Genomic DNA, 56,256 nt, shown 5'->3' on the forward strand with positions numbered 1-56,256 from the left:
GCACGCCGGCTGCGGCGGCGAGATCCATCAACGGACCGTTTGTGACTGTGGCAGAACGGTTTCCGCCGAAGAAGTCGTCGCCGATCCCAATCGGTCCCGCACGGCCGGCTGAACCTCGGCGCCGGGCCGCGACGTGCGCTCGCCGGTGGCCGCGAGTTCGTTCCGGCGGGGTTCCGTCCTCTCGAATTGTTCGGGGACTATTTCGGACGATAGACCAGATCACCGGAATGACCGTCGGCCGTTGCGGATACGTCGACATGTCGTATCGGATGTAGAATTGATTCGGTGGGGCTCGTTTCATCCAGTGAATCGATCTGAGTCATGCGCATTTTCATCAGTCATGCCGGCACGGATATCGCCGCCGCCCTGGCCTTGCAACAATGGCTCGTGCGACAGCGTTCCGAGCTCGCGGCGGATATTGTCCTCGACTCGGAGGTCGATGGTATCCGGGCCGGAAAGCGCTGGCGGGAGGCCATGCGAGCGGCGGTGTCCCGGTCGGAGACGGTCATCTGCCTGATCTCGCCACGCTGGCTGAGATCGGCGGAATGCCGCGCCGAATTCCGGACCGCCGAAGTTCTCGGCAAGCGAATCCTCTGCGCCGGAATCGAACCCGGCGAGGACGACGCGATGCGCGAGTGGCAGCGTTTCGATCTGTTCGGTCCCGGTCCTTCCGTCGCGATTTCGGTCGAGCCCGATCCGGATCCCGTGCGCTTCACGGAATCCGGTTTGCGTTCGCTGGTGTCGGGACTCGACGCCCCGGCGACAATGCCCGTGGCCGATCGTGATTCGCGGCCGGTGCCCCGGCAGCAGGCGGTGGTCACCGGGGAGGAGAACATCACCTTCCAGTCGAATCGCGACGCCGAGGTCATCATCAATCGCGCACCCTCGAGTGCGGCGGTCCGCGCCGGCGCGCTGATCATCGGCGGCACCGTCCTGCTCGGCGCCACCATCATCGGCGCGACGCTGATGTTCTCGACCGGCCGCCACGAGACATTGCGCGCCCCACGGGCTCTCGGCGAGCCGGCGGCCGGCGTCCCCCCGTTGCAGTGGGCGGTCACCATGGCCGACAGCGATCTCGACAGCTGCCACGCCTGGACGTTCCCGCAACCCGTCTCGGCGCTGCCGTACCACGAGTTCGCCGACGACATGGCCGAGAACGACGCGTGGGCGCTGAGCCACGGCGGCATCGAGAAGGACCGCGCGGTGTACACGATCGTCGTCCAAGGCATCGACGACCGGCCCGTGCTCATCCGCGACCTGCGGCTGAAGGTTCTGTCGAAATCGGTTTCGCGACAAGGGTTCACCCTGCACAGCGCGCTGGGCTGCGGCGGTCAGCCGAACGAGCGGCACTACGAAGGCGATCTCGGCGGCGCGGATCCGCGCATCCGGCTGATCGAGCCCGACCGGCCCGGCGCCGCCACCGCCGCGGCGCCGTCCACGTACACCGTCTCCCGGACGGCGCCGGAGGTCTTCGTCGTCTACATATTCGATTCCGCGCCCGAACAGAGCCTGTACTCGTACGAATTCCAGCTGGAGTGGAGCCGCGGTGGCACCGCCGACACGGTCCAGATCTTCGCGAACGACCGCCCCTTCCAGCTGAACGCGACGAACCGCTCCGAATCCGATCCCGGCTACTACCCGGCCGGCGGCGCGTGGCAGCAGATCCGCTGAAAGTCAGCGCACCGGAGGGGGATTGCCGTCGGCGCTGGCCGCGAGCGGATACGGCCAGTCGCAGACCCGGCAGGAGTGCCGGAACGCCGAGCGGGCGAAGGCCAGGGCGGCCGCGGCCGGATCGGCGGCGGTGCGGACGTCGTCCCAGTCCAGCAGATATTCACCGACCTCGGAATTCCAGTGCGCGGCAGCCGGTTCCAGCGACAGCGCATCGAAGCCCTCGGGTGCGGGGTGGGCGTAGGCGTAGAACGCGGCGCGGCCGTAGCGCTCGTCACCGGGCCACCAGCCGACGGCGACCTCCTGGGCGTCCATGGCGTTACGCATGATGAAGTCGTCGGCGGGTGGTGCGGCGGGCTGCCCGGAGAACAGGCTGACGGCCAGGTCGAACGAACCCCACCAGGCATTGACCGGGGTGCTGCGGCCGCGATAGGGCGCACGGTAGGCGGCCAGCACGCGCGCGGCCGAGGTCGCGGCGGCGAAATAGTCGTCGACCTGCTCGGGAACATAGGTGGCGTGCTCGTCGTCGGCGTCCAGCGGCACCGTCCACGACACCTCCTGCGGAGTGGGGTCGAAGTCGACCGGACCGCCGAGCGCCCGCACCGCCGCCAGCACCGCTCGGGTGACCTCACCGACGGATCGGTTCGGCGTCAACGGGATTCGCGCCGCGGCGCCACCGCTGTGCTCCACCGCGGCGGTGTGCGACCGCAGATCGAGCAACACCACCAGCGCGCCCGAGCCGTCCGGGGCCGGCAGGGCGCCGGTTTCCCAGCCGCGCGCGGTCAGCCGCAACGCCGCGTGCTGCAACTGCGGTTCCGGCGGCGCCAGCCTCGCCGACAGTTTCCCCAGCACCTGAGTGTGAGCGTGCAGGGTGTCGCAGGTTGGGCGCCACTGTTCGTACGGCAGTTCCGGCCACATGGTTCGCACCGGGCCAGGCTATCGGCATCCGCTCCGGCAACCGGCCCGCGAATATCGATCGTTGCCCATCGGATACCGCGCGGACGCCGGGCCGGATCGCCGCACGGCGGCGAGGAGCGGGCACGAGCGCCGCGGCGAAGCGCCGATGGTCAGCGCAGCACGATGTCGAGAACCTGTGCGGGCGTTTCGATCTGGGGCATATGACCCGCCCCGGGCAACAGCGTGAAGCCGGCTCCCGGAATCGCGGCGGCATAAGCCTTGCCGTAACCGGGGTGAACGACGCGGTCGCTCTCGCCCCAGACGACGTCGACCGGCAGCCGCAGGTCCGCCAGCCGGTGCAGCAGGGTGGGGTCGAACATCGCCGGGCCGGTGTAGGCGGTCAGCGCGCCGAGGTCGGGCGCCGGGGCGGGAACACCCGGCGGCGGGACGGGCGCGGCCGAGGGGTCGTGGAAGGAGTGGGCCCGGATCTCCGCCGGTGTCATGCCGCGCAGGTCGGTGATCGGATGGTCCTCGACCTCGATGCCGATCGCGTCGACGATGACCGCGCGGGCGATCCGGGATCCGTCGCGCAGGGCCATCTCGGCGGCCAGCCAGCCCCCGAAGGAGTTGCCGACGAGCGTCACATCGGCGAGCCCCAGCCGGTCCAGCATGCCGAGGTAGAGCTCGGCCAGCGCCGGGACGTCGCACAACTCGGCGGGGCGCGGAGTGCCCGCGAAGCCCGGGTGGGTGGGCACCAGGACCCGGGCGCGGGCGCCCTCGGCGAGCAGGCCGGCGAAGCCCGTCATCGTCGCCGCGCCGCCACCGCCGTGCAGCAGCAGGAAAGTCCGGGTGCGGTCGTGGTCGGCAAGGGTGACATCGACGGTACCGAGCTCGGCGTGGGTGATCATCGGTCTTCTTTCGTCGGTGGAGAACTCCACGTTGTATATAAGCAACCTTAGTTCAGCTTACTTATATAAGCAACGTTGTCGAGCCGGGTAGCATCGCGGCATGTCCCGTCACCCCGCCGAGGTCGTCCTCGCCGTCAAACGGTTGCAGCACCGGCATCACCGGGCGCTGAGCAGGGCGCTGGCGCCGCTGGATCTCTCACTGGTGCAATGGGATACGTTGCGCCACCTGCATCGGCAGCCCGACGCGTCCCTGCACGATCTCGCGATCCTGACCTTCCAGACCGATCAATCGTTCGGCTCACTGGCCACCCGGATGGCCGATCGCGGCCTGATCGAGCGCGTGCCCGGACCGGGCCGCGCGGTGCGGCACCGGCTCACCGAGAAGGGCGAACGGCTGCGCGCCGAGGGGCAGCGGATCGCGGACGGCGTTGTCGCCGAATCGTTCCGCGCGCTGTCGGCCGAGCAACTGGAACAGCTGGGGCTACTGCTCGACGCGGCGCTCGGACCGAACCCGGCGGGCTGACATTTCTACAAGACACCCCCGCCGCGATCCGCGAGGGTGAACGGTATGCGCGAACATTCCACCACGGCAACCGATCCCGGCCGGCGCCGCTTCCTCGAGCTGCTGACCGCCGCCGTCGCGTTCGGCGGGCCGGCGGTCCGCGGCGCCGCCGTCGCGAACGCGGATCCCCCGGAACAGCTGGTGCCACTGCCGGACGGCCACATCCATGTCGTCACCGACGGCCCGCCCGGCGCCCCGGCGATCGTGCTGCTGCACGGCCTGGCCGGATCGACCGCCTGGTGGGATCCGGTGGTCCCCGCGCTCGCGGATCACCACGTGGTCCGGATCGATCTGCTCGGCCACGGCCGCTCCGACAAGCCGGACACCGGCTACGGCATACCCGAACAGGCCGGGCGGGTCGCGGCGGTACTCGATCGGCTCGGCGTGCCGCGGGCGGTGATCGTCGGTCACTCCACCGGCGGCTACGTCGCGACCGCGCTGGCCGAACAGCGCCCCGACCTGGTCACCGCGATCGGCGTGATCGACACCGGCCCGCGACTGGACGCGTTCACCGACAACGGCCCGGTGGGCGATCTGCTGTTCATCCCGGCGATCGGGCGGCCCTTGTGGCCGCTGCTGCCGGACGCCGCGATCCGCGCCTCCCTCGGCTCCGCGTTCACCCCCGGCGTGCCGATCCCCGACCGACTGGTCGCCGACGTCCGCGGCATGACCTATCGCAGCCTGACCGCGACCTCCACGGCCTCGGACGTCTACCTTCGCGAACGCCCCGAACCGGACCGCCTGACCGATCTCGCCCTGCCGGCGCTCCTGCTCTACGGCACCTGCGATCAGCGCTGGCAACCGGCGTCCTTCGCGGAATACGGCCGGGTACCGGGGATCCGGATCGAAACCCTCGATTGCGGTCACACACCCATGATCGAGGAACCCGGCCCTACCGGCGCCCTGCTCCGCGATTTCGCCGAGAACCACTGAGGCACACTTGTTTTCGTCGGTCCGACGCGGGCAAGCCGGGCATCGATACCACCTACCCGGCAGCGGATCCGGTCAACGGCGGTGGGGCGGTCAGGTCCGGGTGGCGCGGCGGTAGGCGCCCGGGGTGGTGCCGAAGCGGGTGCGGAAGCGGCGGCGGAGGTTGACCGCCGAGGTGAGGCCTACTCGGGTCGCGATCGTTTCTACGGGTAGGTCCGTGTGTTCCAGCAGGGAGCGGGCCTCGGCCACTCGGCGCGACAGCAGCCAGGCGCCGGGGCTGGTGCCGAGGCGTTCGCCGAAGCGGCGGGCCAGGGTGCGGGGTGAGACGCCGAGGTGAGTGGCCATGTCGCGCACCGACAGTGGTTCGGCCAGCCGGGAACCGGCCCAGGCCAGCAATCCGTCCAGGTCGTCGAGCGGTGGATGTGGTGAGCGAGCGTCCTCGCGGTGCGGGGGCATCACCATGTGGCGGGTGAGCAGGGCGGCGTGGGCGGGGCCGTGATCGCGGCGGACCAGATGCAGGCACAGGTCGAGCCCGGCGCCCGCGCCGGCGCTGGTGGCGACGTCGCCGTGGTCGATGAACAGGCGGCCGGGTTCGACGCGTACCCGCGGGAATTCGGCCGCCAGCCGGGCGGCCCGGGCCCAGTGTGTGGTGGCCGTGCGGCCGTCCAGCAGTCCGGTCCGGGCCAGCGCGAACACGCCGGAGCAGATGGTCACCAGGCGCGCTCCGCGCGCGTGGGCCGCCAGCAGGGCGTGCCGCACCGGCTCGGTCAGTGGTTCGGAGACCGGCGTCCAGCCGGGGATGAGCACGGTGTCGGCGGTGGCGAGCGCCGACAGATCCCGGTCCACCGAGATCGAGTATCCGGCGGTGGTGGGTACCGGGCCCGTGGTCTGCGCGCATACGCCGAATTCGTAGTACTGCGGCACCTCGGCGCGCGTGGTGCCGAACACCTCCACGGCGCAGCCGAGTTCGAAGATCGACTGCACCGGACGCACCAGGGCCACCACGCGATGCATGGCAGGAATGTACCCCCAGGGGGCCGGTCCGGCACTGTCCGGGTGCGGCGGCGCGCGGCATCGTGGCGGGTATGCATTCCGAGATCCTCAGCCAGGACGGTTATGTCGCCGTCGGCCTCACCGAAGCTCCGGTCCGCGAACTGTTCCCGGGCATCCGGCTGCGCCCGCTGTGGCGGGACGCCTCCGGGGCGCACGCGAACGTGCTGGAGATGGACGCCGGTTCGTCGTGGCCGCACCGCGACGTCCACGAGCCCGGACCGGAGGAGGTGTACGTGGTCGCGGGTGTATTCCACGACGGCGCAAGGGATTATCCGGCCGGGACGTTCCTGCACGCGCCGGCGGGCACCTGGCACGTGCCCGCCACCACCGTCGGATGCACGCTGTTCCTGTTCTATCCGCGGGGCTGACGGCGCTCAGCGGTGGTCGACCAGGCGCACCTGCGGGGCGACCGTCTCCAGTACGGCTGTGAGACGGGCGATGTCGAGGCTCCAGCCGTCGATTCCCTTGGCGCACTGGAGCAAACGTCCGTCGGGCGCCCCGCTGAGAGCGGTGACCGCGTACGTCAGGCCCCGGCCGCCCGAGCCGGCCGGCGCGCTGGACAGCGGCGGAGCGTAGGCGTGGCGCAGGATTCCGATCCACGGATGCCCGGCGGCCGTGTACTGCCGCCACAGCACCACCGCCTCGACGTCGGCCCACGGGAACTGCCGCGTGGTCGCCCGATATCGCAACAGGTTGCCGCCCAGCGTGATTCCGGTGGCATCGACGCGCAGTGCGACCCGGCGCGACAGCGAACTGACCAGCGCCAGCAGCCCGCCGCCGCCGAACAGCAGCAGGGTGCCGACCCGGGCACTGGTGGACATGTGCGGCGTGAGGATCGCACCCGCCACGAAAGCGGCGGCACACAGCAGCAGGAACACCGTCTTCGGATTGAAGCTGTATCGCTGTTCGTAGACCATCCCCGCACCCGGCATCCGGCCGGTCCTCCTTCGAACCCACGCTAGCACCGCGGCGCTGCCGCACACAGTGCCGCGGTGGCGAACTCCGGCGCTCGGATACGTTGCCGGACAACGACTCAGGAGTGCCGGTGCCGCACTCAGCCGGTGGCCGGCGCGTTGTGCAGCGCGGACATCAGCATCAGCCGCAGGGTGCGCGAGGACGAATGATGGTGCTGCCGGAGCAGATCGCCCGACAACATCCGGATCTCGTCGTAGGCGGTGGCCGAACGGGTGTGGCGGACATCCTCCAGGGCCGACCCGATCACCGGCTCCGCCCGGTCCAGATCGCCCGCGGCGACCAGCGCCCGGGCCAGCCGGATGCTGTGCCGGCCCCGCGCCCGGCGGGCCGGTGCCGGTATGCCGAGGGTGACATGTTCCAGCAGATCCGCGGCCCGGTCGAAGCGGCCCAGATCGAAATAGCACCAGCCGGCGATCGCGTGATCCAGCCCGCCGATCGACGAGCCGAAACGAACTGCGGCATGGCCGGATTCGGTATCGAAGTCGGCGGCCTGCGCGAGCGCGCGGTCACACGCGCCCGGATTGCCGACCAGGGCGTATGCCTGCGCCTCGCGGTGCGCGGCCAGTCGCCGGACCTGGCCGGGCACGGTGGGATCGTCGCGTACCAGTGCCGCGAGTTCGATCGCCGCCCTGGCATCGCGCCGGTAGAGGGCGAATTCGGCGTGCCGCACGAAGGCGTAGGCGGCGAGGCCGTGATCGCCCGCGTCCGCGGCGATCCGGGCCGATTCGTCGGTCCAGTGGCTCGCGGACGCGACATCGCCGACCTCCTGCGCCATCCAGCCCGCGTATTCGGCACAGCGGGCCGCGAGCAGCAGCAGACCGCGCTGCGCCGCGGCGCCGCTACGGAGCACGCGCGCCTGGGTGGCCACCATCGGCAGCACATGTGCGGCCGCGGTGCCCTGGCCGAGCCGGCGCAGTTCGTCGTAGATCGCGGTGTATCCGCTGAGTACGTCGTCGGCCAGCGGGGCGGCGAACGTCGCCGGACGCAGTTCGGCGCGTTCGGGTTCCGCGGCCGGCTCGTCCGGCCCGCGACCCCCCGAGTCGGTGGCGGGGACGAGGGCGCTCAGCATGCCGTCGGTGGCGAGGGCGGCGTCGCACCGCCGCGCGAAATCGGCACTGGGCTGCCGCTCGCCACGCTCGACCCGGCTCAGATACCCCTTGTCGTAGTGGATTCTCCTGGCCAACTGGGCCAGCGAGAGTTCCGCTGCCTCCCGTTGCCTGCGCAGCTCCAACCCGAATCGTGGTGAACTCATAGCGACTTCCTGTAGGGCACGGCCGATCCTGTCTCGCGTTGCCCGTTGCCTCCGGAAGGAGGCCACTGGCAACCGATTCCGATGACGCCGCCCCCCGACGCACCCTGTACCCGTGAGCCGCGGTGAGGAGAACCACGAACTCGACGAAAACCTTGGCGATGCCATCCTTCGTACTCTTTCACACCATATAGAGAGTGCGCCACCGACAATCGGTGTCGTTGGCGTTTCGGGTGTCGGTAAGTCGTCGACAATTAACGCGTTGTTCAAAACCGACCTTCCGGTTAGCGACACCGTTGCCCGAACTAAGGAATTCGAATCGGTGGATCTCTCCGTGCAATTCCGCCCGCGGTCGGCCCCGCATATCGGCGCGGTACCCCCGAGCGTGTTCGCCCCGCAGGTCAGGCTGCGGGTGCTGGACGCGCCGGGCCTCGGCGAGAATCCGCGTTCCGACGAGACGTACCTGCGGTCCTATCGGGAACACCTGCCCGGTTGCGACGCGATTCTCTGGGTGCTGGCGGCGCGCAGCCGTGCGATGGCGCTGGATCAGCACTACCTCACCGAACTCGCCGATTTCCGCGAGCGGATGGTATTCGGCGTCAATCAGGTCGACGCCGTGGAACCGGCCGAATGGCGGCGGGCTTCGAATCGTCCGTCGCCCCGCCAGGAAAGTAACATCGGCGAAATATTGGCCGACCGAACAGTTCGTTTGACGGACATTGTCGGCCCCGATCCGACGGTCATCGGATATTCGTCCCGGCACGGTTACCGGCTCGATCAGCTGTTCCAGGCGCTGCTCACCGTGTGCCCGTCGCGGCGGCAGTGGATGTTCGCGGGCCTCAAGAACTTCAGTCATCGCGATTTCGGCGTCGACCGAGTGCGGCCCATCGATCGAAAGGACGCGTTGTGACAACGCCGGATCGGGACAGGACCGCCGTGGCGCGGGCCCTGCGCGGACAACCACGGGCACACTGAGCGAGGCGGCGCCGGACGCCGTCCCGGCGGAACGGGACGAAATCGTAACCATTGCGCTGCCGCACGGTGAGCAACTTCGTGCATCGTTTCTGCATCGTTTACGGTAGGGTGGGGGTACCTTTCGAGGAAGGAACCATGCCCGCATGGGCTCACACTCGCTTGCCCCCAGCACCGTGCCGGCCGCCGACGGGGTGCCGCCGGGCGCCGCCGAGCCGATCGGCGCCTGGCGTACCGCCGTGCGGGCGCGCGTCCTCGACGAGCTCGACGCGTTCCTGAATCGCAATCGCGTCGCCCCGCTGCACGGGATCGCCGTGGACGACATCGCCCGGCAGTACGTCGGCGGCGGGAAGTGCCTGCGGTCGAGTTTCATGTATCTGGGCTGGCTGTGCGGTCGCGAACCCGAGCCGGCCGCGATCCGCGCCGCCGCGTCCCTGGAACTGTTGCACGCGTTCGCGCTGGTGCAGGACGACGTGATGGACGAGGCCGAGGTCCGGCGCAATCGGCCCGCCGCGCACGTGCACTTCGAGCAGCGGCACCGGCAGGCGGGCCTGCCCGGCGACGCGCGCCGGTTCGGTGAGTCCGCGGCGGTGCTGCTGGGCGATATCTGCCTGATCTGGGCCGCGAACATGTTGCGGGACAGCGGAATCGACCGCGACGCGTTGCATCGGGTGCTGCCCCGTTACGACGCGATGCGAACGGAGTTGGCGCTCGGGCAGTTCGCCGATCTGCTCAACGACGCCCGCACCGATCCGGACCTCGACACGGTGCTGGCCGTCGCGGCCGCGAAATCCGGTAACTACACGGTCCGCCGGCCGCTGGAACTCGGTGCGGCGATGGCGGATTGCGGCGAGGCCGGGCTGGCGGCGCTGAGTCGTTACGGTCACGTCGTCGGCGAGGCGTTCCAGTTGCGCGACGACATCCTGGGCGTCTTCGGCGCTCCCGCGGTGACGGGCAAACCGGCCGACAGCGATCTGGGCCAGCACAAGGCCACCACGGTGGTGGTCGCCGCCCGCCGGCTCGCCGACACCGCCACCCGGCGCGAGCTGACCGCGTTGCTGTCGGCGCCCGAACTCGACGCCGCGGGGGTCGAGCAGCTGCGCGTCCTGATCACGGCGACGGGCGCCCGCGAGCACGTCGAGGCGATGATCGACGACCGGCTCGCCGAGGCGCGCGAAATCACCGCCGCCGCACCGCTACCCGAATCACAACGAGATCTGCTCGACGGCATGGCCGACATCTGTACCGACCGGGAAACGTGAAGGAGCGCGATGCGCACGATCAGGGGCCGCAGCGACCACGTCGTCGTCGTGGGGGCCGGGCTGGCCGGATTGTCGGCGGCCCTGCACCTGGCGGGCCGCGGCCGGGCGGTGACGATACTGGAACGCGATCCGGTGCCCGGCGGCCGCACCGGGCGCGCGGACATCGGCGGCTACCACCTCGACACCGGGCCCACGGTGCTGACCATGCCGGAGCTGATCGAGGGAGTCTTCGCCGCCGTCGGTGAGCGGATGTCGGACCGGCTGACCCTGCGGCCGGTCGAACCCGCGTACCGGGCCCGGTTCGCCGACGGCCGGGAGATCGAGGTGCACACCGATCTCGACCGCATGGCCGACGCGGTCACCGCGTTCGCGGGCCACAAGCAGGCGAACGGCTATGTGCGCCTGCGAGATTGGCTGACCAGGCTGTACGACGCGGAGTTCGACGATTTCATCGCCGCCGATTTCGACTCGCCGCTGTCGCTGCTTACGCCGCAGCTGGCCCGGCTGGCCGCCCTGGGCGGATTCCGGAACTGGGACCGCGCCGTCGCCACGCACGTCACCGATCCGGATCTGCGGCGGCTGTTCACCTTCCAGTCCCTGTACGCCGGTGTCACGCCCGATCGGGCGCTCGCCGCCTACGCCGTCATCGCCTACATGGACACGATCGGCGGCGTGTGGTTCCCCGAAGGCGGCATGCGCGCGCTGCCGGACGCCCTCGCCGCGGCCGCGGAGGCGGCGGGGGTGCGAATCCGCTACTCCACCACGGTGTCCGGGATGGACCGGGCCGGGTCACGGGTGCGCGCGGTGGTCACCGCCGCGGGTGAGCGGATCCCGTGCGACGCGGTGGTCGCGACCACCGAACTGGCCGACACGTACCGGATGCTCTCGCATCGGTCCCGCCGGCCGCGCGGGGTCACCGCGGCGCCGTCGGCGGTGGTCGTGCACCTCGGGTGCGCGGCGGTCCCCCAGCTGGCGCACCACACGCTGTTGTTCGGGCGCGCCTGGGAGGAGACGTTCCGCGACATCACCGTGCACGGCCGCGTGATGTCCGATCCGTCGCTGCTGCTGACCCGCCCGACCGCCGGCGATCCGGCACTGGCGCCGGCGGGCCGCGACCTGCTGTATCTGCTGGCACCGGCGCCGAACCTCGAACGCGGACCGATCAATTGGGACAGATTCGCCGACGCCTACACCGAGGAGCTGCTCGGCGTGGTCCGCGAGCGGCTGCCGGACGCGTTGCCGGACGCGCAGGTGCTGCGCGTGACCACCCCCGCGGACTGGGCGCGGCAGGGAATGACGGCCGGAAGTCCGTTCGCACTGGCCCACACCTTCGCCCAGACCGGGCCGTTCCGGCCCTCGAACCTGATCCGGGGCATCGACAACGTGGTCCTGGCCGGCGGTTCCACCGTTCCCGGAGTGGGTATCCCGCCCGTGCTGATCTCCGGACGGCTGGCCGCCGATCGCGTCACGGGCCGGGTGCGCCGGTCGTCGTATCCGGTCCCGGCCGCCGCCGGGTCCGTCCGCCCCCGGCCCGCCTCCGCCGGATGATCGGAAACTGATGACGGACAACGTATTCGCCGTAGCCGACCGGGACAGCGCGAGCCTGCGCGAGTCCTATCGGGCCTGCCGGGAACTCAATGCCCGCCACGGCCGGACCTTCTTCCTCGCGACGCGCCTGCTGACCGCCGAGCAGCGTCCGGCGATCCACGCGCTGTACGGCTTCGCCCGCCGCGCCGACGACATCCTCGACCGGATCGACGCGAACGCCGGCACCGCCGAGCGGGAGAGACAGCTCGACGCGCTCGCCGAGCGATTCCGCGCGGGCGACGCCGGCGGCGACGCGGTGCTGCCCGCGGTCCTGCACACCGCGCGCACGCACCGCATTCCCGGCGTCCTGTTCGAGTCGTTCCTGACGTCGATGCGGATGGATCTGACCGTCACCGACTATCCGGACCGCGAAGCCCTCGACCGCTACGTCCACGGGTCCGCCGAAGTCATCGGCCTGCAAGTACTTCCGGTGCTCGGCACGGTCGCGCCGCACGAGGAGACCGCGCCGTACGCCGCGGCGCTCGGAAAAGCGTTCCAGCTGACCAACTTCCTGCGCGATGTCGACGAGGATCTCGTCCGCGACCGGGTGTACCTGCCCGCCGACGAACTAGCCGCCCACGGGGTCGACCGCGATCTGCTGCAGTGGTGCCAGGCACACCGCCGCACCGAACCGCGGGTCCGGCGGGCCCTCGCCGCCCAGCACGCGATCACCCGCGACGTGTACCGGTACGCGCGGCGGGGTATCGCACTGCTCGAACCGCGTTCGCGTCCGTGTGTGGCGACCGCGTGCACGCTCTACGGCGAAATCCTGGACCGCATCGAGGATCTCGACTTCGACATCTTCGTACACCGTGCCCGCGTGGGCATTCCGCGCCGGGCCGTGGTGGGGGTCCGTGGGCTCGCGGAGGCCTGGCGGGTCCGTCGCGAGGACGGCCGGCGATGACCACCCTGATCGCCGACGACGCGGCGGTGGGTACGGACCCACGCCGGGTCCGGCATGGCGCCACGCCCGGCACGCACGATCTCACCCGGTCGGGCGTGCCACCGCGGGTGGCCGTGATCGGCGCCGGCATCGCCGGGCTGGCCGCGGCGACCGGGCTGGCCGAGCGCGGGGTGACCGTCGAACTGCTCGAACGCGAGCAGGTGCTCGGCGGCCGGGTCGCGGGCTGGACCGAACACCTGCCCGACGGCACCGCGGTCGGGATGAACCGGGGCTTCCACGCCTTCTTCCGCCAGTACTACAACCTGCGGAAACTGTTGTCCCGCAGCGATCCCGGCCTGAGCCGGCTGCGCGCGCTGCCCGACTATCCGCTGATCGACGCGCACGGCAACCGCGACAGCTTCCGCGGACTGCCCCGCACCCCACCGTGGAACGCGCTGGCCTTCGCCCTGCGCAGCCCGACGTTCCGGCTGCGCGACCTGGTGCGGATCGACGCGCGGGCCGCGGCGCCGCTGGCCGCGGTGTCGGTTCCGGAGATCTACGACACCCTCGATCACCTGGACGCGGACAGCTTCCTGCGCGCGGTCCGTTTCCCCACCGCCGCACAGCATCTGGCCTTCGAGGTGTTCTCCCGCAGCTTCTTCGCCGTGCCGCACCGGATGTCGGCCGCGGAGCTGGCCGCGATGTTCCACATCTACTTCCTCGGCTCGAGCGAGGGCCTGATCTTCGATGTGGCCGAGGACAATTTCGACACCGCGCTGTGGACACCGTTGCGCGAGTATCTGACCGGCCCGGCGGTGCCCGGCAGGGTCACCGTCCATACCGGTGTGCGGGTCACCGAGATCCGGCGTCCCGGTTCGACGGGGCTGCGGGTGCTCGACGACACCGGCGCGGCACTGGAGGTCGACGCCGTGGTCCTCGCCACCGACATCGCCGGACTGCGGGACATCGTCACCGCCTCCCCCGAACTGGGCATCCCGCCGTGGCGGGCCGCCATCGCCGAACTCGCCACCGCCCCACCGTTTCTGGTGCACCGGCTGTGGCTGGACCACCCCGTGGCCGCGGACCGGCCGGCCTTCATGGCCACCGGCGGCCTGGACCCCCTGGACAACGTGAGCGTGCTGGAGCGCTACGAACGCGGCGCCGCCGACTGGGCGCGGCGCAACCACGGCAGCGTCGTCGAATTGCACGCCTACGCACTGGATTCCGGCATGGACGACGATCCGCGCGGCCGCCTGCTGGACCGCCTGCACGAGATCTATCCGGAGACCGCCGGCGCGACCGTCCTCGGTGCGACGACCCTGCGGCACGCCGACTGCCCCCGGTTCGCTCCCGGCGACTTCACCGGCCGCCCCAGCATCCGCACCCCCGACCCCGACGTCGTACTGGCCGGTGACGGCATCCGCATCGACCTGCCGGTCGCCCTGATGGAACGCGCCGCCACCACCGGCTGGACCGCCGCCAACACGCTGCTGGCCCGCTGGGGCGCCGCCGGGCACACCCTGCAGACGGTGCCGACCCACGGCCGCTCCCGGCTGCTGCGCAGCCTCGCGACCCGGACGGGGGCCCTGTGAGCAGACTTCGCACGGTCGCCGACCGAGCCAGGAAATCCATTCCCCTGCACCTGTTCTCGCCCACCCCGTGGCCCGCCCAGCAACCCACCTACGAACAGGCCCGCCCCGGCCTGATCGAGGCCGCCCTGAAATCGGCGACCGCGCAGCCCTCCGGGAACTGGTACGTCTTCGCCCCCAGCCGGGACGTCCGCGCGGGAAAGCCGTTCGGCGCCACCGTCGCCGGCGTGGAGATCGTCGCCTGGCGGGACACGCACGGCGTCCTGCACGCGGGCCCGCGCGCCTGCCCCCACCTCGGCGCCGACCTGGCCACCGCCCGCATGCACGAGGGCGCGCTGCTGTGCCGCTGGCACGGCCTGCGCATCGACGGCGCCCCCACCCCGCGCTGGTCCCCGTTCCCGGCCCACGACGACGGCGTGCTGTGCTGGGTCCGCCTCGACCGCGTCGGCAACGAAACCCCCACCGACACACCGATACTCCCCGCCCGCCCGGCCGACACCCGGGTCCACGCGGTCGCCACCGTCACCGGTACCTGCGAACCGGACGACATCATCGCCAACCGCCTCGATCCGTGGCACGGCTCCTGGTTCCACCCCTACTCCTTCGCGAACCTCCGGGTCACCCGTACCCCCACGCCCGACGACGATCGCTTCCTGCTCACGGTCACCTTCCGGGTCGGCCCGCGCCTCGGCGTCCCCGTCGAGGCCGAATTCACCTGTCCCGACCCGAGAACCATCGTCATGCGCATCCTGTCCGGCGAAGGCGTGGGCAGCGTCGTCGAAACCCACGCCACCCCGGTCGATCCCGGTCCCGACGGACTGGCCCGCACCACGGTGACCGAGGCCGTGATAGCCGACTCCACCCGCCCAGGTTTCCGCGCCGCCCACCACGCCCTCCCCCTCCTGCGACCCCTGATGCGCCACACCGCATTACGCCTCTGGCGCGACGACCTCACCTATGCCGAGCGCCGGTATCGGCAGCGGACGCGGCGGGATGCGCGCACGCCGCAGACTTTCACGGCGCATTACGGGCCATCCTCAGACCCCGAACAGGACGCGACACCACCGGACCCACTCGGCTGAGCGGGGCCGAGCGGCGAATCACGTCCGGGACATCATGTGGGGCCGGCCGATGTGGAAATCGCGGTATCGGCGCGTATGACCTTGAAGGGCAGCGCTGCACTGACATCGGTACCGTCGAGCGCAGCGATCCACCGGTACGCACCCGGAGACAACGGCAATCCGGGCGCCAAATTGACTGTAGCCAATGCCCGAAGTGCTCCGGCTTCGGTGTTCAGTTCCCCCCGAAAACGAAGTTCGGTGCCCTCCGCATCGAGTTTCACGGGCTCGTTACCGGTATCCAGACAGGTGATCGTGAGCGGCATCGGATCGTTCGAAACTCGCACGACTTCGAAATCGACGAATATCACCAGAGAGATCGGCGGGGTCGGAGTGGTGATCTGATCCCAGCCCAGCCCCAGGGCATTCAGTTTACCGCTGGCATCTATTTGCGCCGAATCAGCCACGAACAATGTCAGTTTCATATGTGAACGGGATTCTCGATCGTGGTTCGCACGGTCTGGGTGGCAATCGTGGCCGCGCGGGATGCGCTGGGACCACTCACGGCATCGTTGACGAACGCGAAAGAGTTCGCGCGAAGTACCCGGTCAAGAAACGCAGGACCTGGACCGGCGACCCCAGCCTGGTTTCCCGGCCGGGACGGCGCCGACTCGGCCGATTCGCCCGCAACGGCCTGATCGAACGGAACAATGTCGAAGCGCACAACCGCGCCGACCGCGTACGCGTAATTTCGTATCATCGTGAGCGTGGGGTTCGAGTCCAGTCGCTCGAATCTGGAGATCGTGCTCTTGTCCACGCCGATCTGCTCCGCGATGTCCTTCTGTTCGAGCCCCGCAGCCTTGCGCGCCGCCACCAAGGCATCCTTCAGATCGAACTCGGCTTCGGCGAGCATGTCCGCGAGCGCCCGGTTGGCCGTCTTCGAGCGGAGTCGCGTCCCGCGGAACCTCATGGCCACCCGCCTTCCATCCGGTTGCATGTGCTGCAACTCTATCAGTGTTGCCGCAGCTTGCGGCAAGTTGTCGCAGCACTCCTGCACCAGCCTGCGAGCCTGTCCATCGCCGTTCCGATATGCCGATCCTGGGTCGGCAGGGACCTGTGCAGGGGCGTTCTGGCGGCCTTCGCCCCGACGAGACAGGCGACCAGCGACTTATCGTCCTCGGGGGCTTCGCCCCAGTACAGGCGCAGATGCTGGGTTTCGTTCCCACTGAGTGTTCGAAATTCGGCGATCCACGGCCGATTCAGGCGAGACAGTTTCAGCCCGACCGGGGCTCGATAGTCACCGTCTCCCAGGCCGTGCTTCTGCGCCCGGCGCATGAGTCCGCGAAAGAATGCAGCGGCTACCGGTTCCGCTTCGTCGAGAGCGTCGAATTCGTTTCTCCACGTGTCGAGTTCCACCCATACGCAACCCCCGGATGACGCCTTGGTGTAACTGTCCGAATTCATCGCCCCTGCTCTCGAATAACTGAGTCACCTTCGTACCGATGGGCTTCGCGGCCCCACACCGCCCACTCGCACTGCCGACGTTACAGCGCACAGGACGGGTCGATGGTTCGCGGTCCGCGGGGCGCGTGCCGGTGCCGTTGCCCGACGGTGCTGCTCTGCGCGGCGCCGGGCGGGCGCGATGGTGTGCCGGTCGAGTCTGGTGGCCGCATCTGACCGAGTGTCGGTGCGGCGGCTCAGCTTTCCGGGTGCCGATCGTGCTGCGGTAACCTTCTGTCCGCAAGCGTCGTCGGCCGGACGGTTTCGTCCGCAGCCGGGGACCTGCGTGAACCGCACCCCCAGCTCCGGAGACCGCTTTGCCTTCTCGACCAGATACGAAACGTGGACACCGCTGGTGGCCCGGTGCAGTCGTCGTGACGATCTGCCTCGCCGCATTGGTGTTCTTCGGCCTCGTGTCGGAGACACTCGATGGTCGGCCGTCCATGTCGCCGTTCGACGGCTGGGTGGCGGTGTTGCAGTCCGATCAGGATCCGATGGACGATCATGTCGAATTGTCCGTCGCCCCGGTTGTTTCCGGTGCGCCCGGTGACCATCCGCAGTTGACCTATTCGGTGGCCGTGTGCGGGGACTATCCGTTCCATGGTGTGCTGCTGATCGGGGGCGATGCGCGGCTGGCGGGGCTGCGGGCGAGCGGGGCGGTCGCGGGAGACGCCGATCGGCCGGTCGTGAACGCACTGCCGAATCCGGCTCTCGATGATGTGCAGTCGGGGCAGCGGCTCGCGCTCGGCGCGACACAGGCTGTCGCGCTGGACTTTCCGGAGGTCGGGCCGTGTGTGCAGACGCCGTCCGGATCGCTGGCCGGGAGTGTCTCGGCGCAGTTCACCGGTGCGGCGGGGGCGGGTGTGCAGCGGCACTGGGATCTCGGCTGGTGGCAGGCGCCCCGGTACGGGCAGGCGTGGCCCCGAATCGGTTCGCTGCCGGGAACTTCCGCGAGCGATGCGGGACCGTATGCCGGGGTCGACGCGCTGGCCGGGGTGTGGGCGCGGCCGCCTGCGACGACCTTTCGCGTGGACGGCGGGAAGCCTACTGCCGGAATGTTCGTCGACGGCGCGGTTCCGGCGGCCACCGCATCGGCGGGATCGGGCTGGGCACTGACTAATCCGTTCCAGCCGTCGGCGCGGTTGATCGACACCGATTCCCAGAGCCGGTGGGAGCAGCTTCGGGTGCTCGCGGGCATTCTGCTCGGGCTCGCGGTGGGCGTGGCGGGCATCCAGTTGTTCGGATGGTTGCGGGGCAGGTGGATCGAGCGCGCACCCGAGGTGGAGCTACCCGAGGTGGCCCCGCAGCCGGTGTGGCAGAGACGAACTCGTGAGCACAGGCCGCCTGTCGTGATGGACGAGCCCCGGCCGCCGCTGGAACTGATCGCCGTCTCGGTCGTGCTGATCGGTTCGGCGGCGATCTGGCTCACGAGGTCCGGACGGCGTCGGTCCCGGCATACCGGAAGTGGCTCCTGATCTTCCGGGTCCCGCCCGAAACCCGCATGGTCGGTTCGGTGTGGCACACATCGTTTCGATGCACGATGAGTGACAGCATGGGGACACTGTGCCGCTCACCGAGGCGCTGCGGATCGGCGGAGACCGGTGCGCCACCGGCGGACGCGCCGTGGCAGGTCGATCGCTGATCGGTCGGCCGAATCGCTCTCTCGCTCAGGCTGTCTCGACGACCGGGCGGATCAGCATCTCGGCGGTGTAGCCGTCGCCGGAATCCAGCCAGGCGCCGAATTCCTTGTCGCGGAAGCTGGTCGCCAGGGTGAGCCAACCGAGGAAGAAGCCGGTGCCGCCGCAGGTCGCGCTGCCACCGTCGCCGCCGCAGACGATGCCTCGCTCCGTGGTGAATTCGTGCCGGTATGGGTCCTGGCCGATCGACAGGCCCCACAGGTTCGGTTTACGGTGCGCACCCGCGGAGTGATCGAACGGGTAGCCGGTGTCGGGGGTGTCGTCGCCCCAGCGGAACAGGGTGGTGGCGCCTGCGCCACAGGCGTATTCCCATTCGTCCGGGGTGCTCGGCCGCACTCCCAGTGCCGACAACTTCTCCGACGCCTGCTCGTGGGTGACCTCGGCGCGGGGTTCCAGGGCTTCGACGCCGACCAGCATCGCGGGGAGATCGACCACGCGATCCGGTGAGGTCATCGTGTCGATGTACTCTGCGAGCGGTGGCAGGCCGTATTCGGCTGCGCTGTCGGCATAGTCGGCTGACTGATGTGGTGACGGGACGAAGCGGTCGCCCTCGTATCCGAGGCGGGCACGGGCGGCTGGGACGAGCGACAGACGCAGGCCGGCCCGCTCGAACCGGGCGGTCCGGTGTCGGCGGCCCGCGTATTCGCCGGGGTGGATGCCGAGCAGTTCGGCGGCGTTCTCCCGGGCGATCGCCCGTGCGACCCGCAGCGCGGCTTCGTCGGACAACTCCCGCCACCGCTCGGCGGTCAGATCGGCATGCGGCACTCCGGCATTCTGGCAGACGGTGCGTCAGTCCGGAGGGGTGGCAGCCGCTGTTCGATCCCTGCGCCGGCGTGGGCGACGGTGACCCCGTGCGGGCGCGGTGAGTCGTCGGAGTGGGGGCGAGGCGGCCGCCCGGGCGGTGGCTGATGCCCGCCGAGCGGCAGCCGCGAGTCGTACGGGTTCTCGGCCGCGACGATCCGCCGGGGGCGGCGAGTTCGCCTCCCGGCCGCTCAGCGCAGGCCGAGATCCTTCGCGATGATGGTCTTCATCACCTCGCTGGTGCCGGCGTAGATGCGGGCCACGCGGGCGTCGGTGTAGAGGCGGGCGATGGGGTATTCCATCATGTAGCCGTAGCCGCCGAACAATTGGAGGCAGCGGTCCACCACGCGGGCCTGGACCTCGGTGCAGAACAGTTTGGTGCGGGCGGCGTCCGGGGCGGAGAGCCGGTTCTCGACCAGTTCCATGACCGCGCGGTCCAGCATCGCCTGCGCCGCTTCGACTTCCGCCGACATGGCGGCGAGTTCGAATTTGGTGTTCTGGAATCCGGCGACCGCTTGGCCGAAGACCTTGCGCTCCTTGACGTAGTCGATCGTCGCGGCGATGGCGGCGTGCGCCTGCGCCACCGAACCCGTTGCGACCGTGATGCGTTCCTGCGCCAGGTTGTGGCCGAGATAGGAGAAGGCGGCGCCTTCCTCACCCAGGCGGTTGGTCACGGGGACGCGGACGTTGTCGAAGTGGAGTTCGACGGTGTCCTGGACCTTGCAGCCCATCTTGTCGAGGATGCGGCCCTTGGTGAAGCCGGGACGGCCGCTCTCCACCACGATCAGGGTGAGGCCGGCGCGGCGGTTGTCCGGGTCGGTGGACGTGCGGGCGCACACGATCACCAGGTCGGCGAGCAGGCCGCCGGTGATGAAGGTCTTGCCGCCGTTGATGATGTACTCGTCGCCGTCGCGGACCGCGGTGGTGCGCATGCCCGCCAGATCCGAACCGGTGCCGGGTTCGGTCATGCCGATCGCGGTGAGCAGGGTGCCGTTGGCGAGGCCCGGGAACCAGCGGTCACGCTGTTCGGCGTTCGCGTATTCCAGGAAGTACGGCAGGATCACGTCGATCTGGGTGCGGACCGTGCTCAGGGTGACCTGGGCGCGGTACGACTCCTCCTGCAGCACCATGTTGTAGCGGTAGTCGCGGACACCGCCGCCGCCGTACTCCTCGGGGATGGCGGTGCCGAGCAGGCCGAGCGAGCCGAGCTTCTCGAACACCTCCCGGGGCATGCGGCCGGCCTTCTCCCAGTCGGGGTAGCGGGGGACGACCTCCTTCTCGATGTACTCCCTCGCCAGTTGGCGGAAGGCCTCGTGGTCTTCGGTGAAAATGTCGCGGCGCACGAAAACAGCTCCTAGGCAATCAGTTCGACGATGGTGGCGTTGGCGGTGCCGCCGCCCTCGCACATGGTCTGCAGGCCGTAGCGAATTCCCTTGTCGCGCAGGTGATGCACGAGACGGGTCATCAGCACCGCGCCGGAGCCGCCGAGCGGGTGGCCGAGGGCGATCGCGCCGCCGAGCGGGTTGGTGCGCTCGAGGTCCGCGCCGGTTTCGGCGAGCCAGGCCAGCGGGACCGGGGCGAACGCCTCGTTGACCTCGAACGCGCCGATGTCGCCGATGCTCAGGCCGGTCTTGCGGAGCACCTTCTCGGTGGCCGGGATCGGGCCGGTCAGCATCAGCACCGGGTCGGAGCCCGCGACCGCGCCGCCGGTGTACCGGACGATGGGGGTGAGGCCCAGTTCGCGGGCCTTCTCGGGGGTGGTCACCAGGATGGCGGCGGCACCGTCGGAGATCTGGGAGGCGTTGCCCGCGTGCAGCACGCCGTCCGCCTGAAACGACGGCTTCAGGTTGGCGAGCTTCTCCGCGGTGGTGCCACGACGGATACCCTCGTCGGCGGTGACCTTCCCGTTCTCCGTGGGCACCGGGACGATCTGGGCGTCGAAGGCACCAGCGTCCTGCGCGGCGGCGGCCAGTTCGTGCGAGCGCACCGCGTATTCGTCGACGGCGGCGCGGTCGAATCCCCACTTCTGCGCGATCAGTTCGGCGCCGACGCCCTGGTTGAACTCGAAATTGTTGTAGCGGGCCAGCGCCATCGGGCCGTACGGCATGCCGTTGCCCTTGGCCGCGCCCATCGGGACTCGGCTCATCGACTCGACGCCACCGGCGACCACGACGTCCTGCTGGCCCGACATCACCGCCTGCACGGCGAAATCCAGCGCCTGCTGGCTGGATCCGCAGGCGCGGTTGACGGTCGTGCCCGGCACGCTCTCCGGCCAGCCGGCGGCCAGCACCGAGTAGCGGCCGATGTTGCTGGACTGGTCGCCGACGGCCGAGACACAGCCCCAGATCACGTCGTCCACGATGACCGGATCGATCCCGGTGCGCTCGGCAAGCGCCGTCAACACGATGGCGGACAGGTCCGCCGGATGCACCGTGGACAGGCCGCCGTTGCGCTTGCCGACCGGCGTGCGCACGGCCTCGGCTATCACTACTTCGCGCATGTTCTTCCCTTACTCTGCCGTGGAATTCGTCGGTGCACCGTTGCGACCGAAATGTTGTGCGGCACCGGAGGTGCCGATTCGCCTGCGGTGGTGCATGTTTCGCCGTTCGCCGGCTCGCGGGCGAGAGCGGATCCCGGCACCGGGTCCGGCACCTGTCCTGCGACGCCCGGCCCGAGACGCGCCCCGGCCGCGCATCCCGCCGCGCCCGTCGGGCCGCGCGGCCGGACACCGGTGTGCCCGAACCAGGACGCGCCGGGACGCCCGGTGCTCACTTCTCCGCCGACGGCCGGGGAACGGCCCAGCGGCCGGTGAAGGTGGCGGGGCGCTTCGCCGCGAAGGCCGCGTACGCCTCGCCCGCGTCGGCGGTGCCGAAATTCATTGCCTGGGCGCGTTGTTCGTTCGCCAGCGCGTCGCGCAGGGTGCGGTCAGCGCCCTCGTTGAGCAGTGCCTTGGTCTGGGCCAGCGCGATCGGCGGACCGGCAGCCAGGCGGCCGGTGAGATCGTCGACGAACGGGTCGATCTCGGCGCCGGGCACCACCCAGGTCACCAGGTTCAGTGCGTGCGCCTCGGCGGCGGTGATCGTTTCTGCCAGCAGCGCAAGACGTTTCGCCTGTTGCAGGCCGACCAGCTTCGGGAGCAGCCAGGAGCCGCCGAGGTCCGGGGACAGCCCGCGCTTCGCGAAGATCTGCGAGAAGGTCGATTCCGGGGTGGCGACGACGAGATCGCAGCCCAGCGCCAGATTCCAGCCCGCGCCGACGGCGACTCCGGTCACCTTGGCAACCGTCGGGATGGGCAGCTCGTGCAGCGCGAGCGCCACCTCGTTCATCAAGCGCACCTTGTACATCGGGTGCGTGTCGTCGCCGGCGGCGAGGTCGGCGCCGGAGCAGAACGCGCCCCCGGCTCCGGTGACCACCAGGGCGCGGATCGACGGATCGGTGCCGGTCTCGGTGAACGTGTCCCGCAACGTCAGCCACAGCGCGCGGTCGATCGCGTTCTTCCGGGCCGGGCGGTTCAGCGTCAGCGTCCGGATACCGTCGCGATCGTCGATCAGCAGTGCCGCGTCGGTCATGCCGCCACCCCCGCATCCACGGCGGCTCCCGTCATCCTTACGGCGCGAATGGTTCTCGCACAGTTCGCCGCCGGCGTACCGTGCCACGGGGACCGCTCGCCGCCGCTCGCCGTGCGCCGCCGCGCGCACGTCACGCCGGTTCCGGCCGCCGTGTCCTGTCGCACGAGCCGGCCGTCGTGGCACGGCTTCGAGTGCCGCCGGGTGGCTCCGCCGCCGACCGCGCTCATCGCGGGTACTCCGCGCCGATCGCCTTCGACTCCCGCAACCGCGCCAATTCGGTAGTGCCGATACCGAGTTCGGCGAGGATCGCGTCGGTGTGCTCACCCAGTCCGGGGACCGCGCCCATCGGCGGGGTGTGGCCCGAGATGATCGGGGGCGGGAGCAGGGACGGGATCACGCCGCCGGGGCTGTCGATCTCGCGCCAGCGGTCGCGCTCGGACAGCTGCGGGTGCGCGACCACCTCGGCGGCGGTGTTGTAGCGGGAGTTGCCGATGCCGGCGTCGTCGGCGGTCTTCTGGATGTGCGCGAGATCGTGCCGCGCACACCAGGATCCGATCTCGGCGTCGAGGAGTTCGCGGTTGCGGCAGCGGTCCGGGTTGGTGCGGAACCGCTCGTCGTCGGCCAGGTCGGGGCGGTTCAGGATCTCGCGGGCCAGTCGCTGCCACTCCCGGTCGTTGGTGGTGCCCAGCACGACGGTCTGGCCGTCGCCGGTGGGGTACGCGCTGTACGGGGCCACCGCGGGTGAGCTCATGCCCAGGGGCTGCTGTTCGATGCCGGAGTGCCGGGTGTAGGTGAGGTGGTAGCCCATCATGTCGGCCATGGTGTCGAACAGGCTCAGCGACACCTGCGCGCCGCCGGTGCGGCCGCGTTCGCGGGCGGTCAGCAGCGCCAGGATCGACAGGGCCGCGTGCAGTCCCGTGGTGACGTCGGCCATCGGCGGGCCGGGTTTGGCGGGCTCGCCCGGGAAGCCGGTCACCGAGCAGACCCCGGATTCGGCTTGCACCAGCAGGTCGTAGGCGCGCTTGTGGGACAGCGGGCCGCCCGCTCCGAAACCGTCGATCTCGACGGCGATCAGATCGGGATGGCTGCGCGCCAGTTGATCCGGGGCCACGCCGAGCCGGGCCGTCGCGCCGGGCGCCAGATTCGACACCAGGACGTCGGCCCGGTCCAGCAGCTTGTGCAGGAGATCCACGCCCGCAGGGGATTTCAGGTCCAGGGTGACCGATTCCTTACCGCGGTTGCACCAGACGAAGTGCGCGGCCTGGCCTTCGACGACATCGTCGTACCAGCGGGCGAAGTCGCCGCCGGACGGATTCTCCACCTTGATCACCCGGGCGCCGAAGTCGCCCAGCACCCGGGTGCACATCGGCGCCGACACCGCCTGTTCGAGCGCCACCACGGTGATGCCCGCCAGCAGCCCGCCCTGCGGCGGCGCGGCGGTCATCGGGGCACTCGCGCGCGAGAATCGTTGCGGCCCATACCTGTCACTCCTGCTCTCTCGTGGCTCGTGAACCGGCTCAGTAACTGCGGGGCAGACCCAGTACGTGCGAGCCCAGATAATTGAGGATCATTTCCTGGCTGACCGGCGCGATACGCATGACCCGGACCTCCCGGAAATACCTCGCCACGTTGTACTCCTCGGCATAACCCATGCCGCCGTGGGTTTGCAGCGCACGGTCGGCGGCGGTGAATCCGGCGTCGGCGCACAGGTATTTCGCCGTATTCGCCTCACGGCCACAGGGCTTTCCGTTATCGTAGAGCCATGTCGCCTTCCGCAAGATCAGCTCGGCCGCATCCAGGTGCGCCAGCGAATCCGCCAGGGGGAATTGGATAGCCTGATTCATGCCGATCGGCCGATCGAAGACGACGCGTTCGTTCGCGTAACGCACGGCCCGGTCCAGCGCCACCCGGCCGATGCCGAGCGCCTCTGCGGCGATCATCATCCGTTCCGGATTGAGGCCGTCGAGAATGTATTTGAAGCCCTTGCCCTCCTCGCCGACGCGGTCCTCGACGGGAATGCGCAACCCGTCGATGAACAGCTCGTTCGAGCTGACGGCATTGCGGCCCATCTTCTTGATGGGACGGATGTCGACCTTGCTGCGATCCAGATCCGTGAGGAACAGCGTCATGCCGTCGGTCTTCTTCTCGACCGAGTCGTAGCTCTGGGTGCGCGCCAGCAGCAGGATCTTGTCCGACTCCAGGGCCTTGGAGATCCACACCTTGCGGCCGTTGACCACATAATGGTCGCCGTCGCGCTTGGCGAACGTAGTGATCCGCGAAGTATCCAGGCCCGCACCGGGTTCGGTGACGCCGAAGCACACGTGCAGCTCACCCGCGGCCACCCGCGGCAGCACCCGCTGCTTGAGTTCCTCCGAACCGTGCACCACCACCGGATGCATGCCGAAGATCGACAGGTGGATCGCGGTCGCGGCGTTCATGCCGCCGCCGGAGCGCGCCACCTCCTCGGCGAGGATCGTCGCCTCCGTGATCCCCAGCCCGTGCCCGCCGTATTCCTCCGGAATCGCGATGCCCAGCCAGCCGCCCTTGGCCATCGCCTCGTAGAACTCGGTCGGGAATTCGTGCGCGAGATCCTTCTCCATCCAGTACTGGTCGTCGAATCGCTTGCACAATTCGGCGACCGATTTCCGGATGAGCTGCTGGTCATCGCTCAGCTCGAAATTCATGCCCTCGGCCACATTCACCAACCTCCATAATTCACTGCTCCGTCGTTGCGGCGGATCGAATTCGTCCGGGCCGTCCACCGGCGCGGGCGCGGTCCCGTGACGCCCGCGCCGGTGGGACCCGTTCACCGCGCCGCGACCGCCCGGCGGGCCCGCTCGCGGTAACCCGCCAGCTTGTCCTCCGGCGCCACCACTCGGTGGCTGCGCGACTGCGTGCTCACGTCGTGATCCGCCACCGCATTCCGCAGGGCGCCGACCGTGGCGTTCTCCTTCGGAATGTGCGCGAACGGATCGAAGGAATACCAGCGCATGGCATTCTCGTGGGTCATCTTCGCGATGTCGGCGTCGGGCACCGCGTTCTCGGTGAACACCCCGTGCAGTTCCTCCGGCGCGTGCGGCCACATGGAGTCGCTGTGCGGGTAGTCCGCTTCCCAGCAGATGTTGTCGATGCCGATGTCGTGCCGTAGCCGGACCCCGAGCGGATCGCTGATGAAACAGGTCAGGAAGTGCTCCCGGAACACCTCCGACGGTAGTTTCCCGCCGAAGTCCTGCAACGTCCAGGTGGAATGCATCTCGTAGGTGCGGTCCACCCGCTCCAGGAAATACGGGATCCAGCCGGTGCCGCCCTCGGACAGCGCGATCTTGATACCCGGATAGTCCTTGATCACCCGCGACCACAGCAGATCCGCCGCGGCCGACACGATGTTCATCGGCTGCAGGGTGATCATCACGTCCGGCGGCGAATCCACCGCCGGCACCGACAGCCGCCCCGACGAGCCGATGTGCACGCTCAGGACGGTGTCGGTGTCGACCAGGGCCTCCCACAACGGATTCCAGTACGGGTCGTGGAAACTGGGGTAGCCCAGCGCCGCCGGATTCTCGGTGAAGGTCAGCGAGTGCACGCCCTTGGCGGCGTTGCGCCGCACCTCGTCCGCGCACAGCCGGGCATCCCAGATCACCGGCAGCGCCATCGGAATGAACCGGCCCGGATAGGCCGCGCACCACTCGTCGACGTGCCAGTCGTTGTACGCCTGCACGAGCGCGAGCGAGAACCCGGGATCGTCGGTCGCGAACAGCCGCGCCGCGAATCCCGGGAACGACGGGAAGTTCATCTGCGCCAGAATGCCTCCGGCGCTCATGTCCTTCACCCGCTCGTGCACGTCGTAGCAGCCGGGCCGGATCTCGTCCAGGCCCTGCGGCTCCATGCCGTACTCCGACTTCGGCCGTCCCGCAACGGCATTGAGCGCGGCGTTCGGGATGACGACATCCCGGAACGTCCACACGTCGGTGCCGTCCTCGCGGTGCACCAGCTGGGGCGCGTCGCCCCAGTACCGCCGGTGCAGGTGGTTCACGAACATGTCGGGCGGCTCGATGATGTGGTCGTCGACGCTGATCAGGATCAGATCGTCGAGTTCCATGGCCTGTCCCCTTTCTCCTCGTCCGAGCGTCGATCAGTCGGACGCGGGAAGTGCCTTGGCGGCCTTCAGGGTCAGGGCCACCCCGCCGAGCGCGAGCTCACCGGTACCGGAGTTGGTGCACAGCAGCTCGACGGTCCCGTCGGCGTCGACATAACGCTTGCCGACCAGGGTGACCGCCTCGTTCGCACCGACCTTGCCGGGCGCGGGCTTTCCCGCCGCCGGCTCCATCGGCGCTCCGCCGCAACTGATCTCGACTTCGGCGCCGGGCGCCCGCACGACGACCACCCGGGTGGTGCACACCGTGCTGGCCAATTGCTCACCGGGACGCAGTGAAACTGCCGTCATGTTCAACCTCCTTGTGGTTCACACGATCCGCGAACACCGCGAGATCGAAGGCCTGCCGCGCCAGCCAGAAACGCAGGAATCCGGTCAGCGAGTAGCGCAGGAACAGCGCCGCGCCCACCACCGCCGCGACGACCGCCCCGCCGACCAGCGTGATGGCGTCGCGCTGCACCAGCGGGTCGCGGGTGCTGTGCGACATGAGGAATGCGACCACGGCCAGGACCGGGCCCAGCACCAGCAGCAGGGTGCCCAGGCGCAGCCACAGCTGGGAGCGGCCGGCCGCCGGATCGGCGATCTTCAGCTCCGCGAGTTCGCGGACGAAACGGTCCGCGCGTGCTTCGGTCATTTCGAGCTTCCTAGATAGAGTTCGGCGAGTTCGTGGCGCAGGCTGTCGGGGTGACCCTGCTTCTCGATGCGGCCGCGCACGAGCACGGCCGCGTGGTCGGCGATGTCGAGCACCGCGGCGGCGAACTGTTCCACCACCAGGACCGCGACGCCCTGCCGGGCGATCTCGGCGACCTGGTCGTAGAGCCGGCCCACGATCAACGGCGCCAGGCCCATGGACAATTCGTCCAGCATGAGCACGGCCGGGTCGGTGGCCAGGCCGCGCGCGAGGGCCAGCATCTGCTGCTCGCCGCCCGACATGGTGCCGGCGAGCTGATGGGCGCGTTTGCCGAGGATCGGGAACCGGGTGAACGCGATCTCCTCGATCTCGCTCCGGGACCGGCCGGTGAAGGTCATCATCAGCAGGTTGTCCCGGACGCTGAGGTTCGGGAACACGCCGCGCCCTTCGGGGATGAGGCACACCCCTTTTCGAGCGAGATCCTTCGGATCGACCCCGGTGACGTCGCGGCCGCCGAGCAGCAGCCGCCCGCCGGAGACGGGATGCACGCCCGCCGCCACCTTCAGCGTCGTGGTCTTGCCCGCGCCGTTGGGCCCGAGCAACGCCACGACCTGGCCGCCGGCCACCGTGAGATCGACCCCGTGCAGGACGGTGATCGCGTCGTAGGCGGCGCGCGCCTCCCGTAGTTCCAGCAGCGGGGCCGGCGCCGGTGCCGTGACGACCGGCAACTGCTCGGTCGGGTAACGGTCGGTATCGGGCAGGGTCACGACTCCCCCAGATAGGCCGACAGCACGGCCTGGTCGCGGCGGATCACCTCGGGCGGCCCCGAGGCGATGATCTTGCCCAGATCCAGCACGAACACCTGATCGCAGACGTTCATCACCAGGCCCATGTCGTGTTCGACGAGCAGCACCGCGGCGCCGTCCTCGGCCAGCGACCGCAGCAGGGCGGCGAACTTCTCGGTCTCGGTGTGGTCCTGGCCCGCGGCCGGTTCGTCCAGCAGCACCAGCGCCGGCCGCACGGCCATCGCCCGCGCCACCTCGACCAGCCGCCCGGTGCCCGTCGGCAGCGCGTCCGCCGACGAGTCCGCGACGTGGTGCAGGCCGAGCCGGTCGATGATCTCGCCGACGGTGCGGTGCGCGTGCCGGCGATGCGGCCCGAGCTCCGCGGCGACCAGCAGGTTGTCGCGAACGCTCAAGCGCCCGAACAGTTCCAGTCGCTGAAAGGTGCGGGCGAGCCCGTGCCGGGCCCGCCGCGACGGGCCCAGCCGGGTGACATCGCGCCCGTCGATCGCCACGCTGCCCGAGGTGGGGCGGCGCAGCCCCGAGATCACGTCGAACAGGGTGCTCTTGCCGGCCCCGTTGGGGCCGATCAGGCCGGTGACGTGACCACGCTCGGCGCGCAGGCCGGCGCTGTCGAGCGCCTTGTGCCCGCCGAAGGTGACGGTGATGTTCTCAACTTCGAGCAGTGACGGCACGGTCGAGCACCTCCTCGTCCTCGGCCCGCCAGTCTCGGCGGACACCCCACCATTCGACCGGGATCTCCGGTTCCACGTCGGGTTTCGGCGCGCGGGCCTGTGCCCAGTACCGGGCCACCACGGCGACGATCAGGGCGCCGAGGGTGAACAGCCAGCCGTTGATCACATCGTTGAGCCGCAGCACCCACAGCACTATCGGTCCCCCGATCAGCAGGGGACCGGTCACCTTGTCGCGCAACACCGGGACGAAACTGCCCCGCATGCCCGCCACCGCGCCCTCGCCGAGGGCGCCACCGGCGAAGAACGCGCCACCGGCGGACGGCAGCACCTGCGCCAGGTTGGTCAGCGACGGCCACAACACCGGAATCACGTTGAGCGGACCGGCGAAGGTGACACCCGCGAAGAATCCGCTGCCCACCGCGCCCAGTCCGCCGATCACGACGATCAGGAAGATCGGCAGTCCCGCAACGAGATTGAACTGATCCGCGGTCACCGACCGCAGCTGCATCCCGTACAGCGCGCCGCCGAGCCCGGCGATGGCCGCCGACACCGCGAACACCGCGACCTTGGCGGACAGCAGGTTGCCGCCGAGCGTGGCGTAGGCGGATTCGCTGTCGCGCAACGCGATCAACCGCCGGCCGAACCGGCTGCGCCGCAACATCGCGACGCCGAAGGTGGCCAGCGCCAGGCAGACCGAGGAGAAGATCGTGATCTTCCAGGTGCTGTCCAGGTTCAGGCCGAACAGGTGCGGCCCGACCAGTTCCACCGAACCCTGATCGAACAGCGCGATCTTCAGGCCGAAGAGGTGGAATTCCGGCAACGTGAAGATCCAGCGATCCAGCACCACCGCGAAAGCCGTTGTCGCCAAGGCCAGGTAGACGCCGGACAACCTCATCGCCGGAACCGCGATGAGGGCGCCGACGACGCCTGCGACGGCCATGGCCGCGAATATCGCCCACCACTGCCCGTGCGCACCGAAGTGCGAGTAGGCGACGGCGCCGATCCCCGCGATACTCAACTGGCACAACGAGATCTGCCCGGCGAAGCCGGCCAGCGGGATGTACGACAACGCGATGACCGCGAAGGCGAACATCTGCCCGTAGGTGATCAGGTTCGCCTCACCGAGCATGGTGGCGAGCATGATGCCGACCACGACGATGATCGCCCCGAACACCAGCGACCCGTTGACGGTCGGCAGCGGTACCGAGCTCAGCTTCCGGTCCCGGCCGCGCAGGCGGCCGTGCGGGAACAGCAGCAGTGCCAGGAACAGCAACAGCGCGGGCGCGGCGAGCCGCAACCCGGGCAGGTACTCGTTCTGCGGCAGGTAGCCCGCGAGATAGCTCTCCAGGCAGCCGACCACGATCGCGCCGAGGAAGGTCATCGGCAGGTTGGACAACCGGCCGAAGATCGCCGCGGTGTAGGCGCTGACGATCAGCAGCGACAGCTGCGAGGCGTCGAGCGCCACCGTGGGCGCGATCAGGATGCCGCCGACGGAGGCGAGCTCGATGCCGAGGATCCACGCGACCTTGTTGGCGCGCTGTGGGTCGGCGCCGGTGAGTCCCACCAGTGCCCGGTCGTCCACGGTGGCCCGCATCTCCGCACCGGTTCTGGTGCGGTACAGCAGGATTCGGAGTCCGGCCGCGACCGCGACCGCGACCAGCATGGTCAGCGCCTGATGCCAGGTGATGGTGACGGGCCCGAGGTGGATCGGACGAACGCCGGCGAAGAACTTCGGCAGCGTCCGGGACACGTTCGGATTCCATATCCAGCGGGCGACGATGATGAGGCCCGACAGCAGGGCCACTGTCATCACCAACTTCTCCGCGTCACCCAATCCCTGGGTCGGTGCCAGTGCCCGGGCGAACAGCAACCCGAAAAGGGGTGCGAACACCGCGAGCACCAGCACCACGGCCACCGGTACCGGCACGCCCCACCCGATGGTGAGCTGCCAGTACACGAACGCCGACATCATGCCCGCCGCCCCGTGCGCGAAGTTGAACACGCCGGTCGTCGTGTAGGTGACCACCAGGCCACTACCGATGACCGCGTAGATCGCCGCGGTACTGAGCCCGACGATCCCGAAGGCGAGGAACTTGTCCATGATTACTTCAGATCGCCCAGACTCTTACCGGCGTCGGCGAGGGTCACCGGCTTGCCGCCCGGGGTCTTGTAGACGTACGGCTCGACGTTGCAGCGGTACGGCCCGTTGTCCGGCTTGAAGTCCGGCGTCGACCAGCCCTGCGGGGAGGCCTGCTCGGCGTTGAAGCACTTCTGGATGAAGTTCGGATCGCCCATGTTGGTGGGCGCTTCCAGACCGCCTGCGGTCCAGGCGGTTTCGCCCTTGCCGGCGTCGTACAGGCACTTGCGGGTGAGCTGGTCACCACAGCTCGCCGCCGACTTCGCGAACAGCAGCCACTGGCCGAAGGCGCGCACCGCGGGGTAGGTCATGTCCTGGCCCGGCGCGTACTTGGCGAACAGCTCCTTGAGCTGCTTCATCGCGGGCACGTTCGACTCCAGGGGCGCGGTGCCGCTGATGTCCGCGTAGTTGTGCTGCGCGGCAAGCGAATTGCCCGCCAGCTGGATGAACTGCGAGTTGTACGCGTTCGAGTTGGTGTCGATCCAGTCCAGCTTGTAGTCCATGCCGGTCAGCACGTCCTCCAGCTTGGCCAGGCTGCGGAAGTCGCCCAGGAAGATCAGGCCCTTGACGCCCTTGGTCTTGATGGACTGCGCGTACGGGGTCCAGTCGGACACGCCGGCGGCCGGGTAGAGGTCGTCGTAGACGATGGTCGCGCCCTGGGCCGGCAGCGCCTCCTCGTAGGCGGTGCCCATCACCTTGGTGACCGGGGAGTCACCGTTGATGAGGCCGATCGCCGAGGCCGAGGCCGGGTAGGCGTCCTTGAACAGCCACTGGTGGAAACCGGTGTAGGGGTCGTACCGGCCACCGGCGGTCACGCCGCCGCCGACCTGCAGGTCGGATCCGGCGTTGGCGATCTGGTCGACCTGCGCCGGGAAGTCGGGCAGCAGGCAGGACAACCGGTCCTTCACGCCCAGTCCGTCGAGGGCGGCGCTGCCACCGACGAGGGCGAAGTCGTCGCGGCAGGACTCCAGCATGCGCTGCCGGACCTCCATGAGCTTCGCGTCGCGGACGTTGTAGCTGATCTTGCGGCCGTTGATCCCGCCGTTGTCGTTGCACCAGGAGGTGAACACCTTGGCGGCGTCGACCAGTTCGGGGTTCTTGGTGAATCCCATGTCGGTGAACACACCGACCTTGATCTCGCCGGCGGTCACGCCCTGTGCCGGTGCGCCCGACGCCTTGCCGCTGTGGCAGACGCCCTTCAGGTCACCGAAGTCGGCGGACGCGGAGCTGCTGCTGCTACCGCTGTTGCCGCCGGTCGCCGAGCTCTCCTCGCCGCTGCTGCCGCTGCGGCTGCAACCTGCCGCCGCTAGTAATGCCACCGCCGTCAGCGCGACGAGTATGCGCCTGGGTTTCACCAGATTCCTCCTTGAAGGGGTGCGTTTCCGCACCCCACCGCTCTTCGTCGAGCAGCGCGAGCCATGGTGCTCTCGCTGTCAGAAAACTATCTTCTCAGAAATGGAGAATCAACATGTTGGCTTTGAGGAGATCAAATGACCGGGCAACGACGCGGCCACGCCATCGCCATGACCACGGAGGAGCGGGACGCCTTCCTCACCACCGCACCGCTGGTCCGGATCGCCACCCTCGGGCCCGGCGGCCACCCGCACACCAGCGCGCTGTGGTTCGTCTGGGACGGCACCGCCCTGTGGCTGAACTCGCTGGTCCGGAGCCAGCGGTGGACCGATCTGGGCCGGGATCCGAGGTTGTCGGCCATCGTCGACGACGGCGGCGCCGACTTCCTGCAGCTGCGCGGGGTGGAGTTGCGCGGGACCGCCGAGACCGTCGGCGAGGCGCCGCGCACCGGCGAGGCGAATTCCCAGCTGGCGGAGCCGGAGCGGCTGTTCGCGGCCAAGTACTCCCCCGGCCGCGACTTCCACTACGACGGCCGCCACGGCTGGCTGCGACTGGTCCCGGAGCGGGTCGTGAGCTGGGATTTCAGCAAGATGTGGCGATGAAGCGGCGGGAGTGAGGGGATGCTCTGTTGACTAACACGCGGCACCATGGAAATCTAGAGTTCAGTTTTTGAGAATGCTATTCTCACGAGAGGAGGACAAGGATGCGCCTGCCACCGCTGCCAGCCGAGCGCTGGGACGATCGGACCCGGGACGCGTTCAAGGCTCTACTGCCGCGAGCGCGTCGTAATCCCGAAGGCGCGGGGCCCGCGATGGCACCCTTGGCGTGGCATCCGGACCTGACCGAGAAGTTCCTCGGCTTCAGCGTCCATCTGCTGTTCACGTCCACGCTGCCGCCGCGGATCCGGGAACTGGTGATCCTGCGGGTCGCGCACCGCCGCAACTGTGCGTACGAGGTGGAGCATCACACCGGATTCGCCACGGAGGCAGGCCTGTCCGCCGAGGACATCGCCGGCGTCATCGACGGCACCGCCGCCGACGAGTTCGACCAACTGGTCCTCAACGCCGTCGACGAACTCGACGAGAAATCCGAACTCTGCGACGAGACATGGGCCGCGCTCGGCGAGCGGCTCGACGAAAAACAACGCATGGACCTGGTTTTCACGGTCGGCGGGTACATCACGTTGTCGATCGCCTTGAACACCTTCGGCGTACGCAGCGAACACTGAGAGGGAACCTCCTGTAATGGCACACTTCACCAAGCCGGCTGCGGGTAGCTGGACGAAGAACTACCCCGAACTCGGCACCGGGCCCGTCGATTTCACCGACTCGATCGATCCCGCCTTCTACGAGGACGAGAAGGCCGCGATCTTCCGCAAGAGCTGGCTGAACATCGGCCGGATCAACAAGCTCCCGCGCGTGGGCAGCTACTTCACCAAGGAACTGCCGTTCCTCAACACCTCGATCGTGGTCGTCCGCGATTCCGAGAAGGAGGTGCGGGCGTTCTACAACATCTGCCGGCACCGCGGCAACAAGCTGGTGTGGAACGACTACCCCAACGAGGAAGTCCAGGGCGTCTGCCGCCAGTTCACCTGCAAGTACCACGCCTGGCGCTACAGCCTCGAGGGCGACCTGACCTTCGTGCAGCAGGAGAAGGAATTCTTCGACCTCGACAAGGGTCAGTACGGGCTCAAGGGCCTGCGCTGCGAGGTGTGGGAGGGCTTCATCTTCGTCAACCTCGACGACAACGCGAAGCCGCTCGAGGAGTACCTCGGCCCGTTCATGAAGGGCGTGGAGGGCTACCCCTTCCACGAGATGACCGAGGTCTACAGCTACAAGGCCGAGATCGGCGCCAACTGGAAGCTGTTCATCGACGCGTTCGCCGAGTTCTACCACGCGCCGGTGCTGCACCAGAAGCAGGCGGTCAAGGACGAGGCCGACAAGCTGATCGGCACCGGCTTCGAGGCGCTGCACTACGAGGTCGCCGCGCCGCACTCGATGGTGTCCTCCTGGGGCGGTATGGCCCCGCCGAAGGACATCAACATGGTCAAGCCGATCGAGCGGGAGCTGCGCTCGGGCCTGTTCGGCCCGTGGGATCGCCCCGACATCGAGGGCCTGGACGTGCTGCCCGAGGGCCTCAACCCGGCCCGCCACCGCGCCTGGGGCATCGACGAGTTCGAGATCTTCCCGAACTTCTCGCTGCTGTTCTGGGCGCCGGGCTGGTTCCTGACCTACCACTACTGGCCGACCTCGGTGAACAGCCACACCTTCGAGGCCAGCCTGTACTTCGTGCCGGCGAAGACCGCGCGCGAGCGGCTCGGCCAGGAGCTGGCCGGCGTGACCTTCAAGGAGTACGCGTTGCAGGACGCGAACACCCTCGAGGCCACCCAGAAGATGCTCGAGACCCGGGCCATCAAGGAATTCCCGCTCAACGACCAGGAAGTCCTGCTGCGCCACCTGCACACCCACGTCCAGAAGATCGTCGCCGAACACCGCGCGGGTGCCGGTTCCAACGGGAAGGCCAACTGATATGACTGTCGAAACCAAAACCCTCCCGGCCGAATTCGCCGATCTGCAGAAGTACGAGCCGTGGATCCTGGCCACCGAGCCGGAGCGCTACGCCAAGCGGCTCGCCTCCTCCATGGAGGAGATGCAGGACCTGTACGACACGGTCTTCCCGCGGTTGCAGTCCGCGCTGGACCACATCGAGACCTTCGACTGGACCAACCTGCCCGACCCGCAGCGGTACCTGTTCCACCTGCTGCAGTCGCTGGTGATGGTGTCGTTCCCGGTGGAGGTCTGGAAGCAGGCCCGCGTGCCCGACTCGGGCGCCGCGTACCTGGACTGCATCCAGGAGCCGGTGGTCTGAATCATGCTGACACTGAAGGCAGCCGGCCTGCTCGACGTCGAATCCGGCACGATCGTGCGGCCCGGCATCGTGCGCATCGAAGGTGACACAATCGTCGGAGTCGGCGGTGAGATCAGCTCGGGCGAAGAGGTTCTGGATCTCGGTGACCACATTCTGCTGCCCGGCCTGATGGACATGGAGGTCAACCTCCTGATGGGCGGTCGCGGCGAGACCGGCCTGGCCTCCAGTGTCACCGACGATCCGGCCCTGCGGATGCTGCGTGCGGTGGGCAATGCCCGCCGCACGCTGCGGGCCGGATTCACCACCGTCCGTAATCTCGGCCTGTTCGTGAAGACCGGCGGTTATCTGCTGGACGTCGCGCTGGGCAAGGCGATCGACCAGGGCTGGATCGACGGGCCGCGGATCGTGCCCGCCGGCCACGCGATCACACCCCTGGGCGGTCACCTGGATCCGACCATGTTCTCCGCGTTCGCCCCCGACGTGCTGCACCTCACCCTCGAGGAGGGCATCGCCAACGGGGTGGACGAGGTGCGCAAGGCGGTCCGGTACCAGATCAAGTACGGCGCCGAGGTCATCAAGATCTGCGTCTCCGGTGGCGTCATGTCGCTGACCGGATCCCCTGGCGCGCAACACTATTCGGACGACGAGCTGCGGGCGATCACCGACGAGGCGCATCGCCGCGGCATGAAGGTGGCCGCGCACACGCACGGCGCCGACGCGGTCAAGCACGCCATCCTCTGCGGCGTGGACTGCATCGAGCACGGCTTCCTCATCGAGGACGACACCATCGACCTGATGGTGGAGCGCGGCACCTGGCTGGTGCCCACCACCGGGCTCACCGACGCCATGGACGTCTCGAAGGCCGATCCGAAGCTGCAGAAGAAGGCCGCCGAGATGTACCCGAAGGCGCACAGCTCGGTACTGGCCGCCTACAAGGCCGGGGTGAAGATCGCCGTCGGCACCGACGCGCCGGCGATCCCGCACGGCAAGAACGCCTTCGAGCTCGTGGCGCTGGTGCAGCGCGGCCTGGAACCGGCGGATGTGTTGCGCGCGGCCACGATCAACGCCGCGGAGCTGATCGACGCCGACGACCGCGGTCGCATCGCGGAGGGCCTGCTGGCCGACATCATCGCCGTGCCCGGCAACCCCCTCGACGACATCAGCGTGACCCAGAAGGTGTCGTTCGTCATGAAAGGCGGCAAGGTCTTTGTCCAGAACTGAAGATCTGCTGGAGATCCAGCAGTTGCTCGCGAAGTACGCGGTCACCATGACCAAGGGCGACGTGCAGGGCGTGCTGGAGGTGTTCACCCCCGACGGTTCCTACAGCGCCTTCGGCGACACCTACACCCTGGACCTGTTCCCGGAACTGGTGGAGGCGGCGCCGAAGGGGTTGTTCCTCACCGGCACACCGCTTCTGGAGATCGACGGCGACACCGCCACCGGGACGCAGCCGCTGTGCTTCGTGGAGCACAGCGCGCACGACATGCGGATCGGGTACTACACCGACACTCTGGTGCGCACCGAGCAGGGCTGGCGGTTGAAGACTCGGCGGATGACGTTCATCCGGCGTAGTGGTGACCATGATTCGGGCATCCCACATGCCTTCGAGCGTTCGAAAAGCTGAGATGCCTGCCAGGGCCTCGCTCCGTTTCCCGGGGCGGGGCCCTCGTCTCCGTTCCACCCGGTGGTCTCGCTCCGTTGCGGACACCCGGCTCTCCCCTTTCCGCTCGCTCACTGTGAACTGTTCCGCCGCCGGTCCCGAGCCGGAGCGGAACACCCTGCGGGCGAGCCACTTTCACCGGTCTCACCCGGCGCGAAAGGACGCTGTATGAGTGCTCCCGTAATTCCCGACGTGGCACAGTTCCGCTCGGAGTTGCGCAGTTGGCTCGACGAGAACGACCTGTCCCCCGGGGCCGATCACTCGCTGGACGGGCAGGTGGCGCAACTGGGCCGGGTGCGTAAGGCACTGTTCGACGCCGGGTGGATGCGCTACGGCTGGCCGGCCGAGGTCGGCGGGCTCGGTGGACCCGCGGTACTCCGCGCGGTGCTCGGTGAAGAGGTGGCGACCCGCGACCTCGCCGAGCCGGGCCTGTACTCGATGATCGAGGTCCTGGTCCCGACCATGATCTCCTACGCGCGTCCCGAGCTGGCCGCGGAGATGGTGCCGCTCATGCTGTCCGGCGCCGAACAGTGGTGCCAGGGCTTCTCCGAACCCGGCTCCGGCAGCGACCTGGCCTCGCTGACGACGAAAGCCGTTCCCGACGGCGACAATTGGATCGTCAACGGGCAGAAGGTGTGGACCAGCCTGGCGCAGTACGCCTCTCGATGCGTCCTGCTCACCCGGACCGCGCCGGGCCACGCCGGGATCACGGCGTTCTTCGTCGACATGGACACCCCCGGTATCACCGTCCGCCCGTTGAAGACCATGCACGGGCTGGACGAATTCGCCGAGGTGTACTTCGACGACGTGGTGGTGCCCGGTGACCGGATGCTCGGAAACCTCGGCGACGGCTGGCAATTGGCGATGGACCTGCTGCCGCACGAGCGTTCCACCTGCTTCTGGCACCGCGGCGCCTACCTGTTCAACCGGCTCGACAAACTGATCGCGCAGACCACCGCGCCGCTCGGCGACACCCAGGCGGACGCCGAGATCGGTTCGGCCTACCTGGCATTGCACATGCTGCGCTGCCGTTCCCGGATCACTCAGCAGACCCTCGCCGACGGCGGGCACCTCGGGCCGGAAACCTCGGTGGACAAGGTGCTGCTGGCGACCGCCGAACAGCAGTTGATGAACACCGTGCGGGACCTCGTCCCCGGTGCGGTGGAATTCGACGACCCCGAATGGCGCACGGAATTCCTGTATTCCCGCGCCGCCACCATCTACGGCGGCACCGCGGAGATCCAGCGCAACATCATCTCCCGCCGGCTGCTGGACCTGGGCAAGGAGTGAGCATGAGCATGGATCCCGCCGAGCTGGAACTGCTCACCGGAACCCTCCGCAAGACGATGTCGACCACCACGGGCGGCGCGCTGGACCACGCGCTGACCGACCTGGGCTGGATCGACATGCTGACCGATATGCCGGAAATCGCCGTGCCCCTGGTGTTCCGGCTGCTCGGCGAGACCGGCGCGCACGCCTCCGTCCTCAACGACGTGGTGCGGCACGCGGCGGGACAACCGCCCGAGGACGGCGCGACCGTGCCGCTGCCGTCCTCGGGCGGCTCCTGGATCGTCTGGGAGCGCGGGGAATCCGCGGGTCCGGCGGCCGGTGCGGCCGTCGACGGCGAGCTTCCGTTACGGAAAGTGGAGTCCGGCAACGAGATTCCGCTCGCCGCCGGACGTACCGCGTTGGCGTGGTGGCTGATCGGCTCCGGGCGCACGATGCTGGGCCTGGCCCGCACGCACGTCCTGGACCGCGTGCAGTTCGGCCGGCCGCTGGCTTCGTTCCAGGCCGTGCGGCACCGCCTGGCGGAGACCCTGGTCGCGCTCGAAGGCGCGGAGGCGACGTTGTCGGTCGCCGACACCGAATTGGGTGCGCTGCTGGCCAAGGCCGCCGCGGGCCAGGCCGCGCTGACCGCGGCCCGGCACTGTCAGCAGGTGCTCGGCGGCATCGGTTTCACCGACGAGCACGATCTGCATCGGCACATCCGCCGCGTGCTCGTGCTCGACGGATTGCTGGGCAGCGCACGGGAACTCACGCGCGAGGCGGGGGCACTGGTTCGCGCCGAGGGTGGGGCGCCTCGGCTGGCGCAGCTGTAGGACTTTCGGCACGCGGTGCCGGTGGCGAGTGGATTCGCCACCGGCACTGCGTATTTCGTCGACCTGCGACCGACTGCCGGTGGTGAACCGGCGCCTCTTGCCGGGTCTCAGCGGCCGGCGACGCGGGCCCCGTTTCCGCGACCGGCGCCCCGGGTCTCAGCTGCCCGTGGTGGGCGATGGCACCGTCTTCCGCTCGGTCAGCCAGAACACGAACGCGGCCAGCGGGAATGCCGTGCCGAGCACCACCACGCCCGCCCACCCGTACCGGGCGAACGCGATGCCCGCGCCCGCGGAACCGAGTGCGCCGCCGACGAAGAACGTCGCGATGTACAGCGTGTTCAGTCTGCTGCGCTCCGCCGGGTTCAACGCGTAGATGGCTCGTTGCCCGAGTACGAGCGTGGTCTGCACGGCGAGATCGAGGAAGACCGCGCCGAAGATGAGCGCCCACAACCGATCCTGCCACAACGTGACGGCGAAGCTGCCCGCCGCCAGCAGGAACGCCACGCCGGTCACCCACCGTTCGTGGCCCTGATCGCCGAGCCGGCCCGCCAGCGGCGCCATGAAGACTCCCAGCACACCGGCGATCGCGAACAATCCGATCGATATCTGCGAGAAGTGAAACGGCGGTCGGGCGAGCAACAGGGTTATCGCGGTCCAGAAGACGCTGAACGATCCGAACATGGCCGCCTGGTAGAAGGCCCGTCGGCGAAGCACGGGCTCGCGCAGATAGATTCGCCCCAAGGACGCGAGGAGTCGCCCGTAACCGGTGCCGAATTCCGGTGTGCGCAGTGGCAGGATCCGGCGGAGCAGGATCACCATGACGGCCAGCAGGGCGGCCGAAAAGATATACACCGCACGCCATCCGGCGATGCCCGCGATGATTCCGGACACCGAGCGGGCGAGCACGATCCCGGTCAGCAGCCCGCTCATCACCTGCCCGACCACCCGGCCGCGCGCGTGCGGTGGCGCCAGGTGCGCCGCGAACGGCACCAGCACCTGTGCCACCACCGATGTCAGCCCGATCGCGAGCGCGGCGGCGAGAAAGCCCGGCAACGTGGTCGTCGCCGAGGCCGCCAGCAGCGCGAGTACGGCGACGGACATGACGACGGTGATCAACCGGCGATTCTCGAACAGGTCGCCCAGCGGCGCGACCAGCAGCAGCCCGGCCGCGTAACCGAGCTGCGTGACCGTGACGACCATGCCCGCGGCGGACTGGCTCACATGGAACGCCGACGCGATCGTGATGATCAACGGCTGCGCGTAGTAGAGGTTCGCGGCGGCCAGCCCACACGCGACCGCGAACACCACGACCAAGGCCGAGGAAAGGGTGTGCGCCGGGCCGGCGGGCGCCGACTCACCTGCCGGTGCCGCCGGCCCCTCGGTCACAGGATGCCCCACCAGGATGTCGGTGTCGTCGTGCCGCGTCATACGTCCATGGTCCAACCGGGACGTGATCAATGAAAGCGATGAATTTCGATAGACCCATCTATAGTGTCGATGGCATGGAGTTGCGTCAGATCGAATGCTTCCTCGCCTGCGATGAACACCGGTCTTTCACCGCGGCCGCCCGCGCCCTGAACCTCGTGCAATCGGCGGTGTCGACAAGCGTGGCGAAGCTGGAACGCGAGCTCGGTGCGCGGCTGTTCGACCGGACCCCGCACGCCCTCGTGCTGACCGAAGCGGGCCGGGCGATGCTCGATCCGGCCCGGTCGATGCTGCGGGCCCGCCGCGACGTCGTCGACGCGATCGACGCGGCCCGGGGACAGGTGCGCGGCGAGGTCGTGATCGGCAACCTGATGAACGTCTACACCCTCGACCTCGCCGGCGTGATCGCCGATATCCACCGCCGCCATCCGGAGGTCACGCTGCAGATGCGACAGAGCATCTCCGGTGTGGGCGGCAATGTCGCGGGGTTGCGCGACGGCAGTCTCGACATCGCCCTGCTGGCGGGTACGGCCACCGAACTCCCGGGCATCACCCTGTACCCGATCAGTGCGGAGAACCTGGTCCTGTGCACCGCACCGGACCACCCCCTCGCGGGCCGCCCCTTCCGCGCCGCCGACCTGGACGGGGTCAGATTCGTCGACTTCGCCCCCGGTTGGGGCGTCCGCGGCATCGCCGATACGCTGTTCCCGGCCCGCCACCCCGTGATCGAGGTCGCCGATCAGTTCTTCGCACTGGAACTGGTGGCGAAGGACTTCGGGGTCACCCTGGTACCCCGGTCGGTCGCCGAACGCGCGAGCGGCATCGTGTGCGCCGAATCCGCGGGTGCCCCGATCCCCTGGAACCTCGTCATCGCGCACGACGCACAACGCACACCGTCCAACGCCGCCCGGACGTTCATCGACGCCGTCTCACCGGCCGCCCGGACCCGCCGATCGGCGCGGCGACCCTGACCCGGATCCGCGGCGGTGCCGGAAACCACCCGAACCCACCGCGCGACACCGACTCTCGCCGTAACCGCCACGCCGTGGGATTTGCGGTGCGAGCAGCTTCGTGTTCATCGCCGGTATTTTCTGCACTGCCCTCGGATACGTTGCCGCTCAACCGTACTCGGGCGAGTTGCGGCAATGGGAGACGTCGTGTGGCGATACCGGCCTGCCGCCACTGGCTTGCGGTGACAGCTCACCCGATGATGCCGGATTCGCGTAGTCGCTCGATTCGATCCCAGATTTCGGCCTCGGGCGGAAAGAAGAATTCGAGATCATCGACGACACGAAGCTGCTCGATGATGTTCCCCAGCCGTGCGGCCATATCGGAATGACGGGACCAGTAGTCATCAGAAACTTGCAGCGCAGCAACCAGAAGATCCCCGGGATAGAAATCTCCCTGCACCAATGGGTTTCCTTCCAACAGTGCGAGCGCACGAGGTACGAGCACGGAAATATTCTCTCGTTGTCCGAGTAGTACACGCAGATCTTCGGCTGTCATCGCGTGAATCTGCTTACGCCGCAATGAATAGACTTTTTTCATCAAACGCGTAGCATCGACGGGTGGATCCCCCCATATGTGGCCGTCGATATTCTCCAGCGTTCGGTCGTCGAACTCGTTCCTGGTCATCTTCCTCACATCTGACGATTCATAACTATCGAGGGACGAACTGCTCACTATATCCAGTTACCGACTGGCCTCCGGACGGGCATCGAACCGGAGTACTGAGGACGTCCGACAGGCCCGCGAGGATTAGGGAACGTTCGGAATGTCTGCTGCGATTTCGCAGAAGCTGAACAATTCGACGAAGCGCAGCCCTGGCGGCGGTTCGCCGATTCCGTACCGGCGGACGTGGCTGTTGCCGGCTCGTCGGGCGAAGAATTGTAGGTCCCGCAACCGATATCGGCCAGGTTCTCGGTGCCGGTGAGATCGAGTTCTTGTAGCACGTGGAAAGGGAATCGTCCGGATGTTCGGGATATCGGGCGTGGTGTCGATGCGGGTTTCAGTGCTGTGGGGTCGGCGTATTCGCTGTCCGGAGGATGGTGTGGGGATCGGGCCTCTCGGTCGGATTCAGGGGTGGGTGGAGGACAGTGCGAGGTACTCCCCCGTTGGGGTCGGCTCGAAGGCGGCGGGGGTGTTCAGTTCGTCGGCGGTCGTGGTGGTCGAGACCAATTCGTTTGTGGGCCAGCGTAAGTGGACTAGTTCGGCTTCTCCGGTGGAGAGTAGGTCGGCTGCGGTGTGGCGGGCGATCTGCTTCGCTTCTTCGTCGGTCAGGGCGAAGGTGGATCCGCGGAGGAGCCAGAGGAGTTCGAATATGCCGACGAAGTCTTCGGCCAGATGGTTTTTGGCCTCGTTCATCAGCCAGGCGGAGGCGGCTTCGTGGTCGGCCATCGCTACTTCCCTCCCGGAGCGGGGTTGCCCTGCAACGGTATCTTTATCGTCTTTCCGTTCTGGCTCACTTCCGCGTACGGTCCGTGGGTCAGTGGGTCCGGTCTGTTGCCTTCGCTGTAGCCGGGCATGATTCTGATCTGACGGCCGAAATTGTCCGGGTCGCGGTAGACGGTGCCTTCACCGCTTCTGCTCGGTGTCGCGGGCCAATCCGAAGGTATTGCTGCCGCGACCTCTTCGGCGCTCTTGCCGCTCAGTGACTGCGGGTCGAACGTCTTGGGGTCACGGATGTCGGAGGGCGGTGTGGTCTCACCGGCGTTGTGCTCCAGGTCGTCGATGGCGAGTCGGAGGGCGAGGATGGTGGCGAGGGTGGCGGTGACGTTCTTGATGTTCTTCGCGGTGTCGAAGGCTTCTATGATGCCGACCGCGCCTCGGCCGAGGCGGCCCAACAGGCCGAGGATCCGGATCAGTGTGGTGCCTTCGTAGGCGGTGCGGACCGCGTTGACGGTGTTGGCGACTATGGCGGCGATGCCGCCGCCGGCCGCGACCGCGCCGGCGCCGAAGGTGAAGATCGCGGCGACCGTTCCGGTGGCGGCGGTGATCGCGATGCCGATGGCGGCGGTGGAGACGATTCCGTTGATCGCCGTGCGGACTTCGCCCGTGCCGGTGGCGTAGTCGCCTACCGCGGTGCTGATCGCGCGGGTGGAGGTGGCTATCTCGGTGGCGGCTTCGTGGAGTGTGTGCAGGTGCTGGAGCAGGGTTTCCTTGTGGGGATCGGTGACGGTTTCGAACAGGCCGATCACGGTGCGGATGTCGTCGGCCGCCGCGGTGACGGCGTTGTTGTGCGCGAAGGTGTTCCAGGCGGTGGCGGCGGTGTCGAGTCGGTGGGTGTTGCCGTTCGGCAGGCCGCCCAGTTCGTTCGCGATGCCGTCGAGGAATTTCTCGTAGAGGTGGCTGTCGCCGCCGTTGCGGGCGATACCGGGACCGTTGCCCGCGCTGGACGCGGGCATGGTCATTTCGGGGTCGTAGTACAACGCGGATTCGGTTGGGCGGGAAGGCATGTGGTCGGGATTTTGGCTGATTGCGTAGTTCCAGCCGAACGCGGTCAGTACGTCACCGTATTTCACCAGCGCGTCGACCAGCGCCGCCGTCGCGCGGAAATGGTCGGCGGCGACCGTGTCGTATTGCCCGGCCCATTGCCGACAGCCCGGTGCGTCTCCGGCCATGCCTTCGCACTCGTGCAGGAGGGTGGCCGCCAGCGGTCCGAATGCCAGGGACAGCCGGTCGGCCAGATCGTGGCATTGCTTTCCGGCGGAATACAGGGTGGTCCAATGCAATTGGATCGGCACCCCTCACCCCTTTCCGAGCATGCGACCGTTGAGCTCGACGGCTCGCGACACCTTCGCGTGTGCCAGCCGCGCGGCCTCGTGAGCGGTCCGCACTCCCTCGGCGAAGTCGCGGGCTTCCCGAGCCCAGCGGCGGTGCGCGTCCTGATATGCCGCGGCCGCTTCCGAATTCCACACGCCCGGAGCGAAACTCGCTACGGCATCGTCGATGGAGTCCAGTTTTTCCGTGACGAATCCCGCCAGACCCGATAAACGCGCGACGATGTCGTCGAGTCTTTCCAGGTCGACCCGCAGCTCGCTGTCCATCCCTTCCCCCTACAGTGTCAAACTGCTGATCCCGGTGGTGAGCGCATCTTCGGTCTGCTCATACGTTCCCGCGGCGCTGTCCAGCGTTTCCGCCAGATCGGCCAGCGCGGCCAGAATTCCAGCACCGCTGTCGCGAGTCTCGGTCCATCCCCGCGCGAATCGGGTCGCCGCGGGACCCGACCATCCCGACTCCAGCAGCGAGTCCACCTCACTACCGACCGCTTCCAGCGCGGAACGCAATTCCGTACCCGCCTGCGATATCGATCGTCCGACCGCCCGAACCACGTCGGGCACCACTTCCACCCTCGCACCCGAGTCGTCCGACTCCGGAGCGCCCCCCTCGACTCCGCCCATGGCCGCCGAAGCTAGCTGGCCCGGGCGGTCAGCGTCAATCGTCTCACCGGCGAGTCGGGCCGACCTGCCGGTGATCGCTACGGTGACCGGCCTTATCGGTGCGAAATCATTCGCCGTGGTGGAGGCGCTGCGGATCGATCAACTGGATCGCCTTGTCATTTCGGCACGCCGCCGAACGTCTCCGAATCCGCGTGCCGGCGCGCCCAATCCCGGGAGATCCGCTCGAAGTGTGGACCCAGCACCTTGCCACGGAATGTCGGTTGCAGTCGTCTCCGTACCTGCGCGGCGCGGCCCGGCCGTTCGAGGTCACCCCAGTTCTGTCGCATGACAGTGTGATAGAAGGTGATCAGCGGTTCGGCGATACGGTAGTGGGACCGGTTCTTGCGGAATGCATCCTGTTCGTGCGTGATCATGCCGACCTCCTGTAGCACTGACCGCGGATGCGCGAGGTCGGTGGATTTACGCGACAGGTACCCGGCGACGCCGCCACGGGTGGCGTTGCCGTCGGCGATCGCGGCCAGCACCGAGTGATACAGCGCGGTGTCCTGCAATGCCGGCTCCTCGGCCAGCAGGTAGCGCCCCTCGCGGAACAACGGCCTGGCCGGGTTGGGTACCGCGCGGACGATCCAGTCGTCGAAATCAGCGGGCCCCGCCGGAGTGTCACCTTGGGTGAACTCTCGACGGTAGGCCGGGGACAACAGTTTGCTCATGAAGGTCAGGGCGGATCCGCACTTTCGGCGAGGCTGATCATCAGGTCCCGGCTCTCGTGGAACAGTTCGGCGAAACTCGAATACTCCCGGTAGTCACCGTATTTCGGTTTGAAGTCGATCGCGGGGTATTCGCCGTCGGGGGTGGTGCGGGTGGGGTCCAGGAGCCAGATGTCCTCGCCGGAGGCGATCAGGAGGGTGCGGCGGAACAGTTCCAGGAGTTCGTTCGGCTCGTCGGCCTCATCCTCCTCGTCCAGTTCGCTGTAGATCTCGATGAGTTCTTCGCCCCACTGTGTGTTGCGCAGCCAGTCGATTTCCGCGCACGTGGCTACCGCGTCGATCCAGCCGCCGACGGCTGCCCAGCCGTCGGTGACGCTCAGGAAGTTCGACAGGCTCGGGGGCAGGGGGATGCCGAGGCGCAGCGCGGTGGTGGCGAGGGTCTGTTCGGTCGCGGGATCGGTTCCGAACCAATGGGTTTCGAGCTGTTCGGGGGTCAGGTGCGGGCGGACGTACCGGTTCGCGGTGCGCACGTAGATCTCTCCGTACCCGGGGAGGTAGGTTCGCCATTCGTCGGGGGTGGTCGGGGCCGGTTCGGCGGGGGTGGCGGTCACGGGAATCCCTTCTGCCGGAGCGGGATCTATCTCGGAAGGATGGCTACGCGGGCGGGGGCGGTGACGTCCGCGATCGTCGGGCGGACTTCGGCTACGCGGCAGAGCAATTCGAGGTCCTCGAGGAAGTTCTCGTCGTCCTCGTCGAAGGCCCGGGGGTCGTCGATTCCCATCTCCGCCAGTGCTTTCGTCAGCACGTCGATGTCGCTGCCCTCGGCGTCACCGGGGCAGTTCTCCTGGAAGGTCGCGAGGGTGTCGCCGTCGCGACTGACCAGGAATACCGAGTCGGCGTTGATGCTGCAGTACGACGAGACCGCGAAGGTGCCGCGGGACAGGTCCGGCCGGTTGGATCCCTCCCAGCCGTTGTCCTCCACGAGCAGGGTGTGGGGACCGAGGGCGAATGCGGCGACCACCTGGTGCCAGTCCGCTTCCTCGTAGCGGGCTCGGCGGAGCAGTTCCGGCCATGTCGCGGTGGAGATCTCGGCGTCGGTGGCGCCGAAGCGGCGGAGGGCTTCGTCGGGGTCGACGTCGTGGATCACCGTGACGCAGTAGGCCTCGATGTCCAGGCCCGATTCCAGCCAGGCCACGAAGTTCGCGTCGTCCGCCGCTCGGTGGTCCGCGGTCGGGTCGGCGGGGTGCGCACCGGTCGGGTCGAAGCGGCCTCGGCCGTGTATCCAGCGCACCTCGCCGGCGGCGTCGACCAGGACGAGCTCCCAGGCGCCGCTCCCGTCCGAGTCGAGGAAGCGCCAGGTCAGCCAGGTGTCCGGTTGTTGCAGGGTCCGTGCCTCGTCGGGCTGTACGACGGTGATCATTCCGCCGCCGGTGAATCTCCGCTTGTGTACCAGGCCCGCGTGCTCGTCCTGGCGGACCACTGTGCGTTTACCGTTGGCGGACTTCAGGATTCGGTTTCCGATGATCTCGGCGACGGGGGCCCGGTCGCCGAGTGACACCGCTTCGATCGGGCCGGTGCGCAGGCTGTACACGGGCAGGCCGTCGTCGAGGAGCACGCCGTCGCCCTCGTCGGTGACGTGCAGCGCGGAGTAGCTGCGTACCGGGGCGTCACCGCGCCAGACGACGGCGGGGCCGTCGTAGACCGCGAAGACGCCGTCCAGCTCGAGCCGCAGCGATCCCACTTCGCCTGCGGCCCAAGTGATCTCACCGTTTCGGTGGGCTATCACGGCGCGGCCGTCCTCGTCGTAGCGCAGGGCCCACTCGCCCGACTCGGACTCCACCGGTTCGCCCAGCACAGCGAATTGGCGTAGCAACCGCGGCATCGCACACTCCCGAAATCCTCGCTCGTTTCGACAAGTCGAGCCGACCCTACCCGCGATCGTGCTGTTCCACCCGTTGGGGAACGGCTCGGCCGGGGGCCGGGACAGCGTCTGCTTCGATACCGGCACAGCGGGTTTCGAATTCGATCACATCGTCCGGGCGGATCGGGACCCGGGTGACGGGGCGGCCGGTCGCGGCCCGGACCGCGGCGGCGACCGCGGGGGTCGCGGAGACGGTGGGGGGTTCGCCGACGCCCCGCAGGCCGTAGGGGGCGTGCGGGTCGGCGAGTTCGAGTACCTCCACCCGCATCGACGGCGCGTCGAGCGCGGTCGGAATGAGGTAGTCGGTGAACGACGGGTTGCGCAGCTTTCCGTTCTCGACGATCAGTTCCTCCATCACGGCCAGGCCCATGCCCTGCAGCGCGCCGCCCTGGATCTGGCCGGTCACCGCGTCCGGATTCAACGCCCGGCCGACGTCCTGGGCGGCGTCCAGGGCCACCACCTTGACGATGCCGAGTTCGGTGTCGACGTCCACGACGGCGCGGTGGGCGCAGAATGCGAACTGGACCGTCACGTCGCCCTGGCCGGTGACCGGGTCCAGCGGCCCGGTCCGGCGGTGATGGTATTCCGCTTCGGCCTCGATTCCGTTGCCGGGCAACAGCTCCGCGACGCTCACGAGGGTGCGGCCGGTGGCGTCCACCACGGCGCCGTCGCGCAGCCGGAGCTCGCCCCGGGCGGTCGGCGCGTGGCGCCGGGCTAGTTCGAACAGGCTCTCGCGCAATGTGTCACAGGCCGCGCGGACCGCGCCGCCGGTCATGTAGGTCTGACGGGAGGCAGAGGTGGAGCCGGCCTCGCCCAGGTCGGTGTCCGCGGGTGCCAGCCGGACCCGCCCCACCCCCAGTTCCGCACGGACGATCTGGCCGAGTACGGTCACCAGGCCCTGCCCGACCTCCGCCGCGGCGGTATACACCGTCGCTTCCGGAGCGGCGTGTAAGTCATTGCGGTGCAGTCTGATTCGCGCGATCGAGTAGTCGTCGGCGCCCTCCCCGAACGCCACGTTCTTGAAGCCGACTGCGTAGCCCACGCCGCGGCGCACGCCTTCACCGCGGGTGCTGCCGAGCGCACCGCCGGGCAGTTCGCCGGGACCGGGCGCAGACGGCAGCGGCAGGTCGCGGACCCGCTGCAGCAGTTCGGCGACCGGAGCGGGTGCGTCGATGAGTTGACCTGTCGCGCTGTGAGATCCGCGTCGCAGCGCATGGCGCTGCCGGAACGTCACGGGATCCGCGCCGAGGCGGGCGGCCAGCCGATCCATCTGGGCCTCGTAGGCGACGGCCACCTGGACCGCGCCGAAACCACGCATCGCACCGCAGACCGGGTTGTGGGTGTACACGGCGTAGGCGTCCAGGTGGACCGCGGGGACGTCGTAGGGTCCGGCGCCGAAAACCGCCGCGTTGAAGGCGACCTCCGGGGAGCACGAGGTGTACGCGCCGCCGTCCAGCACCACCTGCGCGCGGACGTAGAGCAGGGTTCCGTCGCGCAGCGCGCCGTGCTCGTAGCGCAGCCGTGCCGGATGCCGGTGTACGTGCGCGTGGAACGATTCTTCGCGGTCGTAGACCATCTTCACCGGACGCCCGGTGCGCAGGGCCAGCAGACAGGCATGCGCGTGTACGGACAGGTCCTCGCGGCCGCCGAACGCCCCGCCGACGCCGGCCAGCGCCACCCGGACCCGGTCCGCAGGCAGGGCCAGGATCCGGCACAACTGCCGGCGGTCCAGGTGGATCCACTGGCTGGCCACGTGCAGGGTCACCCCGCCCGCGCCGTCGGGGATCGCGAGCCCGGCCTCGGGGCCGAGGAATGCCTGATCCTGCATCCCCACCTCGTAGTCACCGCGGACCACCACCTCGGCTCGGGCCCGGGCGGCGGCCGGGTCGCCGCGGCGGATCGGGACGTGCCGCACGATGTTTCCCGCGGGCCACACTCGTGGCGCCGCCGGATCGAAGGCTGCCCGCCACGGGTCGAGCAGCGGTTCCAGGGGCGTGTAATCGATCTCGATCGCGGACAGGGCCCGGCGCGCGAGTGCGGGATCGGCGGCGGCGACGATCGCGATCGGTTCACCCTCGCAGCGCACGATGTCCTCGGCGAGTACCGGTTGATCCGGATGTTCGAGACCGTGCCGGTTGAGTCCGGGCACGTCGGCGCGGGTGAGGACGGCGTACACGCCGGGCAGCGCGCGGGCGGCGGCGGTGTCCAGGCGGGTGATGCGGGCGTGCGGGTGCGGGCTGCGCAGGGTGGCGCCCCACAGCATGCCGTCGGCCCGCAGATCCGAGGCGTACGGGAAAGCGCCGGTGACCTTCGCCGCGCCGTCGGGGCGCAGCGGGCTGTCGCCGAGCCGGCCGGTGACCGCGCTGGTGTTGTCCGACCACCCGGTCACCGGGCCGCCGATCCGCCGGCGGCGAGCCGGACGGCGTCCAGGATCTTCTCGTAACCGGTACAGCGGCAGAGGTTTCCGGCCAATCCGGTACGGATCTGCGCGTCGGTCGGCCGCGGGGTCTCGGCCAGCAGCGCGTGGGTCGCGACGACGAGGCCCGGGGTGCAGAAACCACACTGCACCGCGCCGGTCGCCAGGAATGCCCGCTGCACCGGGTCGAGGCCGGATTCGGCGAGCCCGGCCACCGTGCGTACCCGGCGTTCGTCGGCCTGGCCCGCCGCCACCAGACAGGAACAGACCATGTCGTCGTCCAGATAGACTGTGCAGGAACCACATTCGCCTTGTTCGCAGGCATTCTTGGCCTCGGTGCGGCCCAGTCGCTCGCGGAGCAGGCGCAGCAGCGACTCGTCGCCGGGCACGTCGTCCACGATGTGCTCGACATCGTCGATCGTCACGGTGATACGCACAACCATCACTCCTTGTCTCGTGCGCGGTATTCGGTCCAGGCCCAGCCGAGCGCGCGGCGGGCGACCACGGTGAGGGCATGGCGGCGATACGCGGCGGTGCCGCGGACATCGTCGATGGGCGCGGCCGCGGCGGCGACCAGGGCGCCGAACTCGCGCAGCAGCCCCGGATCCGCGGGTTCGCCACCGGCCCAGTCCAATTCGGACTCCGCGAGCGCGGCCGCGGCGGGCGCGGTGCGGACGGTGGCGGCGGCCGCGCCGATCGCCACACCGACCCGCCGATGTTCGGGGCGCAGGTCCACGGCGATGTTGGCCACCGCGATCACCATCGCGTTGCGACCGCCGATCTTGGCGAACGCCTGGGGTCCGGTCCGGACCGGCACCAGCAGGGCGGTCACCAGTTCGTCGGCGGCCAGCACCGTCTGCTTGGGGCCGATCGCGAACCGCGCGACCGGGATTCGGCGCGTGCCGCGCACCGAGGCCAGTTCGATCTCCGCGCCGGCCGCGACCAGCGGTGTCACACCGTCCCCGGCCGGCGACGCGGTCGCCACGTTGCCGCCGACGGTGGCACGAGTGCGGATCTGCGCGGAACCGACGGTCGCGGCCGCCGCCGAGAGGCTCGGCAGCGGTCCGGTCAGCTCCCGGACGATCCGGGCGTAGCTGACGCCGGCGCCCAGCCGGACGACACCGTCGCGCACCGCCCACGCGCGCAGCTCCGGCACCCGGGTCAGATCCAGCAGGCCGGGCCGGCGTTGTCCGGCATTCACCGCCACCATCACATCGGTGCCGCCCGCGAGAGGCACGGCCGCCGGATGCGCCGTGCGCAGTTCGAGAGCCTCGGTCAGCGAGCGGGGAGCCAGGAACGGCACAGCCGGCCTCAGTTCCGCTCGGCGGCGACGTCCGCGGCCGCGCGCGGGCCGACCGAGTCCGGCGACCAGCGGAACAGCGTCCAGCATGCCAGTGCGCCGCCGAGAAATCCGATGGCCGCGGTGATGTCGCCGAGTCCGGGTATCGCGTGCGCGACCGGGCCGGTGAACATGCTCTGGCTCATGAACGGGATCGACACCGCCACACCGGCGATCCAGGCGATCAGGCCGGGCCGCACGCGACGTGTCTTGTCGTAGAACAACTCCGGAGCGGTCCGGCCCCGCGCGATCACCGTCAGGTACACGATCATCACGCCGAGCCACGGCCCGACCCAGTAGCCGAGCAGGAACAGGAAGGATTCGAAGTTGTCGTAGTAGTCGCCGCGGCCGGCGATCCACCCGGCGACGGTGCCGATCGCACCGACGCCCAGCACCGACTGCCAGCGCCGCATCGGGATGTCCAGCAGTAGCGCGGCCATCGCGCCGGAATAACAGTCGATGCAGGCCGTGGCGGTGTTCGACAGCCACAGCGCGATCAGCGCCACGGTGCCGAGGCCGGCCGGCAGCACCTTGTCCACCAGATCCGCCGGGGTACCCACCATCGTCTGGGTGCCTATCGCCGCACCCAGTCCGCCGATCCACACCGAGGCGAGCAGCGCCCCACCGCCCGCCGCGGCGAAGACGGCGCGGCCGGAGGTGTGCCGCGGCAGGTAGCGGCTGTAGTCGGAGGCATACGACGAGAAGCTCATGGTTCGCGCGGCCTGGACGGCGGTGGTGACGATGAACGCGCCGGAGGTGCCGAGCGCGCCCGCCTTGTGCGCGTCGAAGCCGGCCGCGAGATTGCCGTCGGTCAGGCCGTACCAGGAGACCGCCAGGAAGACGACGGCCAGCAGGACCGCCATCGCCCGCTGGAAGCGGTGGATCAGCTGATAGCCGATCAGCGCCAGCAGGATCTGGGCGACCACGGTGATCGCGAACGCCGGCGCGAAACCGATCCCGGCCAGCGTCTGGATCGTGAACGCGCCCAGCACCGATTCCACCGAGAACCAGGCGCACGCCTTGAAGAACACCAGGAACGCCGGCAACACGTTCCCGTAGTAGCCGAAGGGGCCACGGGACTGCACCAGCTGCGCGACCCCGAATCGCGGCCCGTAGCCGGACAGCACCCCGATGGCGGCCGAGCCGATCAGGCTGCCCAGCGCGATCGCGGCGATCGCCTGGGCGAAGCCGAGACCGAATACCGCGGTTCCCAGGATTCCGCTGGTCAGCGTCGCGAACTGCACATTGGAGCTGAACCACAGGGTGAACAGGGAGCCGGCCCGGCCGCGCCGATCGGCCGCGCCGACGGGTTCGACGCCCGCGCGCTCGACGACGAACAGGTCGCGGGGCACGAGGCGCGCCAGCGGTGAGAGGGACGGTGATGTACCGGACATGGTTCTCCTACGAGCTCGGCCACGGGCTGGCGAGGCGTCGGCGACCGCCGGCCCGGACCGGAGAAAAGGATGTGGCGGCCCGAAAGGCGCCGTGTGACAAGCGAAGCTAGGCGAGACCGGAAAACCGCGTCAATGCCTCCGCACCCCGCGTGACCTGCGGCGCGGTAGTTTTGTCGGGCCCTACAATCCATCCGTCCCGCAGTCGGGTCGCTTTGGATCCGGTGTGCTCGAACCCCGATGCCGCGACTGTTAGCGTCGGCGTCTCCCGTGCTCGTCAGCCACCTCGAAAGGAGCCTCCGTGTCCGCACCCGCCGGATCCCCGTTGCCCTCCCACTCCCCCGCATCGGCCGAATCCGATCCGGTCGCCCGCGATCTCGCCCATCTCCGGCACGCGATCGAGGTGTCGGCGCGGGCGGTCGAGCACGGCAACCACCCATTCGGCGCGGTGCTCAGCGGCCCCGACGGCACGGTGTTGCTGGAAGCGGAGAACACCGTCGTCACGGGCCACGACTGCACCGGCCACGCGGAGACGAATCTGGTGCGACTGGCCTGTCGCGCCCACTCGGCCCGATTCCTGCGTGGCACAACGCTTTACACGAGCGCCGAGCCGTGCGCGATGTGCGCCGGGGCGATCTACTGGAGCGGCATCGGCCGGGTGGTGTTCGGGCTGCCCGAGGAGGAACTGTTGCGGCTCACCGGATCCCATCCCGAGAATCCCACCATGGCGCTGCCGTGCCGGGAGGTGTTCGCACGCGGACAGCGGCCGGTCGAGGTGGTCGGCCCGCTGCTCGCGGCGGAGGCCGCCCGGCCCCACGCCGGGTTCTGGACGGGCGAGTGATCGGCCCATCCGGCGAAACAAGATCGTAACGGCGCCGACAACCGCGGCCGCCGGACACATCGCATGATGGTGTCCATGCAGCTCTCGGAGGTATCGACGACGCCGGGGCTGGAGGTGCTCCGGTTGCTCACCGGATCGCGTCACCTGGACCGGCGCATCCGCTGGGTGTACACCACCGACCTGCTCGCACCGCGGCGCTACCTGTCCGGCGGCGAGGTGGTACTCACCAGCACCACCTGGCGGCGGCGCCCGGAGGATTCCGATTACTTCGTCCGCATGCTGGCCGACGGCGGGGCGGTCGCGTTGATGGCCGGGACGGCCATGCTCGGCGCGATGCCGCACGATCTCGTCCGGGCGTGCGCGCAATACGAGATACCGCTGTTCCAGGTGCCCGACGAACTCTCCTTCGGGGAGATCGCCGAGACGGTGATCGGGCGTCTGCACGAGGAGCGCGCCGGCGAGCTCGAGCGGATGGTCGGCCGGCACCGTCGGCTGTTGCACGGCTTCACCCGGGGTGACGGGCTGAGCGCGGCCACCGACCTGCTCCGCACCGAACTCGGCGTGGCGAGCTGGACCATGTCGCTGACCGGCCGTGTCCTCTCCGGCGACTGCCCCCGTTCCGCCGAGGTGCGGCGGACGGCCGCCCGGCACGCGGCGGCCGCGCCGAGGCTGCCGATCTGCCGGGACACCGCCGAGGGCCCGATCACGCTGCTGGCTCTGGCCGCCGACTCGGCGCCACAGGCCCCGGCTCAGGTGCTGGCGTGTGCGGCCGATCTGCGCGATTGGTCCCCCACCGAACGCGAGACGGTCGAGGAGGTGGCGGAATTCCTCGCCGCCGGACTGGCCCGGCGGGACGAGAGCGCCCGGCAGCGCCGGGACCAGCTCGCGCGGCTGGCCGCTCTCCTGGATCGCGACGATACGGATCCCGCCCGGCTGGTCGCCGGCGCTCCCGGCGCGGGCCTGGATCTCGGCGCACCACACCTGCTGCTCCGGGCCCGCATCGCGGGCGCGGCCGCACCCGGCGAACTCGCCCGGCAGATCCTCGAGGAGATGAGCGCGCATCTGACCCCGGACGGCGTCACCGCCACGATCGGGACGGGACCGGACAGCAGCGCGGTGGCCGTGCTGCCCCTGCCGGATCGAGCGGCGCCGACCCCGGACGAACTTCGTGAACTGCTGGACTCGTTCGGCCCGGCGGTGGGCGGCGGTGATATCCGCGTCGGGGCCGGCGCTTCGGACATCGGCGCTCGCGGGCTGCGCCGATCCTGGGATCAGGCCGGCCACGCGCTTCTGGTGGCGGAACGCCGCCCGGACGGCCCGGCGCTGATCGGCATCGACGAGGTCGACACCTTCGGCATGCTGCTGGCCGGAACCCCGGACAGCCTGCGCCGCTCCTATTGTCAGCGGGTGCTGGGTCCGATCCTGGACTACGACGCACGCTGTCGCACCGATCTGCTCGACACCCTGGCCGCCTATCTGGCTGCCTCCGGCTCCTGGCACGCCGTGGCCACGCAACGACACATGCACGTCAACACCCTGCGCTACCGGATCCGCCGGGTCGAGGAGCTCACCGGGCGCGACCTGTCCCAGTGGCGCGATCGCTTCGATTTCCAGTTGGCGCTGGATCTGCGCCGCGGCTGATCGCCCGTGCACGGAGCCGGTCGCCGGAGGAGTAGTGGACCGGACGGCATCCGACGGTGGTCCGGTGGGTGCCGTCCGCGCGGGTGGTCCCGGACGCTCCGCCGGGATCCGGATCCCCTGCCGCGGACCGCATGTCGCGGGCGCGGGCGGCGGGAGCATTCAGCTGGTCAACGGCGACTCGCCGGTGACGAAGACGATGACCGTGCAATATCCGGAATCCCTGACCGCCATGGGAGCGACGGTCGTGTACAACGACCTCACCACGTCGGAACCTCGGTGCGGCCGCACGAGGGAGCCCGATCCGGTCATCGCGGGGTGACGCGGAACAACGGGCAGCGTGCGGCCGCGGCCGCGAAATCTTCCGGAGACTCGGATTCGACCAGGCCGTTACGGACGAATGCTCCTGCGCCCCTGGGGTTCTGGGCCGGGAATGCGCGCAGGATCGGAGCCCGTTCCGGTTCGGGGAGTTCCACCAGATTCACGGGCTGGGCGTGACGGCCGCGGGTCAGGATGCCGTGACCGGCCGCGCGAACGTTCTTCACCCAGTCGGCATTCGGGTACGCCTGAACGAGGTACCGAGTTCCGTCGACGAGTACCGGGGCCACCGGCGTGGTCCGGGGACGACCGGTGGCGCGGC

Annotated in this window: 58 protein-coding genes (2 of these 58 only partly in view); 23 read left to right on the forward strand and 35 right to left on the reverse strand. The window is 69.1% G+C overall.

Annotated elements, in window-relative coordinates; all coding sequences use genetic code 11:
* A protein-coding gene (locus NRB56_RS34460) for a winged helix-turn-helix transcriptional regulator (protein WP_153348553.1) crosses the window boundary here: on the forward strand, window positions 1–112 show its 3' portion. Its footprint begins 344 nt before the window's first position; the window shows 112 of its 456 coding nt (coding positions 345–456); its start codon lies beyond the left edge, outside the window; the stop codon is at window positions 110–112.
* A 209-nt stretch (window positions 113–321) separates the two neighbouring features.
* Entirely contained in the window at window positions 322–1,671 is a 1,350-nt protein-coding gene (locus NRB56_RS34465) for a toll/interleukin-1 receptor domain-containing protein (RefSeq protein ID WP_153348554.1), read from the forward strand.
* A gap of 3 nt (window positions 1,672–1,674) precedes the next feature.
* On the opposite strand, the gene NRB56_RS34470 is transcribed toward NRB56_RS34465, so the two are convergent.
* Complete coding sequence (locus NRB56_RS34470; RefSeq protein WP_153348612.1) at window positions 1,675–2,586, reverse strand: DUF5996 family protein; 912 nt, start codon at window positions 2,584–2,586, stop codon at window positions 1,675–1,677.
* Window positions 2,587–2,735: 149 nt separating this feature from the next.
* Entirely contained in the window at window positions 2,736–3,473 is a 738-nt protein-coding gene (locus NRB56_RS34475; RefSeq protein ID WP_153348613.1) for an alpha/beta fold hydrolase, read from the reverse strand.
* A gap of 100 nt (window positions 3,474–3,573) precedes the next feature.
* On the opposite strand from NRB56_RS34475, the gene NRB56_RS34480 reads away from it, so the two are divergent.
* Together NRB56_RS34480 and NRB56_RS34485 are read left to right on the forward strand one after the other, a co-directional pair.
* Window positions 3,574–3,996: a MarR family winged helix-turn-helix transcriptional regulator gene (locus NRB56_RS34480; RefSeq protein WP_153348555.1), complete on the forward strand. Its 423-nt coding sequence runs from the start codon at window positions 3,574–3,576 to the stop codon at window positions 3,994–3,996.
* A gap of 45 nt (window positions 3,997–4,041) precedes the next feature.
* On the forward strand, window positions 4,042–4,968 hold the full coding sequence (locus tag NRB56_RS34485; protein ID WP_227838573.1) for an alpha/beta fold hydrolase: 927 nt from the start codon (window positions 4,042–4,044) through the stop codon (window positions 4,966–4,968).
* Between the two features lie 90 nt (window positions 4,969–5,058).
* Here NRB56_RS34485 and NRB56_RS34490 read toward each other — a convergent pair whose 3' ends face one another.
* Window positions 5,059–5,979, reverse strand: coding sequence for a GlxA family transcriptional regulator (locus NRB56_RS34490; protein ID WP_153348556.1), 921 nt, complete (start codon window positions 5,977–5,979; stop codon window positions 5,059–5,061).
* Between the two features lie 71 nt (window positions 5,980–6,050).
* On the opposite strand from NRB56_RS34490, the gene NRB56_RS34495 reads away from it, so the two are divergent.
* Window positions 6,051–6,386, forward strand: a complete 336-nt coding sequence (locus NRB56_RS34495; protein ID WP_153348557.1) for a cupin domain-containing protein — start codon at window positions 6,051–6,053, stop codon at window positions 6,384–6,386.
* Between the two features lie 6 nt (window positions 6,387–6,392).
* Here NRB56_RS34495 and NRB56_RS34500 read toward each other — a convergent pair whose 3' ends face one another.
* Entirely contained in the window at window positions 6,393–6,950 is a 558-nt protein-coding gene (locus tag NRB56_RS34500) for a hypothetical protein (protein ID WP_153348558.1), read from the reverse strand.
* A gap of 122 nt (window positions 6,951–7,072) precedes the next feature.
* Window positions 7,073–8,245, reverse strand: coding sequence for a helix-turn-helix domain-containing protein (locus NRB56_RS34505; RefSeq protein ID WP_194291097.1), 1,173 nt, complete (start codon window positions 8,243–8,245; stop codon window positions 7,073–7,075).
* 112 nt (window positions 8,246–8,357) lie between these two features.
* On the opposite strand from NRB56_RS34505, the gene NRB56_RS34510 reads away from it, so the two are divergent.
* The 6 genes from NRB56_RS34510 to NRB56_RS34535 all read left to right on the forward strand — a co-directional run bounded on the left by NRB56_RS34510 (window position 8,358) and on the right by NRB56_RS34535 (window position 15,617).
* On the forward strand, window positions 8,358–9,152 hold the full coding sequence (locus NRB56_RS34510) for a GTPase family protein (RefSeq protein WP_153348560.1): 795 nt from the start codon (window positions 8,358–8,360) through the stop codon (window positions 9,150–9,152).
* 208 nt (window positions 9,153–9,360) lie between these two features.
* Window positions 9,361–10,476 (forward strand): polyprenyl synthetase family protein, encoded by a 1,116-nt coding sequence (locus tag NRB56_RS34515; RefSeq protein ID WP_153348561.1) that lies wholly within the window; start codon window positions 9,361–9,363, stop codon window positions 10,474–10,476.
* A gap of 9 nt (window positions 10,477–10,485) precedes the next feature.
* Complete coding sequence (gene crtI / locus NRB56_RS34520) at window positions 10,486–12,024, forward strand: phytoene desaturase family protein (RefSeq protein WP_153348562.1); 1,539 nt, start codon at window positions 10,486–10,488, stop codon at window positions 12,022–12,024.
* 10 nt (window positions 12,025–12,034) lie between these two features.
* On the forward strand, window positions 12,035–12,967 hold the full coding sequence (locus NRB56_RS34525) for a phytoene/squalene synthase family protein (protein WP_153348563.1): 933 nt from the start codon (window positions 12,035–12,037) through the stop codon (window positions 12,965–12,967).
* Window positions 12,964–14,538: an FAD-dependent oxidoreductase gene (locus NRB56_RS34530; RefSeq protein ID WP_153348564.1), complete on the forward strand. Its 1,575-nt coding sequence runs from the start codon at window positions 12,964–12,966 to the stop codon at window positions 14,536–14,538. The genes NRB56_RS34525 and NRB56_RS34530 overlap by 4 nt, the downstream gene beginning before the upstream one ends.
* Window positions 14,535–15,617 carry a DUF5914 domain-containing protein gene (locus tag NRB56_RS34535; RefSeq protein ID WP_406603571.1) on the forward strand — a complete coding sequence of 361 codons (1,083 nt, stop codon included), beginning with the start codon at window positions 14,535–14,537 and terminating at the stop codon, window positions 15,615–15,617. Before NRB56_RS34530 ends, NRB56_RS34535 begins: the two co-directional genes overlap by 4 nt.
* A gap of 32 nt (window positions 15,618–15,649) precedes the next feature.
* On the opposite strand, the gene NRB56_RS34540 is transcribed toward NRB56_RS34535, so the two are convergent.
* Genes NRB56_RS34540 through NRB56_RS34550 form a run of 3 tightly spaced genes read right to left on the reverse strand, consistent with a single transcriptional unit; the run spans window position 15,650 to window position 17,009 of the window.
* Window positions 15,650–16,078, reverse strand: coding sequence for a hypothetical protein (locus tag NRB56_RS34540; RefSeq protein WP_153348565.1), 429 nt, complete (start codon window positions 16,076–16,078; stop codon window positions 15,650–15,652).
* Window positions 16,075–16,590: a helix-turn-helix domain-containing protein gene (locus tag NRB56_RS34545; protein WP_227838574.1), complete on the reverse strand. Its 516-nt coding sequence runs from the start codon at window positions 16,588–16,590 to the stop codon at window positions 16,075–16,077. Before NRB56_RS34545 ends, NRB56_RS34540 begins: the two co-directional genes overlap by 4 nt.
* Before the next feature lie 14 nt (window positions 16,591–16,604).
* Complete coding sequence (locus NRB56_RS34550) at window positions 16,605–17,009, reverse strand: hypothetical protein (RefSeq protein WP_153348566.1); 405 nt, start codon at window positions 17,007–17,009, stop codon at window positions 16,605–16,607.
* Between the two features lie 458 nt (window positions 17,010–17,467).
* On the opposite strand from NRB56_RS34550, the gene NRB56_RS34555 reads away from it, so the two are divergent.
* Window positions 17,468–18,568 carry a hypothetical protein gene (locus NRB56_RS34555; RefSeq protein ID WP_153348567.1) on the forward strand — a complete coding sequence of 367 codons (1,101 nt, stop codon included), beginning with the start codon at window positions 17,468–17,470 and terminating at the stop codon, window positions 18,566–18,568.
* A gap of 192 nt (window positions 18,569–18,760) precedes the next feature.
* Here the strand turns inward: NRB56_RS34555 and NRB56_RS34560 are convergent, their stop codons facing one another.
* From NRB56_RS34560 to NRB56_RS34620, 13 genes are all read right to left on the reverse strand, one after another.
* Entirely contained in the window at window positions 18,761–19,555 is a 795-nt protein-coding gene (locus tag NRB56_RS34560; RefSeq protein WP_227838575.1) for a hypothetical protein, read from the reverse strand.
* A gap of 227 nt (window positions 19,556–19,782) precedes the next feature.
* Window positions 19,783–20,934, reverse strand: coding sequence for an acyl-CoA dehydrogenase family protein (locus NRB56_RS34565; RefSeq protein WP_319943959.1), 1,152 nt, complete (start codon window positions 20,932–20,934; stop codon window positions 19,783–19,785).
* Between the two features lie 11 nt (window positions 20,935–20,945).
* Complete coding sequence (locus NRB56_RS34570) at window positions 20,946–22,091, reverse strand: thiolase family protein (RefSeq protein ID WP_153348568.1); 1,146 nt, start codon at window positions 22,089–22,091, stop codon at window positions 20,946–20,948.
* Between the two features lie 268 nt (window positions 22,092–22,359).
* Complete coding sequence (locus tag NRB56_RS34575; RefSeq protein WP_153348569.1) at window positions 22,360–23,160, reverse strand: enoyl-CoA hydratase/isomerase family protein; 801 nt, start codon at window positions 23,158–23,160, stop codon at window positions 22,360–22,362.
* 223 nt (window positions 23,161–23,383) lie between these two features.
* The gene (locus NRB56_RS34580) at window positions 23,384–24,604 is read right to left on the reverse strand and encodes a CaiB/BaiF CoA transferase family protein (protein WP_153348570.1); all 1,221 of its coding nucleotides are present in this window, start codon (window positions 24,602–24,604) and stop codon (window positions 23,384–23,386) included.
* A 73-nt stretch (window positions 24,605–24,677) separates the two neighbouring features.
* Complete coding sequence (locus NRB56_RS34585) at window positions 24,678–25,844, reverse strand: acyl-CoA dehydrogenase family protein (RefSeq protein ID WP_153348619.1); 1,167 nt, start codon at window positions 25,842–25,844, stop codon at window positions 24,678–24,680.
* Between the two features lie 122 nt (window positions 25,845–25,966).
* On the reverse strand, window positions 25,967–27,259 hold the full coding sequence (locus tag NRB56_RS34590; RefSeq protein ID WP_153348571.1) for an amidohydrolase family protein: 1,293 nt from the start codon (window positions 27,257–27,259) through the stop codon (window positions 25,967–25,969).
* Window positions 27,260–27,292: 33 nt separating this feature from the next.
* Window positions 27,293–27,604, reverse strand: coding sequence for a hypothetical protein (locus NRB56_RS34595; protein ID WP_153348572.1), 312 nt, complete (start codon window positions 27,602–27,604; stop codon window positions 27,293–27,295).
* Window positions 27,576–27,947 carry a hypothetical protein gene (locus NRB56_RS34600; RefSeq protein WP_153348573.1) on the reverse strand — a complete coding sequence of 124 codons (372 nt, stop codon included), beginning with the start codon at window positions 27,945–27,947 and terminating at the stop codon, window positions 27,576–27,578. Before NRB56_RS34600 ends, NRB56_RS34595 begins: the two co-directional genes overlap by 29 nt.
* Complete coding sequence (locus NRB56_RS34605) at window positions 27,944–28,672, reverse strand: ABC transporter ATP-binding protein (protein WP_153348620.1); 729 nt, start codon at window positions 28,670–28,672, stop codon at window positions 27,944–27,946. The genes NRB56_RS34600 and NRB56_RS34605 overlap by 4 nt, the downstream gene beginning before the upstream one ends.
* Before the next feature lie 35 nt (window positions 28,673–28,707).
* A complete protein-coding gene (locus NRB56_RS34610; RefSeq protein WP_319943960.1) occupies window positions 28,708–29,421 on the reverse strand; it encodes an ABC transporter ATP-binding protein in 714 nt (237 codons plus the stop codon).
* Window positions 29,399–31,522: a branched-chain amino acid ABC transporter permease gene (locus NRB56_RS34615; protein ID WP_153348574.1), complete on the reverse strand. Its 2,124-nt coding sequence runs from the start codon at window positions 31,520–31,522 to the stop codon at window positions 29,399–29,401. The genes NRB56_RS34610 and NRB56_RS34615 overlap by 23 nt, the downstream gene beginning before the upstream one ends.
* Window positions 31,523–31,524: 2 nt before the next feature.
* Complete coding sequence (locus NRB56_RS34620; RefSeq protein WP_153348622.1) at window positions 31,525–32,916, reverse strand: ABC transporter substrate-binding protein; 1,392 nt, start codon at window positions 32,914–32,916, stop codon at window positions 31,525–31,527.
* A 132-nt stretch (window positions 32,917–33,048) separates the two neighbouring features.
* Here NRB56_RS34620 and NRB56_RS34625 point away from each other — a divergent pair, with 132 nt between their 5' ends.
* The 8 genes from NRB56_RS34625 to NRB56_RS34660 all read left to right on the forward strand — a co-directional run bounded on the left by NRB56_RS34625 (window position 33,049) and on the right by NRB56_RS34660 (window position 39,538).
* Window positions 33,049–33,513: a pyridoxamine 5'-phosphate oxidase family protein gene (locus NRB56_RS34625; protein WP_153348575.1), complete on the forward strand. Its 465-nt coding sequence runs from the start codon at window positions 33,049–33,051 to the stop codon at window positions 33,511–33,513.
* A gap of 101 nt (window positions 33,514–33,614) precedes the next feature.
* Window positions 33,615–34,139 carry a carboxymuconolactone decarboxylase family protein gene (locus NRB56_RS34630; protein ID WP_194291098.1) on the forward strand — a complete coding sequence of 175 codons (525 nt, stop codon included), beginning with the start codon at window positions 33,615–33,617 and terminating at the stop codon, window positions 34,137–34,139.
* 16 nt (window positions 34,140–34,155) lie between these two features.
* Window positions 34,156–35,439: an aromatic ring-hydroxylating oxygenase subunit alpha gene (locus NRB56_RS34635; protein WP_153348576.1), complete on the forward strand. Its 1,284-nt coding sequence runs from the start codon at window positions 34,156–34,158 to the stop codon at window positions 35,437–35,439.
* A gap of 1 nt (window position 35,440) precedes the next feature.
* On the forward strand, window positions 35,441–35,779 hold the full coding sequence (locus tag NRB56_RS34640) for a hypothetical protein (protein ID WP_153348577.1): 339 nt from the start codon (window positions 35,441–35,443) through the stop codon (window positions 35,777–35,779).
* Window positions 35,780–35,782: 3 nt separating this feature from the next.
* The gene (locus NRB56_RS34645; protein WP_153348578.1) at window positions 35,783–37,000 is read left to right on the forward strand and encodes a metal-dependent hydrolase family protein; all 1,218 of its coding nucleotides are present in this window, start codon (window positions 35,783–35,785) and stop codon (window positions 36,998–37,000) included.
* A 46-nt stretch (window positions 37,001–37,046) separates the two neighbouring features.
* Window positions 37,047–37,403, forward strand: a complete 357-nt coding sequence (locus tag NRB56_RS34650; RefSeq protein ID WP_406603572.1) for a nuclear transport factor 2 family protein — start codon at window positions 37,047–37,049, stop codon at window positions 37,401–37,403.
* 204 nt (window positions 37,404–37,607) lie between these two features.
* Window positions 37,608–38,729, forward strand: coding sequence for an acyl-CoA dehydrogenase family protein (locus NRB56_RS34655; protein ID WP_153348580.1), 1,122 nt, complete (start codon window positions 37,608–37,610; stop codon window positions 38,727–38,729).
* 2 nt (window positions 38,730–38,731) lie between these two features.
* On the forward strand, window positions 38,732–39,538 hold the full coding sequence (locus tag NRB56_RS34660) for an acyl-CoA dehydrogenase family protein (RefSeq protein ID WP_153348581.1): 807 nt from the start codon (window positions 38,732–38,734) through the stop codon (window positions 39,536–39,538).
* Between the two features lie 156 nt (window positions 39,539–39,694).
* On the opposite strand, the gene NRB56_RS34665 is transcribed toward NRB56_RS34660, so the two are convergent.
* Window positions 39,695–40,966 (reverse strand): MFS transporter, encoded by a 1,272-nt coding sequence (locus NRB56_RS34665; protein WP_153348582.1) that lies wholly within the window; start codon window positions 40,964–40,966, stop codon window positions 39,695–39,697.
* Window positions 40,967–41,040: 74 nt separating this feature from the next.
* On the opposite strand from NRB56_RS34665, the gene NRB56_RS34670 reads away from it, so the two are divergent.
* The gene (locus tag NRB56_RS34670; protein ID WP_153348583.1) at window positions 41,041–41,934 is read left to right on the forward strand and encodes a LysR family transcriptional regulator; all 894 of its coding nucleotides are present in this window, start codon (window positions 41,041–41,043) and stop codon (window positions 41,932–41,934) included.
* Between the two features lie 229 nt (window positions 41,935–42,163).
* Here NRB56_RS34670 and NRB56_RS34675 read toward each other — a convergent pair whose 3' ends face one another.
* The 12 genes from NRB56_RS34675 to NRB56_RS34730 form a co-directional block, all read right to left on the reverse strand.
* Window positions 42,164–42,598, reverse strand: coding sequence for a contact-dependent growth inhibition system immunity protein (locus NRB56_RS34675; RefSeq protein ID WP_153348584.1), 435 nt, complete (start codon window positions 42,596–42,598; stop codon window positions 42,164–42,166).
* A gap of 441 nt (window positions 42,599–43,039) precedes the next feature.
* Window positions 43,040–43,360: a hypothetical protein gene (locus tag NRB56_RS34680; protein ID WP_153348585.1), complete on the reverse strand. Its 321-nt coding sequence runs from the start codon at window positions 43,358–43,360 to the stop codon at window positions 43,040–43,042.
* A gap of 2 nt (window positions 43,361–43,362) precedes the next feature.
* Complete coding sequence (locus tag NRB56_RS34685; protein ID WP_153348586.1) at window positions 43,363–44,706, reverse strand: hypothetical protein; 1,344 nt, start codon at window positions 44,704–44,706, stop codon at window positions 43,363–43,365.
* A gap of 3 nt (window positions 44,707–44,709) precedes the next feature.
* Window positions 44,710–45,009 carry a WXG100 family type VII secretion target gene (locus NRB56_RS34690; protein ID WP_153348587.1) on the reverse strand — a complete coding sequence of 100 codons (300 nt, stop codon included), beginning with the start codon at window positions 45,007–45,009 and terminating at the stop codon, window positions 44,710–44,712.
* A gap of 9 nt (window positions 45,010–45,018) precedes the next feature.
* On the reverse strand, window positions 45,019–45,303 hold the full coding sequence (locus NRB56_RS34695) for a WXG100 family type VII secretion target (protein ID WP_319943961.1): 285 nt from the start codon (window positions 45,301–45,303) through the stop codon (window positions 45,019–45,021).
* Window positions 45,304–45,518: 215 nt separating this feature from the next.
* Window positions 45,519–46,073, reverse strand: coding sequence for a hypothetical protein (locus NRB56_RS34700; RefSeq protein WP_194291099.1), 555 nt, complete (start codon window positions 46,071–46,073; stop codon window positions 45,519–45,521).
* A 5-nt stretch (window positions 46,074–46,078) separates the two neighbouring features.
* Complete coding sequence (locus NRB56_RS34705; protein WP_227838576.1) at window positions 46,079–46,681, reverse strand: SMI1/KNR4 family protein; 603 nt, start codon at window positions 46,679–46,681, stop codon at window positions 46,079–46,081.
* A gap of 26 nt (window positions 46,682–46,707) precedes the next feature.
* Complete coding sequence (locus NRB56_RS34710) at window positions 46,708–47,952, reverse strand: DUF6461 domain-containing protein (RefSeq protein ID WP_153348589.1); 1,245 nt, start codon at window positions 47,950–47,952, stop codon at window positions 46,708–46,710.
* 46 nt (window positions 47,953–47,998) lie between these two features.
* On the reverse strand, window positions 47,999–50,380 hold the full coding sequence (gene pucD, locus NRB56_RS34715) for a xanthine dehydrogenase subunit D (protein WP_319943962.1): 2,382 nt from the start codon (window positions 50,378–50,380) through the stop codon (window positions 47,999–48,001).
* Window positions 50,377–50,844, reverse strand: coding sequence for a (2Fe-2S)-binding protein (locus NRB56_RS39490; RefSeq protein ID WP_319943963.1), 468 nt, complete (start codon window positions 50,842–50,844; stop codon window positions 50,377–50,379). Before NRB56_RS39490 ends, pucD begins: the two co-directional genes overlap by 4 nt.
* A 5-nt stretch (window positions 50,845–50,849) precedes the next feature.
* Complete coding sequence (locus NRB56_RS34725; protein WP_319943964.1) at window positions 50,850–51,710, reverse strand: FAD binding domain-containing protein; 861 nt, start codon at window positions 51,708–51,710, stop codon at window positions 50,850–50,852.
* 8 nt (window positions 51,711–51,718) lie between these two features.
* Window positions 51,719–53,140, reverse strand: coding sequence for a purine-cytosine permease family protein (locus tag NRB56_RS34730; protein ID WP_153348593.1), 1,422 nt, complete (start codon window positions 53,138–53,140; stop codon window positions 51,719–51,721).
* A 298-nt stretch (window positions 53,141–53,438) separates the two neighbouring features.
* On the opposite strand from NRB56_RS34730, the gene NRB56_RS34735 reads away from it, so the two are divergent.
* Complete coding sequence (locus NRB56_RS34735; protein WP_319943965.1) at window positions 53,439–53,978, forward strand: nucleoside deaminase; 540 nt, start codon at window positions 53,439–53,441, stop codon at window positions 53,976–53,978.
* A gap of 75 nt (window positions 53,979–54,053) precedes the next feature.
* The gene (locus NRB56_RS34740) at window positions 54,054–55,619 is read left to right on the forward strand and encodes a PucR family transcriptional regulator (protein ID WP_194291100.1); all 1,566 of its coding nucleotides are present in this window, start codon (window positions 54,054–54,056) and stop codon (window positions 55,617–55,619) included.
* Between the two features lie 305 nt (window positions 55,620–55,924).
* Here the strand turns inward: NRB56_RS34740 and NRB56_RS34745 are convergent, their stop codons facing one another.
* Window positions 55,925–56,256: the 3' portion of a nitroreductase family deazaflavin-dependent oxidoreductase gene (locus NRB56_RS34745; RefSeq protein ID WP_153348595.1), read on the reverse strand. Its footprint extends 103 nt past the window's final position; the window shows 332 of its 435 coding nt (coding positions 104–435); its start codon lies off the right edge, out of view; the stop codon is at window positions 55,925–55,927.

The sequence above is a fragment of the Nocardia aurantia genome, assembly GCF_009604425.1.
Lineage (GTDB): Bacteria > Actinomycetota > Actinomycetes > Mycobacteriales > Mycobacteriaceae > Nocardia > Nocardia aurantia.

Coding starts and splice junctions, on each gene's coding strand:
- NRB56_RS34465 (WP_153348554.1), top strand. CDS start 322: ATGCGCATTTTCATCAGTCATGCCGGCACGGATATCGCCGCCGCCCTG.
- NRB56_RS34470 (WP_153348612.1), bottom strand. CDS start 2,586: ATGTGGCCGGAACTGCCGTACGAACAGTGGCGCCCAACCTGCGACACC.
- NRB56_RS34475 (WP_153348613.1), bottom strand. CDS start 3,473: ATGATCACCCACGCCGAGCTCGGTACCGTCGATGTCACCCTTGCCGAC.
- NRB56_RS34480 (WP_153348555.1), top strand. CDS start 3,574: ATGTCCCGTCACCCCGCCGAGGTCGTCCTCGCCGTCAAACGGTTGCAG.
- NRB56_RS34485 (WP_227838573.1), top strand. CDS start 4,042: ATGCGCGAACATTCCACCACGGCAACCGATCCCGGCCGGCGCCGCTTC.
- NRB56_RS34490 (WP_153348556.1), bottom strand. CDS start 5,979: ATGCATCGCGTGGTGGCCCTGGTGCGTCCGGTGCAGTCGATCTTCGAA.
- NRB56_RS34495 (WP_153348557.1), top strand. CDS start 6,051: ATGCATTCCGAGATCCTCAGCCAGGACGGTTATGTCGCCGTCGGCCTC.
- NRB56_RS34500 (WP_153348558.1), bottom strand. CDS start 6,950: ATGCCGGGTGCGGGGATGGTCTACGAACAGCGATACAGCTTCAATCCG.
- NRB56_RS34505 (WP_194291097.1), bottom strand. CDS start 8,245: ATGAGTTCACCACGATTCGGGTTGGAGCTGCGCAGGCAACGGGAGGCA.
- NRB56_RS34515 (WP_153348561.1), top strand. CDS start 9,361: ATGGGCTCACACTCGCTTGCCCCCAGCACCGTGCCGGCCGCCGACGGG.
- crtI (WP_153348562.1), top strand. CDS start 10,486: ATGCGCACGATCAGGGGCCGCAGCGACCACGTCGTCGTCGTGGGGGCC.
- NRB56_RS34525 (WP_153348563.1), top strand. CDS start 12,035: ATGACGGACAACGTATTCGCCGTAGCCGACCGGGACAGCGCGAGCCTG.
- NRB56_RS34530 (WP_153348564.1), top strand. CDS start 12,964: ATGACCACCCTGATCGCCGACGACGCGGCGGTGGGTACGGACCCACGC.
- NRB56_RS34540 (WP_153348565.1), bottom strand. CDS start 16,078: ATGAAACTGACATTGTTCGTGGCTGATTCGGCGCAAATAGATGCCAGC.
- NRB56_RS34545 (WP_227838574.1), bottom strand. CDS start 16,590: ATGCAACCGGATGGAAGGCGGGTGGCCATGAGGTTCCGCGGGACGCGA.
- NRB56_RS34570 (WP_153348568.1), bottom strand. CDS start 22,091: ATGCGCGAAGTAGTGATAGCCGAGGCCGTGCGCACGCCGGTCGGCAAG.
- NRB56_RS34575 (WP_153348569.1), bottom strand. CDS start 23,160: ATGACCGACGCGGCACTGCTGATCGACGATCGCGACGGTATCCGGACG.
- NRB56_RS34580 (WP_153348570.1), bottom strand. CDS start 24,604: ATGACCGCCGCGCCGCCGCAGGGCGGGCTGCTGGCGGGCATCACCGTG.
- NRB56_RS34585 (WP_153348619.1), bottom strand. CDS start 25,844: ATGAATTTCGAGCTGAGCGATGACCAGCAGCTCATCCGGAAATCGGTC.
- NRB56_RS34590 (WP_153348571.1), bottom strand. CDS start 27,259: ATGGAACTCGACGATCTGATCCTGATCAGCGTCGACGACCACATCATC.
- NRB56_RS34595 (WP_153348572.1), bottom strand. CDS start 27,604: ATGACGGCAGTTTCACTGCGTCCCGGTGAGCAATTGGCCAGCACGGTG.
- NRB56_RS34600 (WP_153348573.1), bottom strand. CDS start 27,947: ATGACCGAAGCACGCGCGGACCGTTTCGTCCGCGAACTCGCGGAGCTG.
- NRB56_RS34615 (WP_153348574.1), bottom strand. CDS start 31,522: ATGGACAAGTTCCTCGCCTTCGGGATCGTCGGGCTCAGTACCGCGGCG.
- NRB56_RS34625 (WP_153348575.1), top strand. CDS start 33,049: ATGACCGGGCAACGACGCGGCCACGCCATCGCCATGACCACGGAGGAG.
- NRB56_RS34630 (WP_194291098.1), top strand. CDS start 33,615: ATGCGCCTGCCACCGCTGCCAGCCGAGCGCTGGGACGATCGGACCCGG.
- NRB56_RS34635 (WP_153348576.1), top strand. CDS start 34,156: ATGGCACACTTCACCAAGCCGGCTGCGGGTAGCTGGACGAAGAACTAC.
- NRB56_RS34640 (WP_153348577.1), top strand. CDS start 35,441: ATGACTGTCGAAACCAAAACCCTCCCGGCCGAATTCGCCGATCTGCAG.
- NRB56_RS34645 (WP_153348578.1), top strand. CDS start 35,783: ATGCTGACACTGAAGGCAGCCGGCCTGCTCGACGTCGAATCCGGCACG.
- NRB56_RS34650 (WP_406603572.1), top strand. CDS start 37,047: ATGACCAAGGGCGACGTGCAGGGCGTGCTGGAGGTGTTCACCCCCGAC.
- NRB56_RS34655 (WP_153348580.1), top strand. CDS start 37,608: ATGAGTGCTCCCGTAATTCCCGACGTGGCACAGTTCCGCTCGGAGTTG.
- NRB56_RS34660 (WP_153348581.1), top strand. CDS start 38,732: ATGAGCATGGATCCCGCCGAGCTGGAACTGCTCACCGGAACCCTCCGC.
- NRB56_RS34665 (WP_153348582.1), bottom strand. CDS start 40,966: ATGACGCGGCACGACGACACCGACATCCTGGTGGGGCATCCTGTGACC.
- NRB56_RS34670 (WP_153348583.1), top strand. CDS start 41,041: ATGGAGTTGCGTCAGATCGAATGCTTCCTCGCCTGCGATGAACACCGG.
- NRB56_RS34675 (WP_153348584.1), bottom strand. CDS start 42,598: ATGACCAGGAACGAGTTCGACGACCGAACGCTGGAGAATATCGACGGC.
- NRB56_RS34680 (WP_153348585.1), bottom strand. CDS start 43,360: ATGGCCGACCACGAAGCCGCCTCCGCCTGGCTGATGAACGAGGCCAAA.
- NRB56_RS34690 (WP_153348587.1), bottom strand. CDS start 45,009: ATGGACAGCGAGCTGCGGGTCGACCTGGAAAGACTCGACGACATCGTC.
- NRB56_RS34700 (WP_194291099.1), bottom strand. CDS start 46,073: ATGAGCAAACTGTTGTCCCCGGCCTACCGTCGAGAGTTCACCCAAGGT.
- NRB56_RS34710 (WP_153348589.1), bottom strand. CDS start 47,952: ATGCCGCGGTTGCTACGCCAATTCGCTGTGCTGGGCGAACCGGTGGAG.
- NRB56_RS34730 (WP_153348593.1), bottom strand. CDS start 53,140: ATGTCCGGTACATCACCGTCCCTCTCACCGCTGGCGCGCCTCGTGCCC.
- NRB56_RS34740 (WP_194291100.1), top strand. CDS start 54,054: ATGCAGCTCTCGGAGGTATCGACGACGCCGGGGCTGGAGGTGCTCCGG.